Here is a 57,671-nt window from a genome sequence, read left to right on the forward strand (position 1 = left end):
CGGCCCCAGACCTGCGTACTGGGCGTACTCGGGTCTGGGGCCGGTGCGGCGAGAGGGCGTGCATGGCGTCGCCGGGCAGACGGGAATTGTCAGACAGGCTCTAGCGGGCCGACGCCAGGGCCCGGGTCACCCCGTGCTCCTTCCGGCCGAGGAACTGCGGATCCGGCCGGAACACCGCGTCCAGCGCGGCCTTGCCCGCCGCGAAGATCTCCCGGGTGTTGCCGTAGTACCAGGTGACGTCCTGCTTGGCGGCCACGCCGATGCCGTACGAGCGCACGCCCGCCGCCCGGCACAGGGCCAGGGCACGCCGGATGTGGAAGTCCTGGCTGATCAGGACGGCCTCGTGGACACCGAAGATCTTCCGGGCGCGGACGCAGGAGTCCCAGGTGTCGAAGCCGGCGTAGTCGCTGACGATCCGCCGGCCGGGCACCCCGTGCGCGGTGAGGTAGGCGCGCATCGCGTCGGGCTCGTCGTAGTCCTTGCGGCTGTTGTCGCCGGTCACCAGGACGACCTCGATCCGGCCGGCCCGGTAGAGCTTCGCGGCCGCGTCCAGCCGGTGGGCGAGATACGGGGACGGCTCGCCGTCCCACAGTCCCGCTCCGAAGACGATCGCCACCTCGGTGCGCGGGGCGTCCGCCGTCGTCCGCAGCCGGTCGCCCGTCGACAGCCGGAGCCAGGTCGCCGGGAGCAGCGCCAGCACGCACAGGACCATCAGCGCCCGCACGGCCCGCCGCCGCCCCCGGCGGGTCCGCGGCAGCGCCGGCAACCGCGGCAGACGGGGCCGGCGCAGGACCGGACGCTCGGGGCGCGGCAGACGCGGCATGATCGGTGTCCCCCCAGATGTCGTGACGCGCGACGGCCCACGGCCCCCGCGTGCGGCCGGGTTCGTGCCGGATCCCACGCCGGGGTCCGGCGTTCCCGTCCGACAGGTGAAGACGCATCGTAAGGTCGTCCGGTTCGCCCGGACGCGCGGACCCCCGCCGCCGGAGGGGCGGGAGCCGCAGGTCGCGCCCCTCACACCGGGCCGCGGCCGTCCGGTGGACCACTGGAAAACGTCCGACATACCCGTGCAACGGCCCGGCAACCTGCTGCCGCCAGGATCGACCCATGACGGCCTCGAACCCCGCTCGTGACGCGTTCTCCCAAGGCCCCGACGGTCCGCCGCCGCGCGGCACCGGCCCCGAGGGCCACCCGGACGGCCACCTTGACAGCGCCGCCCAGCTCATGAACCGGATCGCCGGGCAGCTCGGCAGCCGGCTCGGTCTCGTGGCGCCGGACGGCACCCGCCGCCCGCCGCCGCCCGCCCTCGTCCTGGTCGCCCACGGCAGCCGCGACCCGCGCGCGCTCGCCACCGTGCACAGCCTGATCGAACGCGTCCGCGAGCTGCGCCCGTACCTGTCCGTGCGCCTCGGCCACATCGAGCTGAACGAGCCGCTCCTCGACGACACCCTCGCCTCCCTGGCCGGCCGCCAGGACGCCGTCCTGGTCCCGCTGCTCCTCGGCCGCGGCTACCACGTCCGGCGCGACATCCCCGAGGCCGTCGCCGCCGTCCCCGGACTGCGCGCCCGCGTCGCCGCCCCGCTCGGCCCGCACCCGCTGCTCGTCGAGACCCTCTACGCCCGTCTCGTCGAGGCCGGATGGCGCACCCGCACGAGCGACTCCGTCCGCCGCGCGAGCGCCGTCGTCCTCGCCTCCGCCGGGTCCCGCGCCCCGGACTCGGCCGCCGACACCCGCCGTACCGCCCAGCTGCTCGCCGAACGCCTCGGCGTCCCGGTCGTCCCGGCGTACGCCTCCGCCGCCGCGCCCACCGTGTCGGCCGCCGTGCGCTCCCTCGCCGCCCGGGGCCGCCACCGGATCGCCGTCGCCTCGTACTTCACCGCTCCGGGACGCTTCGCCACGCAGGCCGGCGAGGAGGCCCCCTGGATCCGCTCCGAACCGCTCGGCGACCACCCGGCGATGGCCCGTCTCGTCCTGCACCGTTACGACCAGGCCGTCGCGGCCCCCGGGTCCGCCGCGGAGCGCACCCTCATCTCCGCCTGAACCCCGCGCGGCCACCGGGCTCGGTCTCCGCCCGGACCCGGTCCGCCTCCCCGGGGCCGGCGCCGCCCCACCGACGCCCGCGCCCCGATTGTCACCGCCTGCGTCTACTGTCGGTCCATGGAAGGCATGGCACCGAGGACCGAAGAGACCGCACCGCAGGCACACGAGAACCACACACCTCACACCCCCCACGACGCGTACGACGTGTCCGCCGTCGAGCGCTGGGCCGCCGAGCCCGACAAACGGCCGGGCCGTACCGCCTTCCAGCGCGACCGCGCCCGCGTGCTGCACTCCGCGGCCCTGCGCCGCCTCGCCGGCAAGACCCAGGTCGTCACCCCCGGCACCCTTCCCCAGGTGCTCGGCGCCGCCGGATCGGGCGGCGCGCCCATCCAGGTGTGGGACGCCAGCCCGCGGACCCGGCTGACCCACTCCCTGGAGTGCGCCCAGGTCGGCCGCGAGCTCGGCGCCGCCCTCGGCTGCGACCCGGACCTGGTCGAGGCGGCCTGCCTCTCGCACGACCTCGGACACCCGCCCTTCGGGCACAACGGCGAACAGGCGCTCAACGAATTCGCCGAGGACTGCGGCGGGTTCGAGGGCAACGCCCAGTCGCTGCGGCTGCTCACCCGCATCGAGCCCAAGCGCTTCGTGCGCAGCGACATGGTCACCTCGTCCTCCGCCACCGGGGGCGACGACCTCGTCAGCGTCGGGCTCAACCTCACCCGCGCCGCCCTCGACGCCGCCACCAAGTACCCGTGGCCGAGAGGTGCCCGTCCGGACGATCCGAAGTCGCCGAAATTCGGGGTCTACGAGGACGACCGCCCGGTGTTCGACTGGATCCGCAAGGGCGCCCCCGGCACCCGCACGTGCTTCGAGGCCCAGGTGATGGACTGGGCCGACGACGTGGCCTACTCGGTGCACGACATCGAGGACGGCCTGCACGCGGGCCACCTCGACCCCGCCGCCCTGCTCGCGGGCCCCGAACGCCGGGAGATCTTCGCCGTCGCCGTCGGGAGGTACACGCCGGACGACACCGATCCGGCCGAGCTGGCCGAGGCCCTCGACCGGCTCCTCGGCCAGGAGTGGTGGCCGCACGGATACGACGGTTCGGCCGTCGCGCAGGCCCGGCTCAAGGACGCCACCAGCCAGCTCATCGGCCGTTTCTGCCTGGCCGCTGAGGGCGCCACCCGCGCCCGGTACGGCAGCGGACGCCTCACCCGGTACGCGGCGGAACTGGTCGTCCCGCGGGCCGCCCGGCTGGAGTGCGCCGTCCTCAAGGCGGTCGCCGACCGGTACGTGATGCAGCGCGCCGAGCAGGAGCTGCTCCGGGCCGACCAACGGATCGTCGTCGCCGAACTGGCCGAGGCGCTCACCGCCCGCGCCCCCGAGGTGTTGGACCCCCAGTTCCGGGCACTGTTCGAGCACGCGGCCGACGACCGCGCCCGCAAGCGCGTGATCGTGGACCAGATCGCATCTCTCACGGATGCCTCGGCGCGTTCCCTGCACCTCAGACTCACCACGCGTTCCCATGGAGACGGACAGATGTGACCCTGCGTGGCCTGATCGGGCCACCACCCCTTCCCGCATCACGCTCCGTGCGGGAGGCTCGCACATGGCGACATCCTTACGAGGAGGCATCAAGTGGTCGACGCGGATCAGACATTCGTCATCGTCGGAGGGGGCCTGGCAGGCGCCAAGGCGGCCGAGACGCTCCGAGCGGAGGGCTTCACCGGCCGGGTGATACTGATCTGCGACGAGCGCGACCACCCGTACGAACGACCGCCGCTGTCCAAGGGCTACCTCCTCGGCAAGGAGGAGCGCGACAGCGTCTTCGTGCACGAACCCGCCTGGTACGCGCAGAACGACATCGAGCTGCACCTCGGCCAGACCGTCGTCGCGATCGACCGGGCGGCCAAGTCCGTCCGCTTCGGCGACGACGGCACCCTCGTCCACTACGACAAGCTGCTCCTGGTCACCGGCGCCGAGCCGCGCCGCCTGGACGTCCCGGGCACCGGGCTGCTGGGCGTCCACCATCTGCGCCGCCTCGCCCACGCCGAGCGCCTCAAGGGCGTCCTGTCCGCGCTGGGCCGGGACAACGGCCACCTCGTGATCGCCGGCGCCGGCTGGATCGGCCTGGAGGTCGCCGCCGCGGCCCGCGGGTACGGCGCCGAGGTCACCGTCGTCGAACCCGCGGCGACCCCCCTGCACAACGTCCTCGGCCCCGAGCTCGGCGAGCTCTTCGCCGAACTGCACGGCGAGCACGGGGTCCGCTTCCACTTCGGCGCCCAGCTCACCGAGATCGTCGGCCAGGACGGCGTGGTGCTGGCCGCCCGCACCGACGACGGCGAGGAGCACCCCGCGCACGCCGTCCTCGCGGCCATCGGTGCCGCCCCGCGCACCGGACTCGCCGAGGCCGCGGGCCTGGAGATGGCCGACCGCGCGCACGGCGGCGGCATCGCGGTCGACGAACAGCTGCGCACCTCCGACCCCGACATCTACGCCGCCGGTGACGTCGCCTCCTTCCCGCACGGCCTGTTCGACACCCGGCTGCGCGTCGAGCACTGGGCCAACGCCCTCAACGGCGGACCGGCCGCCGCCCGCTCGATGCTGGGCCGCGGGGCGGCCTACGACCGGGTGCCCTACTTCTTCTCCGACCAGTACGACCTGGGCATGGAGTACTCGGGCTGGGCGCCCCCGGGGTCGTACGACCAGGTGGTGATCCGCGGCGACGCGGGCAAGCGCGAGTTCATCGCGTTCTGGGTGAAGGAGGGCAGGGTGCTGGCCGGGATGAACGTGAACGTGTGGGACGTCACGGACCCGATCCAGCGGATGATCCGTTCCCGGGCCGCGGTGGACACCGACGCCCTCGCCGACCCGCACGTCCCGCTGGAGAGCCTGGCCCCCTGACGGGCCCGCCCACGCCGTCCCGCGCCCGCCGCCCGTCCGGTGGCGGGCGCGGGACGGCGTCCGCGTCCTCGCCTTGCCCGATGACGGCCTCCGCCCTGTCCGCCGTGCCGGGGGACGCGTTCCGCACCGTCCGCCGTGCCGGGGACCGCTTTTGCCCTGTCCACCGTGCCGGTGGGCGGCTTCCGCCTCGTCCGCCGCGCCGTGGATTCCAGGGGGTGAGCGACGTTCCCGTGGGACGCCCGTCCCGCCCGCCCCGGGAGTGTCGGTGCGGCCCCGTAGAATCACCTCGTGGCAGGCAGGATCAATGACGAGGACGTGAAGGCGGTTCGGGACGCGGTCCCGATCGACGCCGTGGTGTCCGAGTACCTCCAGCTGCGCAACGCGGGCGGCGGCAACCTCAAGGGCCTGTGCCCCTTCCACGACGAGAAGTCACCGTCGTTCCAGGTCAGCCCCAGCAAGGGCCTCTTCCACTGCTTCGGCTGCCAGGAGGGCGGCGACACCATCACGTTCGTGATGAAGGTCGACCACCTCACCTTCTCCGAGTCCGTCGAGCGCCTGGCCGCCCAGGCCGGCATCACCCTGCGCTACGAGGAGGGCGGGTACAACCCCGCCCACCAGCGCGGCGAGCGCATCCGCCTGGTCGAGGCGCACAAGGCGGCCGCGCTCTTCTACACCGAACAGCTCGGCTCCAGCCCCGAGGCCGACACCGGCCGGGCCTTCCTCGCCGAGCGCGGCTTCGACCAGGCCGCCGCCGCCCACTTCGGCGTCGGCTACAGCCCCCAGGGCTGGGACCACCTCACCCGGTATCTGCGCGGCAAGGGCTTCACCGACAAGGAACTGCTCCTGTCCGGTCTCGCCCAGGAGGGCCGCCGGGGCCCCATCGACCGCTTCCGCGGCCGCCTCATGTGGCCCATCCGCGACATCGGCGGGGACGTCGTCGGCTTCGGCGCCCGCAAGCTGTACGAGGCCGACAACGGACCGAAGTACCTGAACACGCCCGACACCGCGATCTACAGGAAGTCCCAGGTCCTTTACGGCATCGACCTCGCCAAGAAGGACATCGCCAAGAGCAGCCGGGCCGTCGTCGTCGAGGGCTACACCGACGTCATGGCCTGCCACCTGGCCGGGATCACCACGGCCATCGCCACCTGCGGCACGGCGTTCGGCGGCGACCACATCAAGATCCTCCGCCGGCTCCTCATGGACAACGGCTCGGCCCGGGTGATCTTCACCTTCGACGGCGACGCGGCCGGTCAGAAGGCCGCCCTGCGCGCCTTCGAGGACGACCAGAAGTTCGCCGCCGAGACGTACATCGCCATCGCGCCCGACGGCATGGACCCCTGCGAACTGCGCCTGGCCAAGGGCGACGAGGCCGTCGCCGACCTGGTCGAACCCCGCACCCCGCTCTTCGAGTTCGCGCTGCGCCAGATCGTCCTGCGCTACGACCTGGAGACCCCGGCCGGACGCGCCGCCGCCCTGGACGAGGCCGCCCCGGTCGTCGCCCGCATCAAGAACAGCGGCGCCCAGCACGAGGTGGCGGTCCAGCTCGCCGGCATGCTCGGCATCCTCGACACCCAGTTCGTTGTCAAGAGGGTGGCCCAGCTGGCCCGTTGGGCCCGCGACCGGGGCGGAGCGGGTCCCGCGCCCACGGGCGGCCGCCCCCAGCAGGCCTACGCCGCCGCGCCTCAGGCGTCCACCGGCGCGGGACCGGCGCTGACCCTGCGCAACCCCGTCTTCGCCACCGAACGCGAACTGCTCAAACTCGCCCTCCAGCGGCCCGAGTTGGTCGCCCCCGCGTTCGACGCGTACGGCATGGACGAGTTCACCGCCCCGCCCTACGCCGCCGTGCGCCAGGCCGTCATGGACGCGGGCGGCGCCGAGTACGGCGTCGAGGACCCCCAGGAGTATCTGGTCCGGGTCCGTGACGCGGCCCCGGACGACACCGTGCGCGCGATGGTCACCGAGCTCGCCGTCGAGGCGATCCTGCGCAAGACCGTCGACGAGACGTACGCGGGCGACCAGCTCGTCATGGTCCGCCGCCGTGCCGTCGACCGGCGCATCCGGGACGTCCAGGGCTCCCTCGCGCGGCTGAGCGCGGGCGGCGACCCGGCCCAGCTCGCCGCCGTGCAGAACGAACTGTGGGTGCTCCAGCAGTACGGCCAGGCCCTGCGCGAGCGGGGCGCCGAAGCCCTCTGAGGCCCTGCGGCGCTTCCCTCCGACGGCCCTCCGAGCCATGCCGGGGAGGCTCCGGGACGCGGACCGGCGGGGCCCACGGGGCGCGAAGGGCTCCCGGCGCCGCCGGCGCACATGCCAATCCCTTCTCCCCGATCGAAGGTTTCGTCTCGGCTGAGCTGCGCACTCGTCCGGGACAGTAACCACGCGGTCACGCACCGGACGCAAAAAGTCACCGCACGCCCCTCGTGGCGGCGATGTGTCGTACTCCACACTGGGGTCCGGTGCCTGAGTCCTCGGAGCGCGGCCGACCCGCACGCGACGGGTTCCCCATCCCCGCGGTTCCGCCAAACGACTGCGGGATGGACAGCGGCGAGACCGTCGACCCCATCCCCGACGTACCGCTGCCGCACGCCCCAGCAGCGACATTCCTGGAGGTCGCCCCCGTGCAGACCCAGACCCTCGCCCAGACAGACAACACCACCCGGACGGACGCGGAACCCGGCGGCGTCGGGGCGGTCCCCGCGCAGCGCCAGGCCGCGCACCACCCCGAGGGCGAGCCGGAGGGCCCTCCCGAGGCCCCCGGAGAGGGGCCCGGGACGGGGGCCGAGGCGGAGGTGGAGACCGAGCCGGAGCCGGAGGTGGAGACCGAGGCCCCCGAACCCGTGGAGCCGGTCCGCCGCGCCGCCGACACCGGCGGCCCCTCCTCCGATCTGTTCCGCCAGTACCTGCGGGAGATCGGGCGGATCCCGCTGCTCACCGCGGCCGAGGAGGTCGAGCTCGCCCGCCGCGTGGAGGCCGGCCTGTTCGCCGAGGAGAAGCTGCGGCTCACGCCCGACCTGGACAGCCAGCTCGCCCTCGACCTGGACCGGATCGTCGTCATGGGCCGCATGGCCAAGCGCCGGCTCATCGAGGCGAACCTGCGGCTCGTGGTCTCCGTGGCCAAGCGGTACGTGGGGCGCGGCCTGACCATGCTCGACCTGGTCCAGGAGGGCAACCTCGGCCTGATCAGGGCCGTCGAGAAGTTCGACTACGCCCGCGGCTACAAGTTCTCCACGTACGCCACCTGGTGGATCCGGCAGGCCATGTCACGGGCGCTCGCCGACCAGGCGCGCACCATCCGGGTGCCCGTGCACGTGGTCGAGCTGATCAACCGGGTGGTCCGGGTCCAGCGGCGGATGCTCCAGGAACGCGGGTACGAGCCCACGCCCGACGAGGTCGCGGCGCAGCTCGACCTACCCGGCGAGCGGGTGAGCGAGGTGCTGCGGCTGGCCCAGGAGCCGGTGTCCCTGCACGCCCCGGTGGGCGAGGAGGACGACGTGGCCCTCGGGGACCTCATCGAGGACGGCGACGCGGCCTCCCCGGTGGAGTCCGCCGCGTTCCTGCTGCTCCGGCAGCATCTGGAGGCGGTGCTGTCCACGCTGGGGGAGCGGGAGCGGAAGGTCGTCCAGCTGCGGTACGGGCTCGCGGACGGGCGGCCGCGGACGCTGGAGGAGATCGGGCGGATCTTCGGGGTCACGCGGGAGCGGATCCGGCAGATCGAGTCCAAGACGTTGAACAAGCTGCGGGACCATGCGTTCGCGGATCAGCTGCGGGGCTATCTGGACTGACCCCGGGGGCGTGCCGGAGAGGCCGCGGACCCCCGCCGGAGGGGTGAATCTCCGGCGGGGGTCCGGGAGGCAGGTGCCTGCGAGGCGGGACGCGCCTCAGTCGACCTCGGCCACCGCCTGGGCGAACTGGGCCTGGTACAGGCGGGCGTAGGCCCCGCCGGACTCCAGCAGTTCCGTGTGGGCGCCCTGCTCCACGATGGCGCCGTTCTCCATGACGAGGATGGTGTCCGCGTCCCGGATCGTCGACAGACGATGGGCGATCACGAACGACGTGCGCCCGTGCGCCAGCTTCGCCATCGCCTTCTGGATCAGCACCTCGGTCCGGGTGTCCACGGAGCTGGTCGCCTCGTCGAGGACCAGGATCACCGGGTCCGACAGGAACGCCCGGGCGATCGTGATGAGCTGCTTCTCGCCCGCGCTGACCCCCGTCCCCTCGTCGTCGATGACCGTGTCGTAGCCGTCGGGCAGGGTGCGGATGAAGCGGTCGGCGTGCGCCGCGCGGGCCGCCTCCTCGATCTCCCCGCGGGTGACGTCCCGGGAGGCGCCGTACGCGATGTTCTCGGCGATGCTGCCCCCGAACAGCCAGGTGTCCTGGAGGACCATGCCGATTCCGGCCCTCAGCTCGTCCCGGGACATGGACTTCACGTCGACCCCGTCCAGGGTGATCCGGCCGCCCGTGACGTCGTAGAACCGCATGAGCAGGTTCACCAGGGTGGTCTTGCCGGCGCCGGTCGGGCCGACGATGGCGACCGTGTGACCCGGCTCCACCTTCAGCGACAGATCCTCGATGAGCGGCTTCTCCGGGTCGTAGCGGAAGGAGACGTGCTCCAGCGCCACCCGCCCGCGCAGCTCCTCGGGACGGGCCGACTCGGCCGGGTCCGCCTCCTGCTCGTCCGCGTCCAGGACCTCGAACACCCGCTCCGCCGACGCGACGCCCGACTGCACCAGGTTCGCCATCGAGGCGACCTGCGTCAGCGGCATCGAGAACTGGCGGGAGTACTGGATGAACGCCTGCACGTCACCGATGGACAGCGAGCCCGAGGCGACCCGCAGACCGCCGACGACCGCCACCAGCACGTAGTTCAGGTTCGACACGAACATCATCAGCGGCTGCATGATCCCGCTGTTGAACTGCGCGCGGAAACCGGCCTCGTACAGCTTCTCGTTCTGCTCGGCGAACTGCGCCGCCGATTCGTCCGCCCGCCCGAACACCTTCACCAGGGTGTGCCCGGTGTACATCTCCTCGATGTGGGCGTTGAGCTTGCCGGTGGTGCGCCACTGCTGCACGAAGTGCGGCTGCGAGCGCTTGCCGATCCGGGTGGCCACCACGAACGACAGCGGCACCGTGACCAGCGCGACCAGCGCGAGCAGCGGCGACACCCAGAACATCATCGCGAGCACGCCCACGATGGTCAGCAGCGAGTTGACCAGCTGGCCCATCGACTGCTGGAGGGTCTGCTGGATGTTGTCCATGTCGTTCGTCGCGCGGCTGAGCACCTCACCGCGCTGGCGCTTGTCGAAGTACGACAGCGGCAGCCGCGACAACTTCGCCTGCAGGTCCTCGCGCATACGGAAGACGGTCTTGTTGACGGCCTTGTTCACCAGCCGCGTCGCGACCGCCATCAGCAGGCCGGCCAGCAGGAACGTACCGAGCGCGAACAGCAGGACCCGTCCGACGGCGTCGAAGTCGATGCCCTGGCCCGGGGTGAAGTCCGTGCCCGAGAGCATGTCGGCGACCGCGCCGTGGCCGTGCGCGCGCAGCGAGTCCAGGGCCTGGGTCTTGGTGGCCCCGGCCGGCATCTGGCGTCCGACGATCCCCGCGAACACCAGGTCGGTGGCCCGGCCGAGGATCTTCGGTCCGACCACGGACAGCCCGACGCTCAGCACGACGGCGACCAGCATTACGTACAGCGTGGCGCGCTCGGGCTTGAACTGGGCGAGGAGCCGTCGGCTCGACACCTTGAAATCCATCGAGCGCTGGTCGGGGCCGCCCCCGGCCATCATGCGTCCCATGGGCCCGGCCATCAGGCGGCCTCCGCTTCCGTCAGCTGGGAGAGCACGATCTCCCGGTAGGTCTCGTTGTCCGCCATCAGTTCGTGGTGCCGTCCGGTGCCGACGACCCGGCCCTCGTCGAGGACCACGATCCGGTCGGCCTCCCGGATGGTCGACACCCGCTGGGCGACGATCACCACGGTCGCCTCCGCGGTCTCCTCGGTCAGCGCCGCGCGCAGGGCCGCGTCGGTGGCGTAGTCGAGGGCCGAGAAGGAGTCGTCGAACAGATAGATCTCGGGGCGCTGGACGAGCGTGCGGGCGATCGCCAGACGCTGGCGCTGGCCGCCGGACACATTGGTGCCGCCCTGTGCGATCGGCGCGTCGAGCCCGTTCTCCAGCGCTTCCACGAAGCCCTTGGCCTGCGCCACCTCCAGCGCGTGCCACAGCTCCTCGTCGGTCGCGTCCGGATTGCCGTACCGGAGGTTGGTGGCGACCGTCCCGGCGAACAGGTAGGGCTTCTGCGGGACCAGTCCGACCGTCCTCGCCAGCAGCTTCGCGTCGATGGTCGCGACGTCCACGCCGTCCACGAGCACCTGCCCGTCGGTGGCGTCGAACAGGCGCGGGATCATGCCGAGCAGGGTCGACTTGCCGCTGCCGGTCGAACCGATGACCGCGGTCACCTCGCCGGGGCGGGCGAGCAGGTCGACGGACCTGAGGACCGGCTCCTCGGCGCCCGGGTAGCGGAACCCGGCCCCGCGGATCTCCAGGTGGCCGTGCCGGCGCAGCTCCAGGACCGGGGCGACGGGCGGGACCACGCTGCTCTCGGTGGCCAGGACCTCCTGGATGCGCTCGGCGCAGACCTCCGCGCGCGGCACCATCATGAACATGAAGGTGGCCATCATCACGGACATGACGATCTGCATCAGATAGGCCAGGAACGCGGTCAGGTCACCGATCTGCATGCCGCCGCTGTCGATGCGGTGAGCGCCGAACCAGACCACCGCGATGGACGACAGGTTCACCACCGTCATGACGATCGGGAACATCAGGGCCAGCATCCGGCCGGTGGCCAGCGAGGTCTCGGTCAGCTCGGTGTTGGCGCCCCGGAAGCGGTCCTTCTCGTAGCCGTCGCGCACGAACGCGCGGATCACCCGGTTGCCGGTGATCTGCTCGCGCAGCACCCGGTTCACCGTGTCGAGACGCACCTGCATGGTGCGGAACAGCGGGCGCAGCCGGCGCACGATGAGCGTGACGCAGACGCCGAGGGTCGGCACCACGGCGATCAGTACCGCGGACAGCGGCACGTCCAGGCCGAGGGCCAGGATGATGCCGCCCACACACATGATCGGCGCCGACACCAGCAGGGTGAACGTCATCAGCGTGAGCATCTGCACCTGCTGGACGTCGTTCGTCGTGCGGGTGATCAGCGACGGCGCGCCGAAGTGGCCGATCTCACGTGCCGAGAAGGACTGCACCCGGTCGAAGACGGCCGCCCGGATGTCCCGGCCCACCGCGGACGCCGTACGGGCTCCGTAGTAGACGGCCCCGATGTTGCAGACGACCTGGGCCAGCGAGATGCCGATCATCAGGGCACCGAAGGACAGGATGTAACCCGTGTCACCCTTCACGACACCGTTGTCGATGATGTGCGCGTTCAGGGTGGGCAGGTAGAGCGTGGCGCAGGTCTGCAGGAACTGGAGCAGCACCAGCAGGGCGATGGGTTTCTTGTACGGACTGAGGTGGGTCCGCAGGAGTCGTATGAGCACGCTGGGTCTCTCGGAATCGTGGACGGCGGGGGTGACCGACGGGCTGTGCATGATGCACGCACCACCCCCTATCGTCGGACACTCCCCCCGCGTTACCTCAAGCGATTAATCCAAGAGCGGTCCAAAAGAGGACGCCACCTCCGCCTGTGGTCGTACGCCTGTACGAGGGCTACGCCCGGAACGCCCCGGGATGCGTCTGTTCGCGTACGGAGACGTACTGCTGCCGTACGGCCTGACCCACGGCGAGCTCCTCGCCGGGCTCCAGCACCTGGGCGACCGGCCCCTGCCACATCGGCGGGGTCCGCGGGTCGAGCGTGCCCTGCGAGACGCCGAGGGCCCAGGCGGCCTGACGGGCCGCGCCCAGCGCCGCGTAGTCCGCGGGCTGCGGCACGACGACCTGCGCGCCGAACAGCGCCGGCGCCACGGCCTGGACGGCGGGGAGCTCGGCGGCCTGGCCGAGCAGGAAGACCCGGCGCACCTCGACGCCCCGGCCGCGCAGCACGTCCAGCGCGTCCGCGAGTCCGCACAGCATGCCCTCGAAGGCCGCCCGTGCCAGGTGCTCGGGCTTCATCGACTCCCGGCGCAGACCGGCCAGCGTCCCCGCCGTGTGCGGCAGGTTCGGGGTCCGCTCGCCCTCCAGGTAGGGCAGCAGGACGAGCCCGTGCGCGCCCGGCGTCGACTTCATCGCCAGCTCGGACAGCCCCTCCAGGTCGGGCACGCCGAGCATCTCGGCCGCCCCGCGCAGGGCCCGTACGGCGTTGAGGGTGGTGACGACCGGGAGGTGCATGCCGGTCGCGTCCGCCAGGGAGGTGATCATGCCGGTGGAGTCCGCCAGCGCCTCGGGGTGGACGGCCATCACGGAACCGGACGCGCCGAGCGACACCACGGCGTCGCCGAGCCCGATGCCGAGCCCGAACGCGGCCGCCATGGTCTCGCCGGTCCCGGCGGAGATCAGCAGCCCCTCGGGCGTGGTCCCGGCGGCCTCGGCGGGGCCGAGGACGTCCGGGAGCCCGGCCTGGTGGCCGAGCGCCAGCTCGACGAGGTCCTGCCGGTAGGCGCCGGTCGCCGCCGACCAGTAGCCCGTCGCCGAGGCGCCGCCCCGGTCGGTGGTCCTGCGCACGGGCCGGCCCAGGAGCTGCCACACCAGCCAGTCGTGGGCCTGGAGCAGCATGCTGGTGCGCCGCGCCGCCTCGGGCTCGGTCTTGCTCAGCCAGCGCAGCTTGGTCACCGGCTGGGCGGCGCCCGGGACGCTGCCCACGGCCTGCGCCCACGCCTCGCGGCCGCCGAGCGCGTCGATCAGGTCGGCCGCCGCGACCTGGGCCCGCTTGTCGCCGCCGACCATCGCGGGCCGCACGGTGTTGCCCTGGGGGTCCAGCGGGACGAGCCCGTTCTGCTGGGCGGAGACGCCGATGGCCTGGACGCCCTCGAGCAGCCCGCCCCCGGCGGCCTCGCCCAGGGACAGCAGCCAGGCCTGCGGATCCACGTCGGAACGACGTCCGCCGGCCTCGGCGCCGTCGATCGGATGCGGGGCATAGCCCTGCCTCAGCACGGCACCCGTGTCCGTGTCGCAGACGACGATGCGAGTGAAATCGGGCGCACTGTCCAGCCCGGCGACTATCCCCATGGCGGAAATTCTGCCGTACGGCGCGAGCCGGTGACGCCGGGCCGGCGCACACGACTCCGGCGCCCGCTCGCGGGGCCGGCGGACGGAGCTGTGGCGCTCGTGCGCGGGACCGGCGGATACGGCTGTGACGCCCGTGCACAGGGCCCGGCGGATACGGCCGTTGCGCCCGCGTGCGGGGCGGGCCCACAGGGATGTGGTGTCCCTGTGCGCAGGGCTGTGGTGCCTGCGCGCCGGGCCGGCGGAGCTGCGGCGCCTGCGGGCGGGCCGGCGGAGCTGCGGCGCCCGCGTGCCAGAACTGCGGCGCCCGCGTGAGAGCTCCGGCGCCCGCGTGCCGAGCCGGTGCGGAGGGCCGAGGCGCCTGCGGCGGACGCCTGTGCGGGACACGGCCGCTCGGTGAACGCCGGCGCGGGACAGCGCCGGGTGGTGAACCCCTGCGCGGGACACCGCCGGGCGGTGAACGCCGGTGCGGGTCCCCGTTGGGCGACGGCGGAGCGTGCCGGGTCCGGACGTCCGGACCCGGCACGCATCGGGTGCCTAGGTGTTGCTGGTGCCCCAGTCGTCCTCGCCGGTGGAGGCCGCGCTCCGCTCCCGCAGCGAGCGGACCCGGTCCGAGACCGAGTCGGGGACGCGGTCGCCCACCTTCTCGCCGACCGTGTGCAGCGCCTTGCCCGCGATCTCCTTGCCCTGCTGGGCCGCGGTCTCGGCGGTGTTGCGCACGGCGGGGTTCTGCGCGACCTGGCGCATGGACTTCTTCAGCTGTTCGTAGCGCTCGCGTCCGGCCCGCGTGCCGAGCACGTAACCCAGGGCCAGTCCGGCGACGAACGTGAGCCGGTAGCGCATGACGGCCACCCTTCCCTTGCGTCGGCATCGGTGCGGAGGGAACCGATTGGCGGAGCACCCCCCTGCTTGCGCTAATGTATGTGTCGCAGCAAGCGCACGCCCCCTGGCGAATACCCAGGTGGGTGCGTTCGATGCAAAGATCAATCCCCTGTAGCTCAATTGGCAGAGCAGCCGGCTGTTAACCGGCAGGTTACTGGTTCGAGTCCAGTCGGGGGAGCTCGATCTCCTGTAGCTCAATTGGCAGAGCAGCCGGCTGTTAACCGGCAGGTTACTGGTTCGAGTCCAGTCGGGAGAGCAACGAAAGAGGGCCCTTCGGGGTCCTTTTTCATGTCCGCAGGAACCGCCCAGGGCATGGCGAAGGCGTCATGGTCGCGCGAAGCCGACCAGCCGGAGCAGGAGATCGTATGAGCGGCTATGCTGCGGCAGACGGCGCGCACAAATGTGCGCGGCGCGCCGTAACGGGGCGGTAGCTCAGCCGGTTAGAGCAGCGGACTCATAATCCGTCGGCCGTGGGTTCGAGTCCCACCCGCCCCACCACCGAGGCCTCGGACCCGGCCGTCGCCGGTCTCCGGGACGGTCCTCCCGGGGCGTACGGCGTGATCCTGGAGGCCGTGCAAGGCCCGGAAGCCCGCCGGGGCCCCCGAGGGCCGCGGAGTGATCCAGAAGACCGGAGAGCGGCCCCCTGTGCCCGCCTCGGGAACCGCGCCGAGATCCTCGGGCCGGCCGAAGCCGTGACGCCGTCCGGCGGTCCGTGTGCCGGAGCAACCGGAATCCGCCGCCGTGGGCGGCCCCGGAACGGCACGTCAACCTCACCATCCGCGCCCCACACCCTCGACCGTACGAGCCCACGCCCCCGTCCGCGAGCGAACGCCCGCGACGCCGGGCCGGAGCCCGGGGAGGACACCGTGACGGCGGCCCCGCCTGTCGACACTCTTTCAAATACCGCTATTTCAGCGGTCGTTGACGATCGCATTCCGCACTCAAAGGGCGCGCACAGGTTTCAGCGGTGTAGCTTCTACCCGTCAGTAGAGGCTTGAGCAAGGGTGGATACGTGCCTGCCCCTTCGCAGACCGAGAAGTTCGCCGCCTTCCTTCGGATGCTGAAGGACCGCAGCGGCCGGGGTTATGACCGTCTCGGCAAGGAGGCGGGCGTCAGCGGTTCCAGTCTGCACCGGTACTGCTCCGGCCTGGGCGTTCCCACCGACTACCGGGTCGTGCACTCGTTCGCCAAGGTCTGCGGGGCCAGTTCGGAGGAGCTCCGGGAACTGCACCGGCTGTGGGCCCTGGCCGACACCGACCGCAACGTGCCGCCCGTGACCACCGCGCCGGTCGAGACCACCGTGACCGCGCCGCCGGGGGAGACCGCCGGGAAGGACCCGGCAACGCCGGACGCAGCCGCAACGCCTCCCGCACCGGCTGCCGTACCCGCCACCGGGACGCCTCCGGCCCCGGAACCGGACGGACCCCTCGGCCCCCTCGTCCCCGTACCGGCGGCCCCCGGGCCGGGCGACACCGTCCCGACGGACATCACCCCCGTCGATGCCGGGAAGCCACGACGGCCCCGTGTGCCCGAGAAGCCGTCCTCCCGCTTCGCCGTACTGGCCGCCGCGGTCGTGGTCGTGACCGGCCTGGTGGCCGGGTTCGTGTGGATGCCGGGGGATCCTTCCCCGCCGGCCGAGCAGGGACTGCTGTACTCCTCCGCGTGCAGGACCGTCAGCATGGGGCAGCACGACGAGTGCGTGCGCGAGGTCCAGGAACTGCTGAAGCGGTCCGGGGGACAGCTCGCCGTGGACGGGGACTTCGGCCCCGAGACCCTGCGCAGGCTGACCGCGTTCCAGGTGCTGGCGGGGATGCCGGCCAGCAACGTGGTCGACGAGGCCACCAAGAAGGCGCTCTACGCGCACAAGGTGCGCATGACGACCTGGTCGCCCGACAAGGTGACGAAGCGGATCCGCGAGGTGTTCACCGAGGACCCGCGCACCGCCGTGGCCATCGCCGGCTGCGCCTCGTTCCTCGACCCGCTGTATGTGCTGCCCAACACCAACGGCAGCCGCAACTGGGGCGTGTTCCAGATCTCCGACGTCCGCCTGCGGGAACTCGGCGGCACACCGCGGCGGGCGTTCGACCCGGAGTGGAACATCCAGGCGGCCCACCGGCTGTGGCGCGTCCGGCACGACTTCCACGACTGGCCCTCCTGCGAGGCGGCCCGCAAGGACGCGGAGGACGGCAAGGACACCAAGGGCGCGAAGGACTCCGGGAACTCCGCGAGCCCCGCGGCGCCCAAGGGCTGAGGAACGGAAGGTCCCGGATACCGCCGCCGCGGTACCCGGGACCCGGCCGGCCGGGATCACCCGGACCGGTGTCAGACCGTGCCGCTCTCCCACCACCAGTCGCGGCCGAGGTCGGCCCGGCTGTCGACGTGCTGGTGGTCGACGGTGTACCGCTCCAGACCGGAGAACCCGCAGGTCTCCGCCTTCTGGTAGACGGTCTTGGTGGCCACGCCGGGGACGTCGAGGTCGGCGGCGGTGCCGTACAGGTGCATGCTGTCGCTGGCCCCGCCGATGTCGGCGTTGTGCTGGATGCTGCGGAAGCCGGAGTTCACCGTGATCGGCTTGTCGCCCAGCTTCTTGCGGAGCGCCTCCAGCTTGTACATGCAGCGCCGGGCGTTCTCCTTCGTGGCCGAGGCGCTCAGCTTGCCGCCGTTGAACGTGCCGCTCGACTGGTCCACGAACTCACTCCAGTTGAAGTGGGCCGTGGAGCCGTCCGACTGCTCCAGCGCGTTGAGCTTCGCCTGGGTGTTGGGGCCGGCGACCCCGTCGTCGTCGAGACCGTACGCGGCCTGGAACCGCTTGACGGCCGCGAACGTGCCGGGGCCGAAGTCGCCGTCGAGGCCGACCCGGGTGTGGCTCGCGCTGTCGGCCGCCCAGCCGGAGACCCGGATCTGCAGCTCGAGCACGTCGGCGCCGCTGTCGCCCTGCTTCATGGTGCGCGACCACGAGTAGGCCTGCGCGGTGCCGGAGAGCAGCAGCGGGCCGAACGCCAGGCCGGCGCCGACGGCCAGGGTGCCGCGCAGCATGCTGCGGCGGTCGAGCGGGCGGCCGGCGGCGGAGCGCCCGTCGGCGGAACGGAAGAGGAAGGTCATCGTCGTCCTTTCGGAACGGTGGTGCGAGAGGAGGCGGAGCGAGGTCAGTAGGCGAGCTGGAAGTTCATGTTCTGGGCGAAGGTGTCGTACGGGCCGACGCGCAGGACGAAGCGGGTGCCGTCCTTGACGTCGGTGGCGACGGTCGCCCACGGGGTGCCGTGCAGGGAGTACGTGTTGTCGTGGTTGCACTTGTCGGTGTGGTCGATGAACACCACACACGCGTACAGGAAGCTCTGGTCGTCCGTGGTGAGCCGCATGTTGATGTCACCGCACCGCGAGGACGTGGTGAAGGGGCCGTAGTCCCTGGGGCCCGCCTGGTAGCGGTAGTTCAGGGTCTTCGCTCCGCCGTAGCAGCTGGTCGCCGCGGCCGAGGACTGTGCGGCGGCGGGCGCGGCACCCGCTCCCAGCAGCGCGGCCACGGTGACGAGAGCCGAGGCGAGCGCCTTGGTCCTGCTCATGATGGTCTCCGTTCGGTGAAGTGGGGGAGAGGGTCAGAAGGCGATCTGGAAGGTGGCCGAACTGCCTTCCAGGTCGACGCCGTTGGGCACGGTGAACCGGGTTCCGTTCAGGACGTCGGTGGCGATGGTCGTCCAGTTGCGGCCGATCTTGGTCCAGTAGTTGCAGCCACTGGCCCGCGCGAACTGCACGCAGGCCCAGCCGAAGTCGGCGTCGCCGCCGGTCATCCGCATGTTGATGTCCGTGCAGCGGCTCGTGGTCACGTACGGGCCGAAGTCGCGGACCTCCCCGTAGTGGACCGTGACCGCTCCGCCGTAACAGCTCGTGGCGGCGGAGGCGGTGGCGGCCGAGGCGGGCGCCGGGACGATGAAGCCCAGGACGGCGAGCAGGGCGACGAGGGCCGCTCGGGAGAGACGGTCCGTCATCGTGTTCCTCCTCGGTACGGCGATGGCCACGGCCGGGATCACCGGTTGGCCAGCTTGTCGAGGTCGGCCTGGGTGCCGTTGAACACGTCGCCGGTCGCGGGCGCCCGCAGGCCGGGGAAGACCGCGGCATCGGTGTACTGCCACATCGCCCAGGTCGACGAGCCGTTCGGCAGCGGGGGCTGGGTGATCGACTGGCGGTAGTCCGCGAGCTGCAGCGGATACCGGGCGAAGGCGGTGGTCGATCCCATGCAGTCGTCCAGGAAGGACTTCTGGGTGTAGATCATCGGGACGCGGCCGAAGGCGTTCTCGACCCGGTCCAGCCAGGCCTTGGCGTCGGCCACCGTGCCGTAGGTGGGACAGCGTCCGCTGCCGTCGTCCATGCGCTCCAGGTCGAAGATCGGAGGCAGGTCGCCCGCGCGCTTTCCGGTGTAGCCGGTGGCCCGCACGGCGGCGATGAACCGGTCGGCCTGCGCGGCACCCGTGTCGGCGGCCGAGCCCGTGTAGAAGTGGTACGGCGCGACGGCCAGCCCCGCCGTCCGGGCCGCCTCCAGGTCGGTGGCGAGGTACTCGTCGGTGACGTTCATGCCCCGGGTGGCCTTGACCGTCGCGAACTCGACGCCCGAGGCACGGACGGCCTTCCAGTCGATCGGCGCGCCGCCCGGGTGCTGGTACTTGGCCGTGTCCAGCCCGTCGATCGGGTGCCCGGCCGGGCGGGGCGGGGTGCAGTACGTGTTACGGCTGGACCAGTCGACCAGCTTCGCCCACGTGTTGGGGCCCACCGTGCCGTCGGCACTGAGGTTGGCGCAGTGCTGGAGCTCGATGACCCGGTCCTCGGTGCCGCCCCCGAAGTCGCCGTCGATCGTCAGCGGCGGATAGTGGTACGGCTCCATGGCGAGGTTCAGCCGGCACTGCACCTCCTTGACCTCATCGCTCTTCGCCCCCTTCTTCAGGGTCGGGCGTGAGTCGGTGTGGCCGCACACGGTCGCCTGCGCCGTGCCCGCCGCGCCCTGCGTCCCGCAGGTGTGCGGCTGGGCGGCCCAGGTGTTCAGTGCCGCCCAGGTGTTCGGGCCGAGCACGCCGTCCGCGCTCAGCCCGGCGCACCGCTGGAACTCCTTGACGCGCGTCTCCGTCGCCGCGCCGAACGTGCCGTCCGCCGCGATCGGCGCGTACCGGCTCGGCTTCGTCGCGAGGTCGAGTTGGCACTGCGCCTCGACCGTCGCGTCCCCCGTCGATCCCTGCTGCAGCGTGGGCTGTGCGCTCGTGTGCCCGCAGACCGCGACCGCGGCGGCGGTGGAAGGCGCCGCCTGCACCGCCGCGGACCCGGACAGGGGCAGGACCGCTGCCACGGCGAGGGTCAGACCCCGCAGTAGCGACCTTCTTCCCATCTGGTGTTCCCCCTCTGGTCGGTGGCCGGGAACTCCCGGCCGCCGGCCATGCTGGCAGCGCCGGCGCAGAGGGGGACCGTCCTGCTCCCGACAGGGACGACGGGACAGTCCCAGGCCCCTGACCTGCCGGAACGCGGCACCGCTGGGACGGTCGTGGGACACAGAGGGGGGCGGCTCGGACAGGGGTGACCCGGAAGGGGGCCCGGACGGGGGTGGCCCGAGGAGGGGGCGGCCCGGGGAAAGGGGCTGCCCGGGGACGGGTGGCCCGGGGACGGGGGTGGCCCGGACGGGGCGGCGCGGCCCGGCGCGGTGGGCGGACCGCGCCGTCCCCGTGTCGGATCGTCAGGTGCCCGTGGCCCGCTTCCCGTCGAGGAACTCCACCAGTTCCCCGGGCACGAGGTGCCCGGCCTCCGGCTCCTCCCACTGGACGGGGTGGATGCCGTGTTCCTTGAGGCCCCGCACGTACTCCTCGGGCAGTCTGTCGCCCTCCACCAGACGGAGATCCAGGAGTGCCTTGCGTACCGAGGGATCCAGGGCTTCCCACCACTGCGTGACGCGCTCGCCGTGTCTGCTGTTCATGCGTTCCAGGTGACCACGGACGGGACCGGGGGGCGCGGACCGCCGCGGGGCGCGTTGCCCGCGCGCCCCGGCCGGTGACGGAACATCCTGTTCGGAGGGTAGGAGGGGTTCATCCGTGGGCACCATGCGTCTATGCGCGTCGACGAGGACGCCGGTCTCAACCGTCATGAGGAGGGGTCATGAACCGTCAGGTCCGGATTCGCGTCAACCGCCGGCCCGCCGCTCCGCGCGAGATGCCGATCGACCGCAGGACGCCGTCGGGGCGCCTGCTGCCCTACTGACGTACCCCCGCCGCAGCAGTGCGGCCCGCCGGGCAGGACGCCGGGCGGGCCGTGTCGTGTCCTGAGGGGGTGCGGTCCGGCCGTCAGTCCCGGGTCGCGCGGCGCCGTACGACGAGGAACGCGCCCGCTCCGGCGGCGAGGACCGCGGCCGCCGCTCCCACGAGGGGGAGGGCGGAGCCGGTGCTCGCGAGCCCCCCGCCGTCCGTCGAACCGGTGCCGCCCGTGGAGCCGGTGCCGCCCGTCGAGAGGCCGGCGCCGTCGACGTCGAGGAGGATCGCCGCCGTGTCGTTCTTCCTGTCCGGGTCGTAGGGATGCGCGGTCGCGTCGAGCGCCACCGAACCCCTGGCCCCGGGAACGGCCTTGTCGATCCGCAGGGTGAACGCGTAGGTGAAGACGCTGTTCTCCTCGACCCAGAAGTTGCCGAAGCCGCAGCGGTAGCTGCCGGCTGCCACCTTGGTGCAGTTGGGGGCCGGCTTGGTCACCGTCGTACCGGCGGGCATCCTGATCAGGACCCGGCTCACCGGAATCATCTTGCGCGAGTACACCCACGCCGGACCCGCGTTGGTGAACTTCGCGTTCATCGCGACCGTGTCCCCGACGCGGCCCGCCACCCGGGCGCCCGTCAGCCGGAAGTCGGCGGAGCTGTCCGCGGTGACCGGCACGGTGGCCCCGTCCCAGTCCAGGTGCTCCGGATCGGCCTCGCCGACCGGGGTGTCCGAGGGCAGCTCGGTCAGCCTGACGGCGGGGCCGGTACCCCGCACGGTCTCCTTGGTGCCGTCCTCGCCGCCGGAGTCGGTCATGGACACCGACACGCGGAGAGTGTCGTACAGCGCGTGGCCGAGGACGTTCACCTTCAGCGGCTTCTCGGGCGCGTAGACGGAACCGGCCCTCACCTTCTGGTCGAACTCGCACACCGCGTCCGAGTGACCGGGAGCCTCGTCGAAGGCGGTGACCTCGTAGCGGACGCAGTTGGACGGCAGTTCCCGGTGGGCCAGTCCGCGGGTGACGGAGTAGGACAGGTAGACCTTGTCGAGGTCCGCGGTGCCCTGGTTCGCGAACGTGCCGGGCACCTCGAAGCTTCCGCCGGGCTTCAGCGCGTCGACCGAGGGCAGCGGACCGAGCGCCAGAGCGGGGGCGCCGTCGGCGGAGGCGGGCGCGACGGCCAGCGCCAGGAGGCCGACGACACCGGTCGCGGCGGCGGTCACCCTCGATGCGGTCCTGCGCGGGCGGCGGTCGGAAGCGGTCCGGAGCATGGGGGAATCCCTCGGAGTGAAGCGGCGGGCACGTACGGGCGAACGGCCGGGGAACGTCATCCCCGGCATGAGACCTCTCCTGCCCTCCGACGGTTGTACGAACCCGCCCGCCGCCCGCCCAACCGACCGCCGCCCGACCGACCGCCGCCTGCCGCCCGACGGCCGACTGCCCGCCGCCCGCCCGCCCGCCCGCCTGCCGCCCGACGCCCGCCCGCCGCCTGCCGCCCGACGCCCGCCGCCTGCCGCCCGACGGCCGACCGCCCGCCGCCCGCCGCCCGCCCGTCGGCCGACCGTGCGTCGGCCCCGGCGCCCGTCGGCCCCGGCGCCCGTCGGGCCCGAACCCGGGTGCCGTCGCCGTCGTCCGCTACAGGGCCGACTCCCAGGTGACGTCCGTACCGTCCGGGGGGCCGTCGTCGTGGACGGTCAGCCGGACCCCGGGCCGGCCGTCGGGCAGGGCCACCGTCGCGTCGACGACGACCTCGATCCGTGACACCCCCGGGCGCCGCGAGGCGGCGGCCAGCGCGCGCCGCAGCACGGCGATCAGCCGGCCGGCCACCTGGTCCGTGATCGTGTTGTCCACCGGCCCGGCGAACCGGGTGGACGGCCGGACGCCGAGGACCGCCGCCGCACCGGCCGTCTCGCGCAGCACCCGGCCGCGGAACGTGGTGGGCGCGTCGGCCGGCGGCTGCTGGAGCGCGAAGATCGCGGTGCGCACCTCCTGGACCGTGGCCTCCAGTTCGTCGACCGCCCGGCCGAGGGCCGCGGACACCTCCTCGGCCCCGGCGTCCCCGGTCCCGCCGTCTTCGTTCCCGGCGTCCCCGGTCCCGGCGTCCCCGCTCCTGCCGTTCCCGCTCCCGCCGTTCGCGTGCGCGGCGTTCCTGCGCTGGGTGGACTCCAGCATCATGCCGGTCGCGAAGAGACGCTGTACGACGAGATCGTGCAGGTCGCGGGCGATCCGGTCGCGGTCCTCGTACACCGCGAGGAGTTCACGGCTGTGCCGGGCGTCGGCGAGGACCAGGGCGAGCGCGGCCTGCGAGGCGAACTGGCCGGCCAGCAGGCGTTCGACCTCCGTGTACGGGCGGTCGCCGCGTCCGCGGGGCAGGACCAGCGTGCCGATGAGCCGCCCCTCGGTCTGGAGGGGCAGCATCATGCTCGGCCCGAAACGGGACCGCGCGGGAACCGTGATCCTCGGGTCGGTCGCCGCGTCCTCGACGAACACCGGCTCTCCGCCGAGGAGTTGTCCGAGCAGGGGGCTGCCGGGCGAGACGGTGGTGCCCACGATCCCGGCGGGATCCCCGGGGGTGGAGGCGACGACGACCCGCATGCCGCCCTCGTCCGTGGGTTCGAGGATGATCCCCGCCGCGGCTCCCGCGAGGATCCGGGCGCGTTCGGCCACCGTCGTCAGCGCGTCGGCACCGGTCCCGCCGCTGAGGAGGGTGGTGGTGACGGCGGAGGCGCCCTCGATCCAGCGCTCCCGCTGCCGGGCCGTCTCGTACAGCCGGGCGTTGCCGATCGCGATCCCGGCCTGCTCGGCGAGCAGCCGCACCAGCTGCTCGTCCTCCAGGGTCACGGGCCCGCAGGCCTTGTCCGCGAGGCAGAGGTTGCCGAACACCTCGTCGTCGACCCGGATGGGAACGTCCAGACAGATGTCGGCCTCGGGTCCGGGCGGCGTTCCGGTCTCCGGCCCGTTCGCCGTGGCCGTCCCCCGCCCGGCCGGGGAGGCCCCCGTGACGGGCGGGCCCGCCGTGCGGATCCGTACCAGCCCGTCCCGCGCCGGGTCCCGCATCGCCAGCGTCGCGTAGCGGGCCCCGGTCAGCTCGGCGGCGGCGTCCACGATCCGCTGGAGGGTCGCCCGGAGTTCGAGTTCCGTGCCGACGCTGAGGACCGCCTCGAGGAGAGGCGTGAGACCGGGCACGGGGTCGGTCATCGCGCCGGTCCGCGGGCCCGTCAGCGGGCCAGCGGGTTCAGGATGATCGGCGCGATCTTGCCCTCCAGCATGTAGCCGAGTCCCTGCACGGCGCAGACGTCCGGGCGCTCGGCGATGTGGACGGGCACCCCGGTCGCCTGACGGAGCATCTGGTCGAGCCCGGGAAGCAGCGCGCTGCCGCCGACCATCATGATCCCGCGGTCGGCGACGTCGGCCACCAGATCGGGCGGGCAGGACCGCAGCACCTTGCCGACCCCGTCCAGCACGGCGGTCAGCGGGGTCTCGATCGCCATGCGCACGGCGGCGGTGTCGACCTTCACGGACCGCGCGAGGCCGGTCGCCACGTCCCGCCCGTGGATCTCGGTCAGGGCCGGTCCGTGCGGGGTCAGCCCGTTCCCGGACAGCGCGAGTTGCAGCGGCCGTACGGCCTGGCTCGGCAGCATCAGTTCGTGCTGGTGGCGCAGGTGCTGCACGATCGCGTGGTCGACGGCCTCACCGCCGACCGGGATGCGCTCGGCGGTGACGATCGAGCCCAGCGACAGCACGGCGAGCTGGGTCGCGGCGGCCCCGCACACCATGATCATGGTGGCTTCGGGCCGCTCGACGGGCAGTCCGCAGCCCACCGCCGCCGCGATGAGCGTGTCCACCAGCTCGACCCGCCGTGCCCCCAGCCCCACCAGCGTCTCGATGGTGGCGCGCTGCGCCAGCGGGTCCGCGTCGTGCGGGGTGCAGGCCGCCGCCCGCAGCCGGGGCTTGCGGCGCAGCGTGCGCCGGACCTTGTCGCCCAGCAGGTTGCGCAGCATCCGCTGCGCCATGTCGATGTCGACGACGGTGCCGCCGGAGACCGGGCGCACCACGCGGATGTAGTCGGGCGTACGGCCCGTCATCCGCTCGGCGAAGTCCCCGACGGCGATCAGCGCGCCCGTCTTCGTGTTGATCGCCGCGACACTCGGCTGGTCGACGACCAGGCCCGCGCCCCGCACCCACACTCGGGTCCTCGCCGCGCCCAGGTCGACGGCGAAGTGGCAGCGGCGCAGCTGCTCCAGACTGGCGGTCATGGCAGGTCCTCCCGAGTGCGCAGACCGTGGGGCTCCGCCGGGCGGCGGTCCTCTCCGACCATCCTGAGCGCGCGAAGCGCCGGGCGCCCCTTTTGGACGGCCGGGTGAGGCACCGCCGGACGGGTGGTGCGGCCGTGTCCGGTCCGGCCGCGTCGCCGGACGGCCGCCGTCGCGGCGACTCCGGCTCCTGGGGCGCTCGCCCGTCTCCCGGGGCAACGACGCGGCCGCGCGGGCCACTTGAGGGTGTCCCGGTTTCTGTGGCTCCTACCGGCATGTCCTGGCGGGAAGCCGCCAGGGCGCCTTCCCGCCAGGCCCGGTCGGCGCTTTGGCCCCGCCGGCCCCCCGACACTCTTCGCCAGTACCGGACACCACCCCCTGCCCGGCACGCGCACGGCCGACGAAGAGAGGCCTGAATGACCAGAGGACCACTGACACGACCGGCGGCGCTGCTGTCGGCCGGGCTCGTGTTCGCGCTGCTGCCCGCGGGCCGGGCCGGCGCGCTCCCCGCGGGCAGCAGCGCGAACACCGTGGCCGCCCCGGCCGCGGCGAAGGACGCCGTCGCCTCCCGCACCGTCACCCTCGTGACCGGTGACAAGGTGACCGTCACCGACGTCGGCGGCGGGAAGAAGACCGTTTCCGTCGTACGCCCCCGAGGGGCCACCGGCGCCGTGCGCACCCAGGTCGCCAACGGGACCGTCACCGTCGTACCCGACGAGGCACTGCCGTATCTCGAGGCCGGCACCCTCGACCGGCGGCTGTTCGACGTGAGCGAGCTGATACGGCAGGGGCTCACCGACCAGCAGACCGGTGAGCTTCCGCTGATCGTGACGTACGACCCGAAGGCCCGCGCGACGGTCCCCGGCGGGGCCGAGCGGACGCGGTCGCTGCCGAGCATCCGGGGCGCGGCCCTCGACGCCGACAAGGGACGGACCTTCTGGAAGGCGATGACCCGGGGGATGACCGGGACGACGGGGATCGGCAAGGTCTGGCTCGACGGGCGCGTCAAGGCCGACATGGCCGAGAGCAACGAGCAGATCGGCACCCCGAGGGCATGGGAGGACGGGCTCACCGGCAAGGGCGTGACCGTCGCCGTGCTCGACACCGGCGTCGACACGAGCCACCCCGACCTGGCCGGCCGGGTCGCGCAGACCAGGAGCTTCGTCGACGGGGAGGACGTCGCCGACCGCAACGGGCACGGCACCCACGTCACCTCCACCGTGGGCGGCACCGGCGCCGCCTCCGACGGCAAGGAGAAGGGTGTCGCGCCCGAGGCCGTGCTCGCCGTCGGCAAGGTGCTCAGTGACCAGGGTTCGGGCAGCGAGTCAGGGATCATCGCCGGCATGGAGTGGGCCGCGCGCGACGTGCACGCCAAGGTGATCTCGATGAGCCTCGGTTCGACCGAGCCCAGCGACGGCACCGACCCCATGGCCGTGGCCCTGGACACGCTCTCGAAGGAGACCGGCGCCCTCTTCGTCGTCGCCGCCGGCAACACCGGCGCCCCCTCCTCCATCGGCTCGCCCGGCGCCGCCGACTCCGCCCTGACCGTCGGCGCGGTCGACTCCTCCGACGAGGCCGCCTACTTCACCAGCGCCGGTCCCCGCTACGGCGACAACGCGCTCAAGCCCGACCTCGCGGCGCCGGGCGTCGACATCCTCGCCGCCCGCTCCCAGCTCGTCGACGGCAGCGGCTACTACACCTCCATGAGCGGTACGTCGATGGCGACGCCGCACGTCGCGGGTGTGGCCGCGCTGCTCGCCCAGGAGCACCCCGACTGGACGGGTGCCCGGCTCAAGGACGCGCTGATGTCGACGTCCCGGCAACTCGACGCCTCCGTCTACACGCTGGGCGCCGGCCGGGTGAGCGTCCCGGACGCGGTCGACGCGAAGGTCACCGCCACCGGCAGCGTCGACCTCGGCTTCGTCGGCTGGCCCTACGACGACGACAAGCCGGTCACCAAGACGATCACCTACTCCAACTCCTCCGACACAGCGGTCGAGTTGACGCTTGCCGTGGAGGGGGCCGGCGAGGGTGTCGCCACCCTCGCCGACACCACGCTCACGGTGCCCGCGCACGACACCGCGTCCACCACGCTCACCGGCGACGGCACGAACGCGCCGGTGGGCCAGACCTCGGGGCGGATCGTGGCGTCGGTGGACGGCACCCCCGTCGCGCACACCGCGTTCGGGCTGGTCAAGGAGGAGGAGCGGTACACGCTCACCGTCCATGTGAAGGACCGGGACGGCGGCCCGAGCGCGGCCTACCTCGTCGTGCAGCAGCTCGCGAAGGACGTCGACCCGTACCCGACGTCCGTCGACGACTCCGGCACGCTGAAGCTGCGGCTGCGCCCCGGAACGTACAGCCTCACCTCGTTCCTCGACGTGCGCGGCAGCCACGGCGCCGACTCCCTCGGCCTCGGCTTCCTCGCCGCACCCGGGATCACACTCGACCAGGACCGCGAAGTCACCCTGGACGCACGAGGGTTGCGGGAGATCACCGCCAAGGTCGACCGGCGCACCGAGACCCGGCAACTGATCATGGAGTACGACCGCGCCGGCGGCGGCTCCGACCTGTTCGACGCGGTCCAGCTGCCCGTCAAGTACGACAGCGTCTTCGCCGCCCCGACCCGGAAGGTCACCGAGGGCACCTTCGCCTACCGGACCGTGTGGCGGCTCGGAAAGCCGCTCCTGGAGGTCGCGGGTGTCGAGGAGACGGTCGTCCAGCCCGGAACCACGCTGACCGAGGGCCGCACCCGGCTGCCCCTGGTCGACGTCGGAAGCGGACCGTTCACCGGGGTGAGCGGCAAGGCCGTGCTCGCGAAGCTCACCGACGGAGTCCCGCCGACCGAGCTCGCCCAGGCCGCCCAGGACGCCGGCGCCAAGGCACTGTTCGTCACCGACGACTCGCCGGGCCGCCTCAACGCCTGGTTCGGCACCGACGCCTACGAGGACCGGCCGCTCCAGGTCGCCACCGTCGACGCGGCGGACGCGGCACGGCTGCGCGCGAAGAAGACCGTCGACATGACCGGCACCCGCAACTCGCCGTACGTGTACGACCTTTCACACGGCTACAAGGGAGCCGTCCCGAACCGGACCCTCGCCTACGATCCCGGTCACGGTGAACTGGCCGTGCTGAAAACGAAGTTCCACGCGGTCGAGTCCGTCTCGGGCAGCGAGTTCCGCTACTCCATCGCCGACCCCTTCCCCATCGGCCTCGGCTTCCAGGAGCGGATCGACTACCCGGCCGAGCGCACCGACTACGTCTCCACCGGCACCGGACAGACCTGGATGGGGTCCGTGAATGTCGGGACGGGCGCGCTGGAGGAGCGCAGCGGCCTGGTCGCCTACCGGGGCGGCACCCGCGACACCCTCGACTGGTTCAAGCCCGTCTGGCACCCCTGGCTCGGCACCGGACTCGGCTGGGGCCAGCAACGGGCGGGCAACCAGATCCAGTTCAACACCCCCGGCTGGGGCGACTCGGGGCCCGACCACACCGGCTTCGGGGACGTGTGGAGCGAGGACAGCGGGATGACCCAGTTCACGGAGGTCCACCAGGACGGTGTCCTGCTCGCCCGGCGGCAGGGCTCCGCCGGATACGTCTGGGACGCCCCCGCCGACGAGCACACCTACAAGGTCGTCACGGACACGGCCCTCGACCCCGGGCGCTGGCGGCTCGCCACGAAGGGCCACACCGAGTGGACCGTCCGCTCGGCGGCCACCCCCGACGACCACTGGACCTTCCTGCCGCTCGTCAACCTCGGGTACGACGTCGACACCGACCTCGCGGGGAACGTGCGCGGCGGCCGGGTGGCGGTGGGCATCCACGCCGAGTACGTGAAGGGCGCGACGGACACCGGCACCCTCGGCGGCGGACGGCTCGAGGTGTCCTACGACGACGGCGCCACCTGGAAGACGGTCCCGCTGACCCGCGTCGGCACGGCCCGCTGGAAGGGCACCCTGGACGTCCCGCGCGGCGCCGCGTTCGTCTCGCTGCGGGCCTCCGCCCACGACGACCGGGGAGGCTCGGTCCGTCAGGAGACCGTCCGGGCGGTGGGCGTGCGGTGACCGGTCGCCGGACGGCGGGCCGCCCGGGGCGGGAGCCCGCCGTCCGGTCCCTGCCTCCGGCCCGCCGCCCGCGCGGCGGCGGCCCGGGGAAGGGGGGCCACCGCGTGGCCCCCGTGACGGCGGGCGGTCGCCTCCTCCGGGGAGCGGGGAGGCGGCCGCCCGTCCGGTCGTTCAGCCTCCGGGGCGGTGCGGCGAGATGCCCCGGATCACTTCCAGGTCCAGCAGGTCCTGCGGCCGGAGCCGGAGCTGGTCCGCGGTGGACCGCACCTCCTCGGCGGGCCGTTTGAGGATCGCGGCCGCCGACTCCGGCGCGATGACCGAGAAGTAGCTGTCCGGCGTGGCCCAGGTGTTGCCGGGAGCGGCCAGGGCCAGCGCCCCGCCCGAGCCGCCCTCGCCGATCACCAGCGTGGTGACGGGCGTCCGGGCACCGGCGACCGCCGCGAACAGGTCCGCGATCGCGGGCCCGGCCCCCTCCCGCTCGGCGTCCGCGTCGTTCGCCGCGCCCGGGGTGTCCACCAGCGTCAGGACCGGGATGCCGAGCCGTCCCGCCATCCTTATCAGCCGGGCGGCCGTGCGGTATCCGGCGGGACGGGTCGCCGTCCCGCGCTGGGCCGCGTAGGCGACGGTCCCGCCGTCGTGCGTCCGGCCGAAGCCGCACAGCACGCCGTCGTCCCTGCCGCCGCAGCGGTCCCCGCCGATCGCGGCCCGCCGGGTGAAGCAGGCGTCCAGATAGTCCTCGGCGCGCGGGCGCTCCCCGGCCCTGGCCCGCCGCACCGCGTCCCAGCCGGTCGCGGGCAGGTCCCCCGCCCCGCCCAGCGCGGCCGGGACCGGCGCGGGTCCGGCGGCCGGATGCGTGAGCAGGTCCAGCCACAGGGCGAGCGTCTCCCGCAGTTCGTCTCTCTGCACGAGGGCGTCGACCGAGCCCGCCGCCAGCTGCGCCTCGGCGGTGTAAGCGGCCGGGTCCGCGTCCGGCGGGCGGACCCGCGAGCCCGCGAAGCCGACCTGGGCGCCCGGCAGGGCCAGGGTCACATCGGCGCCCGCGCCGAGGGTGGCCCAGCCGCCTCCGGTCGTCGGGTCCCGCAGGACCGCGATCTGCGCGAGCCCGGCCTCCCGGGTGAGCGCCGACTGCCGGGCCACCCGCTGGAGCTGGGTCAGCGCGAGCATGCCCTCCTGCATCCGGCTGCCGCCCGTGGAGACGAGGGAGACGACGGGCAGCCGGTGCGTGCGGGCGTGGTCGTAGGCCGCCTCCAGCCGGTCGCCCGTGCGCCGGCCGAGGGAGCCGCCGAGGAAGCCGAACTCGAAGGCGACGAGGACGGCGGTGACCGGGCCGAGCGGGGGCCGGCCGTCGGTCGTCGTGCCGAAACTCGCCGTCCCGAAGGTCGCGGTCCCGCAGACGACGGACTCCTCCTCGCCGGTACGGGCCGCGGCGCGCGCCCGCGCGTCGTCGTACCCGGCCCAGGCAAGCGGACCGTCGGGCGGGAAGTCCCCCGCGGGAGCGGGGAGTTCGGCGAAGCTGTCGGTGATCAGGGCGATGGCCTCGCGGGCCGAGATGCGCTCAGTCACGCGGCAGCTCCCGCTTGAGGATCTTGCCCATGTCGTTGCGGGGCAGCGCCGCCACGAAGCGCACGGTGCGGGGCCGCTTGTGCGGGGCGAGACTGCCGGCCACATGGTCGGCCAGCTCCTCGGCGGACGGCGGCGCCCCGGGATCGGCCGGGACGATCCAGGCCGCGACGCGCTCGCCGAGGTCGGCGTCGGCCTCCCCGGCGACGGCGGCCTCCCGCACCCCGGGGTGTTCGAGCAGCGCGTTCTCGATCTCACCCGCGCCGATCTTGTATCCGCCGCTCTTGATCAGGTCGGTGGCCCTGCGGCCGACGATACGGACCGAGCCGTCGGGGTCGAGGACCGCCATGTCCCCGGTGCGGAACCAGCCGTCGGCGGTGAACGCGGCGGCCGTGGCGTCGGGCCGGTTCAGGTACTCGGTGAACAGGTTCGGCCCGCGCACCTGGATCTCGCCGACGCTCTCGCCGTCGTGCGCCCCGGCCGGGGTGCCGTCGGCCTCGTACCAGGCGATCGCGGTCCCGTCGTCCTCGACGAGGCGCAGTCCGACGCCGGGCAGCGGCACCCCGACCGTGCCGGGCCGGGGCGGACCGTCCGCCCGTACGCTCGTGTTCATCAGCGTCTCCGTCATGCCGTACCGCTCGACGACCCCGCGTCCGGTCGCCGCCGTGATCCGCTCGTGGTCGTGCAGCGGCAGCGCGGCGGAGCCCGACACCAGCAGCCGCGCCCGGCCCAGCGCCTTGGCGAGCCCCGGGTCCTCGCCGAGCGCCTCCGCGAGCCGGTGGTACATCGTCGGCACCCCGAACAGCATCGTCGCCCCGGCGTCCAGCTCGCGCGCCACGCCCTCGGCGCCGAACCGGCCCAGATGGCGTACGGAGCCCCCGCGCCGCAGCGGGCCCAGGATGCCGATGATCAGCCCGTGCACATGGAACAGCGGCAGGGCGTGCACCAGCACGTCGTCACCGGTCCATCGCCAGGCGTCGGCCAGCGCGTCCAGGGTCGCGGCGATCGCCCGGCGCGGCACGACCGCGCCCTTGGGCGGACCGGTGGTGCCGGAGGTGTAGACGACCAGGGCGGGCGCGCCGGGATCGAGGACCGGGCCGGGCTCCGCGTCCGGCCCCGCCGACACCGCTTCCGCCCGCACGTCGACGTCGATCCGGTCCAGCGCGCCGAGCGCGGCGGGAAGCGCGTCGCCGGGGGCCGCGAGCACCAGGGTGGGGGCGCTGTCGCCCACGATGTGGCCGAGTTCCGTCTCCCCGGACCTCGGGTTCAGCGGTACGGCCGGGACCCCGGCGAGCAGCGCGGCGACGACGGCCACGGCCGTCTCCAGGGTCGGCGTCGCCCAGACGGCGACCCTCCCGGCGCCGTCGAGCCGACCGGCCAGCGCTCCCGCCGAGACGGCCAGTTCCGCGTACGTCAGGGACCGGTCGCCGAAGCGGAGCGCGGAGCGGTCCGCGACCGAACCGCTCACCAGGGCCGGGAAGAGGGAGAACATCGAGGACTCCTTGCCGAGGGGACTTCACCGGGAGGGACACGTTCTTCCTACACGATCGGCCTCGGGGACCGGCGGGTCGGCCGCGCGATCGGGCCGAGGAGGTGGAGGGGGAGCGCAGGCGGCGTAAGGATCGTCCGGAAACCGGGAACGATCGTTCGGGAACCGTGGCGTGGACGGACCCGGACACGTAGTGTCGGGCTCGCGTCACAACTTGATGAGTCAACTGCCGGGAGACCTTTGGTGAGTGAGTCCCCGCCGCACCTTCCCGAGGTCCTGCCTGACGGCGAGGAGGCGGAGCGATGACGATGAGGCCGTCCGGTTCCGTCGGAAGGCTCATGGCGGCGCTGCGTCCGCGGGGCACCCGCTCCGAGATGCGGGCGCTGGCGGCGGAGCTCGGCCGGGTCCTGCGCAGAAGGATCGATACGCCTGTCGACGTGCGGGAGTTGGCCGGGGCGCTGTGCGAGGAGATGAGCCGGCTCCGCGGCGGACGTCCGGTGCAGCTCCGTTTCGAACGCTTCCCGGACGAGCTCGAAGTCACCGGTCTGTGGATGGAGTTCGGCGACTTCGACCTCGTCGTCGTCGAGGAGCGCGCCGAGACCGTTCAGCAACTCGTCATCCTCGGACATGAGTTGTGGCACATGCGCGAAGGCCACCGCGACCACCACGTGGACGGTGCGACGGCCGTCGCGCGTGCGGCCCTGTCGGAACGTTCCGGCTGGAGCGGTCCCGGGCCCGGGGTGCCGCCGCGGCAGGAGGTCGCCCGCGCCGTCGCCGCCCGTGACGGGTCGCGGCAGGCGGACGAGGCACGGGCCGAGGCCTTCGGACTCCAGCTGGCCAGTGTCTTCCGCTCCTGGGTGACCGGCCCCGGCGACGCCGCCGCCGTCGACCCGGTCGGCCGCGCCATCGAGACCTCGCTCGGCTACCGCAGACCCCAGGACCGGCCCCCGCACCGGTGACCCCCGGCCCGCCGGTGACCGGCTAGGCGAACCGGAGCCCGGCCCGACCGGCCGTCTCGATCACGTCCGCGACCACGCAGCTGACGTTGTCCGGCCCGCCGGCGTCGTTCGCGGCGGCGACCAGGGAGCGGACGGCCGCGTCGGGGTCGGGGGCGGCGGCGAGGAGCCGCTCGATCCCCTCGTCGGGCACGACGGTGGACAGACCGTCCGAGCAGAGCAGATAGCGGTCGCCCGGCCGCACGTCGTGCAGCCGCAGATCCGCCACCGGGGCGGCGGTACCCAGCGCCTTGAGCAGCAGGGAGCGCTGCGGATGCGTCGCCGCCTCCTCGGGGGTCAGACGCCCCTCGTCGATCATCGACTGGACCACCGTGTGGTCGTGGGTGATCCGGAACAGCCCGCCCTCGCGGAGCACATAGGCCCGCGAGTCCCCGATGTGGACGAGCGCGAGCTGCGAGCCCGTCCACACCAGGGCGGTGAGCGTGCTGCCGGTCGCGTCCACCCCCGCCGTGCCGGGGTCCTGTGCCAGGTCCAGCACGGCCCGTGCCGCGCCGTCCACGGCGTCCTCCAGCAGGTTCAGGACGCCCCCGGCCGGCAGCGGCTCGTCGTCCAGGAAGGCGAGCGCCCCCACCGCCGCCGTGCTCGCGGGCGCCCCGCCCGGCCCGCAGCCGTCGGCGACGGCGAGGACACGGGCCCCCGCGTGGACGCTGTCCTGGTTCGCCGCACGGACCAGACCGGTGTCGGACAGGGCGGAATAACGGAGTTCCAGCATGCGGGTGTCCTTCTCTCGGGACGGTGACAGATGGTCCACGAGGAACGCGGCCAGATCACGGCGGGCGGCCGTCTCGGCCTCGACCCCGGCCCAGTACGCGCCGATCTCCCGCGCGGCCGGGCCCGGTTCCAGGGCGCACACCTGCCGGATCCGGGCGAGCGGCATGCCGAGCCGCCGCAGCCACGCCACCAGCCGGGCCTGCTCGAGCTGGCCGGCCGCGTAGTAGCGGTATCCGGTGTCGGGGTCCACCCGGGCGGGACGCAGCAGGTCCAGCTCGTCGTAGAGCCGCAGCGCCTTGGGCGACAGCCGGGAGGCCTTCGCGAAGGCCCCGATCGTCAGCATGTCCACACGTCCACCCTGTAGTTCTCCCGACCAGGCTGCACCCGCTCCTGGTTCCCGTTCCTCGTCGTGTCCTCGATGCTGGGCCCTGCCCCTCGGTGAAGGTCAAGAGCGGCCCCCGCCGGGCAGCGCCTCCCGGTTGTTAGCCTGCGGCGGGCTGTCCGGCGACGGCGCACCAGCGGGGTGCGTCCGGGGCCGGACCCCCGGTGCCGCGCGCCGGCGCCGTACGAGGAGGGAGTCCGTCGTGGCCCGTATCGCGCTCGTCACCTACGACCCGGGCGAGGAGCCCGGCGCGGACCGGGACCTGCCGGTGCTGAGGAAGGCCCTGGAGACCGCCGGGGCCTTCGCCGAGATCGTGCACTGGGACGATCCCGGGGCCGACTGGGCAGGCTACGACCTCGCGCTGATCCGGTCGACCTGGGACTACAGCCTGCGCGTGGCGGAGTTCGTGGCGTGGGCCGAGCGCTGCGCGGAGCTCACCCGGCTGATGAATCCGGCGCCGGTCGTGCGCTGGAACACGGACAAGCGCTACCTCGGCGACCTGGCGGACGCGGGGGTGCCGGTCGTACCGACCCGGTATCTCGCGCCGGGGGACCCGGTCGAACTGCCCGGCGAGCACGAGTTCGTGGTGAAGCCCACCGCGGGCGCCGGGGCGCGGTACGCCGCGCGGTACACGCAGGGGGAGCGGGAGACGGCACTGCGGCAGCTCGCGCGGATGCACGCCGAGGGACTGACCGCGATGGTCCAGCCGTATGTGACGGCCGTCGACACCCGGGGCGAGCGGGCGCTCCAGTTCTTCGGCGGCCGGCTGCTGCACGCCAGCCGCAAGGGGGCCGTCCTGGAGCCCGGAACGCCCTACGACGGGGACAAGACGCCCCACCCGCGGCTGGAGGTCTGGGAGCCGTCCGCGGCCGAACTGGCCGTGGCGGAGAAGGCGCTGGCCGCCGTCCCGGGCGGCGCGGAGCAGGTGCTCTACGCCCGGGTCGACCTGGTCGACGGCGACGACGGGCCCCGGGTGATGGAGCTGGAGCTGGTCGAGCCGAACCTGTTCCTGTGGCTCCACCCGGCATCGCTCCCGGCCGTCGTGAACCGGATCATCGAGGCGGCCGACGACTGAGGTAGCCGCACGTGGTGCCGAGGTCGGCTACCGGCCGGGGCCCGGGCGTGTTCGTCACCGGCCGGGGCCCTCGGCCTGGTCGGTCACGGGTCCCTTCACGCCGACCCGTTGCAGCAGCCCCCAGGTGAACTCCGCCGCGCACGCGTGGGGGACGCCCGCCGCGTCCGGTGCCGTGAACGCCAGGCCCCAACGGGTCGGGGCCGTGCCCTCCAGGGGCCGGGCGGGGGCGAAGGCGCGGGCGGTCTCGTCGACCGTGCAGGACCAGGGGACCAGGTCCTCCAGCGTCTCCAGCACGGGCGCGGCGGCCCCCGGGGCCCGTACGAGCCACTCGTTCCAGACGACGCCGTTCGGGGCGAGCAGGACCTCGAAGCGCAGACCGGGCCACAGCGGCACCGGCCATCGCAGCGCCTCGCAGGTCAGATCGCCGATCCGGCGCTCGCTCGCCGACTCGGGGGCGCCGAGGACCGAGCGGTAGCGCGAGGCGGCGGAGCGTGCGCGCGGGGAGTGCAGCATCGCCTGCCAGCGCCGGTTCGCCTCGCGCATGTCCGCGACCGACACCCCCAGTCCGTGCCGGGCGTCCTCGACCAGGCCCGGGTTGTGGTCGGCCATGCGGCGCAGCAGCACCAGCTGGAAGTCGAGCGGGGTGAACGGGGCGGCGGGGCGTTTGGCCGGCATGGGGTCCATGGTCGCGCACGGGGCCCTCGCCGGGCGGGCGGAAGGGAGGACGGGCGGACGGACCGACCGGCGGGTGGGTGGACCGGCGGGCGTCGGCCGTCGGCGCTTCCGGAGCCGCGGGCGGACCGGCGGGCGTCGGCCGGCGGTGCCTCCGGAGCCGCGGGCGGCGGTGCCTCCGGAGCCGTGAGGGCCGTCTCGGCGGTCCGGCATGAGGCGTTCGTCCCCTCCTGGGCGCGGCCCGGCGTACGGCGACGCGGAGGTCGGTCGGCACGGGCCCCGCAAACCATTGCCCGCCCCAGGGCGAATGACTAGCCTGTGTTCGTCATCCCGATCGTCTGTTGAAATTTCGAACAAAAGGGAGGGGGCCGGCTGTGGGACGCCTCGTACCTGCCGTGACCCGGGCTCTGGACATACTGGAGCTCTTTCTCGACGGGGACGGGACTCTCTCCGCCCCCGACATCGTGCGCAGGCTCCAGCTCCCGCGCACGACCGTGCACGAACTGGTGACCACGCTCGCCGCCCGGTCGTACATCGTGCAGGTGCCCGGCCAGCCGGGACGCTACCGGCTCGGCGTGCGCCCGTACCAGCTCGGCAGCCGCTACGCCGAGCAGCTCGACCTCGCCGCCGAGGGCCAGCAGGTCGCCCGTTCCGTCGCCGAGACCTGCGACGAGACCGTGCACGTGGCGATCCTCGAGGGCACCGACGTCATCTACATCGCGAAGGTCGACTCCACGCACGCCGTGCGCATGGTGTCGGCGGCCGGCCGGCGCCTGCCCGCGCACTGCACCTCCGTGGGCAAGATGCTGCTCGCCTCCCTCTCCGAGCCGGAGCTGACCTCGCGCGTCCCGGACGACGCCGAGCTCTCGGCGATGACCCCCAACAGCATCACCGACCCGGCCGCCCTGCGCGAGGCCCTCGCCGAGATCCGCCGTCGCGGGATCGCCGTCGAGAGCCGTGAGTCCAACCCGGACGTCAGCTGTGTCGCGGCCCCCGTCCGCGACCGTGCCGGACAGGTCGTCGCCGCGCTGTCGATCTCCGTGCCGATGATCCGCTGGAGCGACGAGCGCCGCGGCGAGCTGGAGCAGCTCGCGGTGAAGGGCGCCGCGGAGCTGTCCGAGCGGCTCGGCCACCGGAACGCGCGGTGAGCGCCGTCGAGGTCGCGGCCCCCGCGCACGCGGCGCTCGGCGAGGGCCCCACCTGGGACGCCCGGGCCGGGCGGCTCCTGTGGGTCGACATCCTCGGCTCCCGGATCCACACCTACGACCCCGTCTCCGGCCGCCGCACGGTGACGGCCACCGAGCAGCACGTGGGCGCGGTCAAGCCACGCGTCGGCGGCGGACTGGTCGTCAACCTCCGTGACGGCGTGGGCCTCTACGGACCGGCCGGGTCCGAGGGGTCTCCCGAGGGAGAGGCGGCCGCGTCCGCGCCCGCCGCCGGTCCGTTCCGCTGGCTGCACCGGGAGCCCGTACCGGGCCGGCGCGCCAACGACGCGGCCGTCGCGCCCGACGGCTCGCTGTGGTGCGGCACCATGCGCTACGACGAGACACCGGGCGGGGGCACGCTGTCGCGGATCGCCCCCGACGGCACGGTCCGGGTGCTCCTCGACGACGTGAGCGTCAGCAACGGCACGGGCTGGAGCCCCGACGGACGCCGGGTCTACTACATCGACTCGCCGACCCGACGCGTCGACGTGTTCGACGTCGGTGACGACGGCCTGCCCGTCGCCAGGCGCCCGTTCGCCACCGTGGAGAACGGTTTCCCCGACGGTCTGACGGTGGACGCCGAGGGCGGCGTCTGGGTGGCGCTCTGGGACGGCGGAGCGGTCCACCGCTACACGCCGGACGGCGCCCTGGACCGGGTGCTCGAACTGCCCGTCCGCCGCCCCACCGCCTGCGCGTTCGGCGGCGCCGGCCTCACCGACCTGTACATCACCACCGCCCGTACGGGCCTGTCGGCACCGCACCCGATGTCCGGCTCCCTGCTCGTCGTCCCGGACGCGGGCAAGGGCCTGGCGCAGCCGGAGTTCGCCGGATAGCGGGGGCGCGTGGCAGGTCCGGCCCGGTCGACGTCCCACCCGGCACTGCGAAAGGACACCATGCGCACAGCACGCTTCGTCCTCGACCCCGCCTTCACCGTCGGGGAGGTCGACCCCCGTCTCTTCGGTTCCTTCGTCGAGCACCTCGGCCGCTGCGTCTACACCGGCGTCTTCGAGCCGGGCCACCCCTCCGCCGACGCGGAGGGGCTGCGCACCGACGTGCTGGACCTCGTCCGTGAACTCGGTGTCACGGCCGTGCGCTACCCCGGCGGCAACTTCGTCTCCGGATACGCCTGGGAGGACTCGGTGGGCCCCGCCGAGGAACGGCCCCGCAGGCTGGACCCCGCCTGGCGCTCCACCGAGACCAACCGCTTCGGGCTCGCCGAGTTCATCGGCTTCGTACGCAGGATCGGCCCGGGGGCCGAGCCCATGATGGCCGTCAACCTCGGCACGCGCGGGGTCGCCGAGGCCCTGGCCCTCCAGGAGTACGCCAACCACCCTTTCGGCACCGCCCGTTCCGACCTGCGGATCGCGCACGGCGACAAGGACCCCTTCGGCATCCGGCTGTGGTGCCTCGGCAACGAGATGGACGGCCCCTGGCAGACCGGCCACAAGACCGCCGAGGAGTACGGCCGGCTCGCCGCCGAGACCGCCCGCGCGATGCGGCAGATCGAGCCCGGCCTCGAACTCGTGGCCTGCGGCTCCTCCGGGCAGGGCATGGCGACCTTCGCCGCGTGGGAGGCGACGGTCCTGGAGCACACCTACGACCTGGTCGACCACATCTCGCTGCACGCCTACTACGAGGAGACCGACGGCGACCGGGACTCGTTCCTCGCCTCCGCCGTCGACATGGAGTCGTTCATCGAGAACGTGGTCGCGACCTGTGACCACGTGGGCGCCCGGCTGAAGTCCCCGAAGAGGATCAGCCTCTCCTTCGACGAGTGGAACGTCTGGTACCAGCGCCGGCCCAACCCCCACCCGGTCGAGGACTGGCAGGAGGCCCCCCGGCTGCTGGAGGACGTCTACACCGTCACGGACGCGGTCGTCCTCGGCTCGCTCCTCATCGCGCTGCTGCGGCACGCGGACCGGGTGGCCGTCGCCTGCCTCGCCCAGCTCGTCAACGTCATCGCGCCCATCATGACCGAACCGGGCGGCCCGGCCTGGCGGCAGACGACGTTCCACCCCTTCGCCCAGACCTCCCGGTACGGACGCGGGTACGTCCTCGACGTCCGGGTGGACTCGCCGGCGTACACGACGGGCAGGTACGGCGAGGCGGACCTGCTGCACGCCACCGCGGTGCGCGCCGAGGACGGCTCGGTGACCGTCTTCGCCGTCAACCGCAGCCGGACCGAGGCCCTGCCGCTGGAGGTCGCCCTCGGGCGGACGGGCCTGACGCGGGTCGTCGGGCACAGCGCGCTCGCCGACGCCGACCCGGACGCGGTCAACAGCCGGGACGATCCGGAGCGGGTCACCCCGCACCCGGTCGAGGGGACCACGCTCCGGGACGGCACGCTCGGCGCCGTCCTGGAGCCGCTGTCCTGGAACATGATCCGGCTGGCGTAGGCCCGGACCGTCCCGCTCCCCGGGTGAAGGGGACACGACCTAGGGGCCGGGGGAGGGCACCGGGGTCACCGGTACTCCTCCGGCCGCGCTGCCCAGCAGCGTCAGTTCCACCCGCCCGGGTCCCGACGGCGTGGTCCCGTCGGACAGCACCGCGAGGGCCAGCGTGTTGTGCCCGCGGGTGCGCAGCACCCCGTTGGGCAGGACGAACGTGTGCTGCGGGCCGACGTCGTTGATGTACTGGCCCATGTTCCAGCCGTTCAGGAAGATCTGGACGCGATAGGCGCGCGACGGATCGTCCGTCAGGGTGAGCCCGATCGACGCGTCCGTCCCGCCGTCCACCGCGAGCCGGAAGCCGGTGCGGTACCAGGTGACGCCCTGGCGCCGCTCGGTGCGCGGGAACGCGGCAGGCTTCCAGCCCCCGTCCGCGAAGCCCGGCAGATGCCAGCCGTGCCGTTCCCCGTGCAGACCACCGGTGTTGAGCGGCCCGCGCACCGGGTCGGGGGCCGCCGAGCCCTGGATGCGCCAGCGGACGGCCGGAGCGGCCCCGGTGAAGGTGGCGGCCGTCAGACCCCGGGCCGCCTTGTGCGTGTCGTCGGCCCGGCCGTCCTCGTCCCGCTGCATGGGCCGGACCAGCACGGACAGCACGTGGGAGCGCCGCTCCCGCGGCCGGACGGGGAAGGTGGCCGTGGCCGCCCAGGTCCCCTTGCGCACGGTCTTCTTGTCCGGCACCGGCATCCGGTGGGTGCCCAGCGGCTCGCCGTCCAGCCAGGCCATCAGCAGCCCCTGGGTGCCGGCGACGTACGACAGGGACACCGAGTCGGCGCCGCCCGCGTCCGCGAAGTGCCCCCGGTACCAGACGTCCCCGTAGTGGAAGCCGTAGTCGTCGGCGAACAGCACGGGCTGTCCGGCGGGCACCGGGGTGACGCTGTACGAGGACGTCAGGTCGGTGACCCGCCAGGCGGTGTCGTCGTGGTCGGCGGCCGCCTCGGGATTCCCCTCGGCCCGCCGCCAGCCGGTCAGGGCGGGCAGCCGCACCGGGGCCGCGCCGGGCAGCCGCCGCCCGGCCAGCAGGCTCCCGGAGGCGGTGGCACGGGATGTCAGCGAGACACCGTTCCAGACGAGTCGGTCGAGCCCCCGCGGTCCCCACACCTCCAGGTCCGCCGCCCGGACCGTGTCCCCGGTGAGGCGCGCGGTGGTGCCGTGCAGGGCGGCCGTGCGCAGCAGCGCCGGGCCGCGCACCAGGACCGGCCCCGAGGGGGTGTCGTGGCGCCACAGCAGCCGGGAGCTCTCGTCGTCGGCGAACAGCAGCAGCAGCGGGGCCGCGACCCCGCCGTCCTCCACCCGGACCCGGGTGACGCCGCCGAGCACGGCGTCGATCCGCAGCACACCGTCCTCGTAGCCGTGCGCCGCTTCCCCGTCCAGCACGGTGACCCTCGGCTCGCTCGCGGCCTCCAGACAGGTGCGGGTCGCTTCGCCCGCCCGGCCCGTGAGGACGGCGATGTCCTGCCGTCCCGCGGTCAGCCACAGCATCGGCTGGGCGGTGGACCAGCGCAGCCTCCGCCGCCCCAGCGCGATCCCGGCGGCGAGCAGCCGGGCGTCGAGGCCGGGCACCGTCACCTCGGCGCTCTCCGTGCCGAACGACACGGCGGCGACGGCCTCGGCGGGCGTGTCGTTGCGCAGCACCTGGAAGCGCGCCTTCGTGTCCGGGTTGACCAGGTGGTAGGCCCTGATCCCGGGTCCCGCCGCCGTGCCGTCCCCCGGCCGGGGTTCGACGGGGTCGAGCTTCGCCAGGTCCGGCACTGACTCCAGCAGCCGGCCGATCTGCCGCATCGGGACGAGCTTGTCGGTCGGCTGCCGCGCCTCGTCGATGGCGGCCCCGTAGTCGTACGAGGTGTAGACGATCGGCGCGGGCAGCCAGCCCCAGGAGGTGCCGCCGAACGTCATGTAGACGTTGTGGACGGTGATGCCGTTGGCGAGGTTGGTGAGGTAGAAGCGCCGTTCGTAGGCCGCGTCCCGGGTGCGGCGGGACTCCGCGTAGCCGAGGCCGTCGAACTCGGCCCCGCCCCAGGGGTCGAACCAGCCGCCGCCGAACTCGGGGATGAAACCGGGGGTGTCGGGGCTCGCGGTCGAGCCGCCCTTGAGGCCGCCGGGTCCGAAGTGCCCCCAGTCCGGCGGGGTCTTGAAGGGCGAGGGATAGCCGTCGAAGCCGTACAGGTAACGCCCGCGCTCGCCGCCCGTGTCGAAGGTGCCGGGGGCCCAGTGGCCGTTCCTTCCTTTGTCGTTGTGGAAGAGGGGGACGTCGATGCCGTCGGAGCGCACCTTGGCGTACAGGTGCGCCATGTAGTCCCGGCCCGCGGGCTCGGTCACATGGTTGTCGTACTCGTTCTCCAGCTGGTACAGGACGATCGTGCCGCCGCCGTCGGTGTAGAGGTGCCGGGCGGCGATCCGGTCGACGGCGGTCAGCCACCGGTCGACGTGCTTCAGATAGGTGGGGTCGGCGGTGCGGGCCACCCCCGGGGTCGCCGTCAGCCAGCCGGGGAAGCCGCCCGCGTCGACCTCGGCGTTGATGTAGGGACCGGGGCGCAGGATGACGTACAGCCCGGTCTCGGCGGCGGTCCGCAGGAACAGGTCGAGGTCGCGGATCCCGGTGAAGTCGTGCCGGCCGGGGGCGGGGGAGTGGTAGTTCCAGGCGACGTAGATGCTGACCGCGTTGTAGCCGTGGGCGCGCATCTTCTGCAGGACGTCCCGCCACAGGGAGGGGCTCGGCAGCCGGAACGGGTGGAACTCGCCCGACCAGACCACCAGACGCCTGCCGTCGATCAGCATCGAGTAGCGGTCGAAGCCGACGGTGTGCCGGCGGCCGTCGGCGGAGGGCGGGGCGGGCGCGGGTCCGGTGGGTGCGAGGGCCGTCCTTCCGGCCGCGCAGGCCTCGTCGCTCCCGCTGCCGCCGAGCGAGAGGCCGAGGGCGGCGGTACCGGCGAGTGCGCTGAAGGAACGTCTGCTCAACACCATGCGGGTTCTCCCGGGGGACGGCGACGGGGGCCTCCCCCGTCCGGTCCGAGCCCGGGATCCGGGGGAAGGTTGCGGCCATTGTCCACAGGAGCAGGTCGTTCGACGGCCGTACGACGGTCCCGGCGCGGGGGATTACGCGGTATGGGCGCGGCCGGGGGCGGCCCGCGGGTCGCGGACCGCCCCCGGGTCTTGGTGGGGGGAGGGACGGGTCAGCTCGTCCGGACGCCGAGCGTGAGCGTGCCGGTGTAGCCGGAGGCGGCGGTGCTGCCCAGGGCCGTGAGGGTCAGCAGGCCCGAGGAGGCGCCTCCGCCGTCGTAGATGGAGTCCTGGGACAGGGTGGTGCGGGTGACCTTGTTCGTGGAGTACGGGGACACCTTGGCCATCGCCGTGGTGATCGTCTCGTTGAAGAACAGCTGGCCGGTGTGGATCTCCTGGCCGCCGGTGAAGGAGCCGTCGGAGGTGAGGGTGACGCCGGTGTGCACCTTGACGTGGATGTGCACGCAGCGGCCCCGGTACCAGCCGGGATAGATGCTGGTGAGGTTCGCGACGCCGGAGGCGTTGGTCAGCACGCCGCCGCGCAGGAACGTGCCGTCGTCCGGCTCGCTGTGGCCGTTGTTGCCGACGTATCCCGAGTACTCGCCGAGCGCGTCGCAGTGCCAGATCTCCACGAGGGCGTTGCTCAGCGGTGAGCAGGCGGAGTCGACGACGGTGAGGGCGAGCTTGAGGGGGGCGCCCGCCTTGCCCTCGGTGACGTCGGCGCGGACGAGCTGGCCGTCGAGGTAGTAGGGGCCTTCGGTCATCTCCTTGGTGAGGGTGCAGACGGCCGCCGCGGCGGGGGCCGCGCCGGCCAGGTCGGCGGCGGGTGCGGGGGAGGGGGACGGGGCGACGGGGGCCGCGGCGGCCACGGCCAGGGCCGCGGCCGAGGCGCCGGTGGCGATGAGGACGGTCCGGCGCCCGACGGGGGCTTCCGACGTGTCGTTCGTGGGGGTGTCTGTCATGAACACGGCACCGTAGGGAGGGATGCTGTCGGTAGGCTGTCAGTTCCGCAAAGTGACGGCCCGTCAAGCTCGTTGTTGGACACCTTGCCCGGCGTCCGGCCGCGCGTTGCACGGCGTTCGGCCGCACGGGACGAGGCCGCGGGGGGACGGGAAACGGCGGAGACGCCGGCGGCTCGGTCCGCCCGGCGCTCCGCCGTGGGGTCCGGCGCGGGGCGCGCCGGGAAGAAGGGGTTCTCGGGCGCCGGGCGCGGATACCGCTGCCGCGGCCCGCGCCGTGGAACGTGGGCGGCCCCCGGCGGCCGGTCCGTGGGGAGACCGGCCGCGCGGGGTTTCCGCCCGGCCCGTGGGGAGGCCCGACCGGACGGGAATCCGCCCGGTGGTGTGTGAGGCCCGGTGCCCGTCCGGCATTCGCGTCTGGCCGGCGGGCGGCGACGCGAAGGGTCCGGCAGGTCTAGCCGGCCTGGTTGTACAGCATGGCGCCGACCGCGCCCCAGCCGCCGCCGTTGCTCGACGTCTGGGGTGGCGGAGGTTCCGGCTGAGTCCTGCCGCGGACCTGGGCCGCCGTCAGGCCGCCCTGCGCGCCCATGGAGGCGGCGCCGGCCATGCCGGGCATGCCGGTCTGGGCGGCCGGCTGGAGACCGGGCGAGGCGGCCGGGGCCTGCATGGCCGCGGGCGGCGCCTGGGCCGGCATCGCACCGGGGCCCTGGGCCGCGGCCGGCCAGCCGACAGGCCCGGAGGCGGGGTAGGCCTGGGCCGCCGCGGGCTGCTGCGGGGCGGTGTAGACCGGGGCCGGGGCGGGCTGCTGGGCCGGGTAGGGCGAGGCGGCGGCGGGACGCGGCTGCGGCGGAACGGAGGGCAGGCTGGGCTGCGGTGCGGCGGCGGCCACCGGCTGGGGCGCCGGGGCGGGCTGTCCGGGCCAGGCGTTCGCCTGCGCGGCCAGCCCCTGCATGCCCGCGCCGTTGGTCGAGCCGACGAGGCGGTCCACCATGGCCGTTCCGGAGCCGTAGCCGCCGGCCCCGTTGCTCAGCTCGGGTACGGGCGTTCCCTTCTTGGACCCGTAGAGCACCTGTTCCAGGCCGGACACCAGGCGGCGCACATCCGTCTGCGGACGCACCACGAGTCTCAGGAAGCGGCTGGACGAACCGACCTTGTTGCCGCACTCGCGGACCAGGATGCGGTGCTCGGTGAGCAGCCGGTCCCGGACCACGGTGCCCTCGGCGCCGACGGGGAGACGTACGAACAGGAAGTTGCCCTGCGAGGGGTAGATCGTCAGACCGGGCAGCGCGGAGAGCTGGCGGGCCATGTCGAGCCGGTCGCGGCGGACCATGTGCAGGCTCTCCATGTACTCCTTGCCGTGGTTCTTGAGCATGAACACCACGGTCTCCGCGAAGGAGTTGAGGTTCCACTTCGGCAGCATCGAGCGGACCTTGCCGGCCAGCGAGGGGTTGGCGACCATGTAGCCGAAGCGGATGCCGTGCAGGCCGAAGTTCTTGCCGAGGCTGCGCAGCACGATGACGTTGGGTCTCATGACCGCGTCCTCGACCACGCTGGGCTCCGACTCGGCGTCGGCGAACTCCAGGAAGGACTCGTCGATGACGATCAGGTCCAGGTCGGCCATCGCGTCCATGAACTGGATGACCGACTGGCGCGGCAGGAAGCCGCCGTCGGGGTTGTTCGGGTTGCAGATGACCGCGACCTTGGTGCCGCGCGAGCGGATGAACTTGGCGTAGGCGGCGAGGTCGAGGGCGAAGCCGTTGGACTCCTGGAGCGGGAACATGTCGACCCGCTTGCCGGTCTCCATCGGCTGGTCGGTCCAGCGGCCGAACGTGGGGACGGGGATGGCGAGGGACTCACGGACCAGCAGATGGTCGATCCAGGTGATGAGCTCGGTCGAGCCGTTGCCCATCGCGACGCACTGCGGCGGGAGCTGGAGCAGCGAGCACAGCTCGCTGGTGATCGTGTCGGCGCTGCTCGGGTAGTAGGTGATGATCTCCCGCAGCCGGCCCGCGAGTTCGTCGAACATCGCGGGGGTCGGGAAGTACGGGTTGCAGGGTATGCAGAAGTCGACCGGTCCGGCTCCGTCGCCCTCCCGCGTCAGTGCGGCCATCGACGGGCTGTGCGCCGCGGTGCCGCGAAAGAGCGAGGTGACATTGCCGGCCATGGAACCTCCGTATAGGGCGAGCCCGCTGGGGAGGACGGGCCCCCGTTCTTTGGGTGGCCCGCGCGGGGGAGCACGGGCCGCCCTCTCATACGGATACGGAGGTGGCGCTGTTCAATCGTTGTGAGGTCGTGCGGACTTTGTGAACCGGCTGTGAGGTTTCGTCACGCACCGAACGAGTGGACCGTGCTGGTCCGGTAGGTCTGCCCCGGCCGCAGCACCGTCGAGGGGAACGACGGATGGTTCGGGGAGTCCGGGAAGTGCTGGGTCTCCAGGCACAGGGCGTCGCCCTGCCGGTAGATGTGGCCGCCGGTGCCGACCAGGGTGCCGTCCAGGAAGTTGCCCGAGTAGAACTGCAGGCCCGGCTCGTTGGACGCGATCCTCAGGCTGCGCCCGGAGGACGGGTCGCGCAGGGTGGCGACATGCTCGGGCCGTGTCGTGATGCCCTTGTCGAGGACCCAGTTGTGGTCGATGCCCTTGCCGTACAGGAGCTGCTGGTGGGCGACCCGGATGTCCCGGCCGACGGTCTTGGACCGGCGGAAGTCGAAGGGGGTGCCGGCGACCTCAGCCAGTTCCCCGGTGGGGATCAGGCCCGAGTCGACGGGGGTGTAGCGGGAGGCGGCGATCTGGAGTTCGTGGTCGTAGATCGAACCGCTGCCCTCACCGGCGAGGTTCCAGTACACATGGCTGGTGAGGTTGACGACGGTGGCCTTGTCGGTGGTGGCCTCGTAGTCGATGCGCCAGTCGCCGTGCCGGGTCAGCGTGTAGGTGACCTTGGCCCGGAGGGTGCCGGGGTAGCCCATCTCGCCGTCGATGCTGGTGTAGTGCAGGACGAGCCCGACGTCGGAACCGGAGGCGAAGCCCTCCACGTCCCAGACGCGCTTGTCGAAGCCCTTGGCGCCGCCGTGCAGGCTGTTGACGCCGTCGTTGACGGAGAGCTGGTGGCTCGTGCCGTCGAGGGTGAACTGCCCCTTGGCTATGCGGTTGCCGTACCGGCCGATGAGGGCACCGAAGTACGGCGTCTTCGCGACGTAGTCCTCGATGTTGTCGAAGCCCAGGGAGACGTTCTCGTACCTGCCGTGCCGGTCGGGGATCTCCAGGGACTGGACGATTCCGCCGTACGACAGGACCTTGAGCCGTGTGCCGCCGTTCTCCAGCGACCACCGGTGGACCTTGGTCCCGTCGGCGAGCTTGCCGAAGAGCTCCCTCACGGGCTTCTTTCCGCCCGATGCGTGCGCCGTGCCGATGGTGGCCGCGGTTAATCCCGCTGCCGCCGCTGCGATGACCGTACGTCTGCTCGTTTCCATTTCGCGGCTCCTGCCCAATGGAGGGGGCCCCGCCTTCCGGCGGGGCCCCGGCTGACTTACGAACCGACCTTGCGCTTGTTCCACACGTCGAACCCGACCGCGGCCAGCAGGGCCAGGCCCTTGATGACCTGTTGCCAGTCGGTGCCGACACTGAGGAGGTTCATGCCGTTGTTCAGCACACCGAGGACCAGACCGCCGATGATCGCGCCGAGGACGGTACCGACACCGCCGCTCATGGACGCTCCACCGATGAACGACGAGGCGATCGCTTCCAGCTCGAAGCTCAGGCCGGCCTTCGGAGAGGCCGCGTTCAGGCGGGCGGCTACCACCAGACCCGCCAGGGCCGCGAGCATGCCCATGTTCAGGAAGACATAGAAGGTGACCTTCTTGTCCTTGACGCCCGACAGCTTCGCCGCCGGGAGGTTGCCGCCGATCGCGTAGATGTGACGGCCGAAGACGGCGTTGCGCATGACGTAGCCGTAGCCGACGACCAGCGCGCCGAGGATCAGCAGCACGATCGGCGCGCCCTTGTAGCTGGCGAGCAGCATCGTGACGGTGAGCACCGCGGCGACCAGTGCCACCAGCTTGAGCACGAACAGCTTGGCCGGCAGCACGTCCAGGGTGAACTCCTGCTGGCGCTTGCGGTCGCGGATCTCCTGGAGGACCACGAAGACGATCACCGCGAGGCCGAGCAGCAGGGTGATGTTGTGGTAGTTCGTGGTCGGGCCGACCTCGGGGAGGAAGCCGTTGCCCACCTTCTGCAGGCCGTCCGGGAACGGGCCGAGGGTCTGCCCCTCGAGCAGGATCTCGGTCAGACCGCGGAAGAGCAGCATGCCGGCGAGGGTGACGATGAAGCTCGGTATGCCGAGATAGGCGATCAGGAATCCCTGGACCGAGCCCGCCACGGCGCCCACCACCAGGCACAGCAGGAGGGCGACGGGCCAGGCCACGTCGTGTTCGACCATCAGCACGGCCGCGAACGCGCCCACGAACGCCGTCAGCGATCCGACCGACAGGTCGATGTGGCCGGCGATGATCACCAGCATCATGCCGATCGCGAGGATCAGGATGTAGCTGTTCTGCAGGACCAGGTTGGAGACGTTGCGCGGCAGCAGCAGCTGCCCGTCGGTCCACACCGCGAAGAGGACGACGATCAGGCCGAGCGCGAGCAGCATGCCGTACTGGCGCATGTTCTGGCGCAGGCCGTCGAGCATCACCCGCAGCAGGTTCTCCCCGCTGCCGCCGCTCCCGTCCTTGCCCGGTGGCGCCTCGGCCGGGACGTTGGTCACATCGGTGCTCATCGCGTTACCTCTTTGTCCTTCGTCATCTGACGCATCAGCACTTCCTGGGTGGCCTCGGCCCGCGAGAACTCACCGGTCAGCCGTCCCGCGGCCATGGTGTAGATGCGGTCGCACATGCCGAGCAGTTCGGGCAGCTCGGAGGAGATGAAGACGATCGCCTTGCCCTCGGCGGCCAGCTTGTCGATGACCGTGTAGATCTCGAACTTGGCGCCCACGTCGATGCCGCGCGTCGGCTCGTCCAGGATCAGCACGTCGGGACCCGCGAAGATCCACTTGCTGAGGACGACCTTCTGCTGGTTGCCGCCGGACAGCTTGCCCACCGGCTCGAAGACCGTCGGCGCCTTGATGTTCATCGACGTGCGGTAGCCCTCGGCGACCTGCCGCTCCTCGTGCTCGTCGACGATCCCGCGCCGGGCGACCTTGCCGAGCGCGGACAACGAGATGTTGCGGTTGATCGTGTCGATGAGGTTGAGGCCGTAGTGCTTGCGGTCCTCGGTGACGTACGCGATGCCGTGGCCCACGGCCTCCGCGACGGACTTCGTCCGGATCTCCCTGCCGTCCTTGAGGACCGTGCCGGCGGCGTGCCGGCCGTAGGCCCGCCCGAACACGCTCATCGCGAGTTCGGTGCGGCCGGCGCCCATCAGGCCGGCGATGCCGACGATCTCCCCGCGCCGCGCGTGGATCGACACGTCGTCGACGACCTTGCGCTGCTGGTCGATCGGGTGGTGCACGGTCCAGTCGCGGATCTCCAGCGCCGGAGCCGCCCCCTCCTCGGCGTGGTGCGGGGTGCGCTCGGGGAAGCGGTGTTCCAGGTCGCGGCCGACCATGCCGCTGATGATCCGGTCCTCGGTCGTCTCCGCCGCCTTCACATCGAGGGTCTCGATGGTCTGGCCGTCCCGCAGGATCGTCACCGAGTCGGCGACCCGGCGGATCTCGTTGAGCTTGTGGGAGATGATGATCGAGGTGATGCCCTGCTTCTTCAGCTCCAGGATCAGGTCCAGGAGCTTCTCGCTGTCCTCGTCGTTCAGCGCCGCCGTCGGCTCGTCGAGGATCAGCAGCTTCACCTTCTTGGAGAGCGCCTTGGCGATCTCCACGAGCTGCTGCTTGCCCACGCCGATGTCGGCGACGCGGGTCTCGGGGTGGTCGTTCAGGCCCACCCGGCGCAGCAGTTCGGTGGCGTGACGCAGCGTCAGGTTCCAGTTGATGAACCCGCGCTTGGCGTGCTCGTTGCCGAGGAAGATGTTCTCCGCGAGGGAGAGGTACGGCGACAGCGCCAGTTCCTGATGGATGATGACGATGCCGTGGTGCTCGCTCGCCCGGATGTCCTTGAAGCGGCAGACCTCTCCCTCGAAGAGGATCTCCCCCTCGTAACTGCCGTGGGGGTGGACGCCGGAGAGCACCTTCATCAGGGTGGACTTGCCGGCGCCGTTCTCGCCGCAGATGGCGTGGACCTCGCCCTGCTGGACGGTCAGAGTGACGTCCGACAGCGCCTTGACGCCGGGAAAGGTCTTGACGATCGAGCGCATTTCCAGGACGGGTCCCGCCATGGTCGTGCCTTCCAATCCGTGGGGGTCGACGCTTACTTGAGCTGGTCCGCCGTGTAGTAGCCACCGTCGACCAGGACCGACTGGTAGTTGGACTTGTCGACGCTCACCGGCTGGAGCAGGTAGGCGGGGACGACCTTCGCGCCGTTGTCGTACGTCTTGGTGTCGTTGGTCTGCGGCTTCTTGCCCTTGAGGGCGTCGTCGACCATGGTCGAGGCGACCTTGGCGAGCTCACGGGTGTCCTTGTAGACGGTCTGCGTCTGCTCGCCCGCGATGATCGACTTCACCGACGCCAGCTCGGCGTCCTGGCCGGTGAGGATCGGCAGCGGCTTGCTCTTGGAGCCGTAGTCGTCCGACTTCAGGGCGGACAGGATGCCGATGGAGATGCCGTCGTACGGGGAGAGGACCGCGTCGACCCGCTTGCTGGAGTACGACTTGGTCAGGATGTCGTCCATGCGCTTCTGGGCGGTGGCGCCGTCCCAGCGCAGGGTGGTGACCTGGTTGAGCGCGGTCTGGCCGGACTGGACGACGAGCTGCTTCTTGTCGATGTAGGGCTGGAGCACCTTCATCGCGCCGCCGAAGAAGTACTTCGTGTTGTTGTCGTCGTTCGAGCCGGCGAAGAGCTCGAGGTTGAACGGGCCCTTCTTCGAGCCGTCCGCGAGACCGAGCTTCTGCAGGATGTAGTTGCCCTGGAGCTCGCCGACCTTGGAGTTGTCGAAGGACGCGTAGTAGTCGACGTTCTTCGTGCCGAGGATCAGACGGTCGTAGGCGATGACCGGGATGTGGGCGTCGGCGGCCTGCTGGAGCACGTTGTTCAGGGACTTGTTGTCGATGGCCGCCACGATCAGCGCCTTGACGTTCTGCGTGATCAGGTTCTCGATCTGCGAGACCTGCTGGTCCGGGTCGTCCTCGCCGTAGACCAGCTTGGTCTTGTAGCCCTTGGCCTGAAGGTTCTTGACGACGTTGTTGCCGTCGGCGATCCAGCGCTCGGAGGACTTGGTCGGCATCGCGATACCGATGGTCCCGCCCTTGCTGCTGCCCTTGTCCTCCTTGCTGCCGCCTTCACCGCTCTGACCGCAGGCGGTGAGGGCGAGGGCGAGGGACGCGGCTCCGGCTATGGCGGTGAGGGCGGCTCTGCGGTTACGCATGATCATCATCCTTGATGTCTGGGACCGGGTTCGGTCTCGCGGAACTCGAAGCTCCGGGAGCTCTGAGAGAAGAAGGCCGAGAAGGTGTGTTGGATTGTGCGCGACTGTGTCTGCTTGTGTGAAGGGGGTTTGTGCGAACGTTATGAGGGAGTGTCGAACCGGGAGAGCGCGCCCGGCAGACGGGAGCCGAGCGGGGCCATGTCGTCCCCGGCTCCGTGCCGTGTCAGCAGGTCAAGGGCGAGCCGGCCGCGCCGCACCCGCTCCCGGGCGGTGCTCAGGGTCAGCTCCCGCAGATGGTGTCCGTAGGGGTAGAGGCCGGGGGCCTTGGACAGCCCGAACTTCAGATACAGCGGTGCGCCGCGGCGGATCAGCTCGGCGACCTCGTACATCCGGACATAACCGCCGAGATCGTCGGGGGCCTCGATGTACATGTCCATGGGGGCGGCGGAGACCCGCCGGATCTCGGTGAGGTGATCGAGCGTCAGATCGCTCGGCACGTTCAGCGAGTCGGCGCCGAGCATCTCGTACACGGCGTACGAGGCCGGGTTGACCGGACCGATCAGCGCCGAGACCTTGAACGTCGTGTCCGCCGGGATGATCCCGGCGGCCCGCGCCCGGTGCAGCGTCCACAGCACGCCCTCGTCGGCGACGAGGAGGCACTGGACGCCCAGCTCCGTCGCCCGGACCGCGTCCTCGACACAGCCGGCCACCGCGTCGTGGCCGCGGGCACGCAGCCCCGCGCCGCGCGAGTCGGTGCGGGTCGAGGCGCCGATGTCCCAGCTGCCGCGCGGGCCGGTGAACAGGCAGAGTTCGATGTCCCGTTCCCGGGTGGCCTCGACCATCTCGGTGATCTCGGCGTCGGTCAGCATCCAGACACCGCTGCCCTGGCTGATCCGGTGGATCGGCACATCGAGCCGCGAGGCCTCCTTGAGGACCGCGGCGAGCGCCTCGGGACCCTCCACGGAGGGAACCTCGGTGCGCCAGCGACCGCCTCCGGGGAAGGTGTGCGGCGAGGCGTCGTCGGGGGAGAGGGCGGGCGCGGCCAGGCCGAGCGCGGCCAGGGCCGGCTCACCGGGTCGACGGGGCGCCGTGGGAGAGGCGTCGGTCACAAGCTGTCCTTCATTGTTCGATATTTCGGGCATGGTTCGCGACGGTGGGCGCGAGGGCCTGGTGCACGCCGGTACGGGGCCGTCAGGAAACCCCGTACCGGCGTGCGGCTGGAGGGGTCAGGGCTTCAGCAGGACCTTGCCGACCTTCGGATCGCCGGAACCCACCAGCTCGATGGCCTCGGGGAACGCGGAGAGCGGCAGTTCGTGCGTCACCAGCGGCGACGGGTCCAGCAGACCCGCTCCGAAGACCCGCACGGTGTGCGCCCAGGCGTCCGGCGGTGCTCCGAACACGGTGTGCACCTCCAGCTGCCGTACGACGAGATCGGTCGGGTCCAGGCCCTCGGCGCCCGGCGCCGGGATCCCGGTGAGGACCAGGCGTCCGCCGCGCCGCAGCAGGGAGGCGGCGGTGCGCGCGGCGGACGCGGACCCGGCGGTCTCGACGACGACGTCGAAGTCGCCCGGGAGCTCCTGGTCCCTCGTGCGGAAGTCGGTGGCGCCGAAGTCCTTCGACAGGGCCTCGCGGTCCGGACGGGTGCCCACCACGAGCAGTTCGGCCGGCGACCCCGCCTTCAGGAACTGCACGGCGAACATCCCGAGCGTCCCGGTGCCCACCACGGCCACCCGCTCGCCTGGCCGGGCGTTCGCCTTGAGCGCGGCGGCCGCGATGCAGGCGGCCGGCTCCAGCAGGGCCGCGGCCGTCAGATCGGCGTCCTCGGGCAGGACGTGGAGCAGCCGGGCCGGCAGCGTCAGCGTGGCGGCCATCGCCCCGGGGACGGTGAAACCCGTCTCCTCGTACCCGGCCGTGCACAACGTTGTCTCGCCCGCGTGGCAACGGTCGCAGACCTGGCAGTTGCGGAAGCCCTCGCCGACCACCTTGCGGCCGACGAGCGCCGCGGGGACGCCGGCGCCGACCTCCTCGACGGTCCCGGACCACTCGTGGCCCGGCGTCAGCGGGTAGCGGACGTACCCCTCGGGCCGGTTGCCCTGGTAGACCTCGCGGTCGCTGCCGCAGATGCCCACCGCGTGCACCCGTACGAGCGCCTCGCCCGCCGCCGGGCGGACCGGCTCGTGCGGGACCAGCCGGTGCTCGCCCGGACCCTCGACGACGACCGCGGTGCTCACTGCGTCCCCTTGGGCTTGCGCTGCTCCCAGCCGTCGGCCCACAGGTCGAAGCGGGCCTGCTGCTGCGGGAACTCCGCCGCCGCGTCGACGTCCAGCTCGACGCCGAGGCCCGGCTCGTGGGACAGCTCGAAGTAGCCGTCCACGACCTGCGGGGCGCCCTTGACGACCTTCTTGATCTCCGCGTCGGCGAAGTCGTTGAAGTGCTCGAGGATCTTGAAGTTCGGCGCGGTGAAGCCGACCTGGAGGGAGGCCGCGGTCAGGACCGGGCCGCCGACGTTGTGCGGCGCCACCAGCATGTAGTGGGTCTCGGCGGTCGCGGCCAGCTTGCGGGTCTCCCAGATGCCGCCGATGTGGCCGACGTCGGGCTGGATGATGTCGACCGACTGGCTCTCGAAGAGCTCGCGGAACTCGATGCGGTCGTGGATCCGCTCGCCGGTGGCGACCGGCATGTCCACCTTGGCGGCGACCTTCTCCAGTGCCTTGAGGTTCTCCGGCGGTACCGGCTCCTCCAGCCACGCGGGCTTGAAGGGCGCGAGCTCCCGGGCGAGGCGGACGGCGGTGGACGGCGAGAAGCGGCCGTGCATCTCCAGCATCAGCTCGGTCTCGGGCCCGATCGCGTCGCGGACCGCCTCGATGAGCGACACCGAGTACAGCGTGGCCTCGTGGTCGAGCTCGAAGTGCCCGGTGCCGAAGGGGTCGATCTTCAGGGCCCTGTAGCCCCGCGCGACGACCTCCTGGGCGGCCTTGTGATAGGCCTCCGGGGTCCGCTCGGTGGTGTACCACCCGTTGGCGTAGGCCTTGACCCTGTCGGTGACCTTGCCGCCGAGGAGCTGCCAGACCGGCACCCCGAGCGCCTTGCCCTTGATGTCCCAGCAGGCCATCTCGATCACCGCGATGCCGGACATCACGATCTCGCCGGCGCGCCCGTAGTCGCCGTACTTCATCCGGCGGACCAGGTCCTCGACCGCGAACGGGTCGGAGCCGAGAATATGGTTGGCCTGCGCCTCGTGCAGATAGCCGATCAGCGCGTCGGTGTGGCCCAGCATGCGGGTTTCGCCGACCCCGGTGATCCCCTCGTCGGTGTGCACCTGGACGTAGGTCAGGTTCCGCCAGGGTGTCCCGACCACGTGTGTGGTGATTCCCGTGATGCGCACGGCAGATGCCCCCTGTGCTTTCAGCTCTGTTCGAAATTTCGTCACACGTTCGAAATGCTGGCGTGACAGTAAGGACGCGCCCCGGGGGGTGTCAATGGGTCGCGCACATAACGGTTTCGGCGCGATGCGCGCAGGATGGCGGGGAATGTTCGAGGGTGACGGGTTCCGACGGGCCGGAATCCTGGATTCCGCACAACATCTTCACAACTGCGCCTAGGAACGTTACCGGCGGTGACCCTAGTCTTCCCGCGTCATGGACTACTGCCACGTGTGCCGCAGGCACCTCAACGGCGCGCTCGCCTGTCCCGGGTGCGGCACCCCGGTCGACGAACTCGGCGCGGACGCCGAGGGGACCGTTGCGCGCCCGTGGGCGGGTGACGACACCGACGCGCGCCACGGCGCGGACGGTGACGTCGAGTGGCGCTCCCGCCGGGCCGCGCGCCGGGGTGGCGGACGGGCCCCGGACGCCGGGCCCGAAGGGCGGGACGAGTCCGGGGGCCGGGAGGCTCCGGGCGGTGTCAGCCGCCGCGACCGCAAGGCCGCCGCGCACCGCCGCAAGCGCCGCCGCACCCTGTACATAGCCGTCGGCTTCGTCCTGGCCGCCGGCGGACTGAGCCTCGCCGAACTCGGCGTCGACGCGCCCGGCCTCGGTCCGGGTCCCGCGGCCGCCCAGTCGCCCGACGGCTCGGCCTCTCCCGCGGCCTCCCTGCTCAAGAAGGGCTCCGCCACCGCGTCCCCCTCGGCCCGCCGCACGTCCTCCCCCTCGGCGCCGGCCTCCGGATCGGCCTCCGCGTCCCGCTCTGCGGCGCCCACGGCGACGGGCAAGAGTGCCGGGAGCGGCGACTCCGCGACCGCCGGCACCCTCCCCGCCCGCACCGCCTCAGCCCCCGCGACCGCCTCCCAGGCGCCCCGGACCTCGGCCCCCGCCACGACGGCCCCGACGGCGTCGGTACCCGCGCCGGCCCCGTCGCCCTCGAAGAGCTGCGACAAGTTCCTGTGGTGGTGCACGTAGGCGCGTCGCCCCCTGCGGGGTGACCGTCATTTCCGGGGCGTCCCGGGCGATTCCACCCTCCCGGAGGCGGGGAAGTGCGCCCCGTGGAAGTCCCCGAGCCCTCAGTCGCCGTCCGGCTCCTCGCCCAGCATGCGGCGCAGCAGATCGCGCAGGGCCAGCCGCTCCCGGTCCGAGAGCTCCGCCAGGGGTTCGCGGGCGAAGTCGAGCGAGTCGCGCAGCCCTCCGGCGATCCTGCGGCCCTCGGGTGTCGCCGCCGCCAGTTTCACCCGGCGATCCGCGGGGTCGGGGCGGCGCTCCACGAGCCCCCGCGTCTCCAGCCGGTCCACGATCCCCGTGACGTTGGACGGCTCGCACTTCAGCTTCTGCGCCAGCCGGCGCATCGGCAGCGGCTCCAGCGAGAGCAGGCTCAGCAGCCGTGCCTGGGCCCCCGTGAGGGCGTGCGCGGCGGCCGCTTCCTCGTACTCGTCGTGATACCGGGCCACGACCGTGCCGATCAGCTCGACGACCTCGATGCTCAGGGGGTCCATCCGGGGGCTCTTGTGGGTGGCCATGCCCCTGATCCTAGCGTGTTACTTGACATCATTAAATATTCAGGAGCATGGTTGTTTGAGGTTCTGAAGTAATTGGAGCCGCTCGCCGGTCACCGTTGAAAGGCACACCCTCATGTCCGAGACCCCCCAGCTTCCCTCCACCGGCCGTGAATGGCACCTGGTCAGCCGCCCGGTCGGCTGGCCCCAGCCCTCCGACTTCGCCCTGGTCGAGGCCGAGGTCCGGCAGCCGGGTCCGGGCGAGGTGCTCGTACGGAACGCCTACGTATCGGTCGATCCGTACATGCGGGGCCGTATGAGCGCGGCCAAGTCCTACGTCGCCCCCTTCGAGCTCGGCGAGACCATGCAGGGCGGCGCGGTCGGCGAGGTCCTCGTCTCGAACGCCGAGGGCATCGAGCCCGGCGACTTCGTGCTGCACTTCCTCGGCTGGCGCGAGTACGCCGTCGTGGACGCCAAGCAGGCCGTCAAGGTCGACCCGGAGGCCGCGCCGCTGTCGACGTACCTCGGGGTCCTCGGCATGACCGGCCTCACCGCGTACGCCGGGCTCCTGCGCACGGCCTCCTTCAAGGAGGGCGACTCGGTCTTCGTCTCCGGCGCGGCCGGCGCGGTGGGCAGCCAGGTGGGCCAGATCGCCCGGCTCAAGGGTGCCTCGCGCGTCATCGGCTCCGCCGGGTCCGACGAGAAGGTCAAGCTGCTCGTCGAGGAGTACGGCTTCGACGCGGCCTTCAACTACAAGAACGGCCCGGTCGCCCAGCAGCTGCGCGAGGCCGCCCCGGACGGCGTCGACGTCTACTTCGACAACGTGGGCGGCGACCACCTGGAGGCGGCCATCGGCCAGCTGAACCGGGACGGCCGCATCGCGATCTGCGGAATGATCTCCGTCTACAACAACACCGAGGCCGCCCCCGGCCCGAGGAACCTGGCCCGGCTGATCCAGACCCGCGGCCGCATCCAGGGCCTCCTGGTCGGCGACCACTACGACCTCCAGCCGGAGTTCGTGCGCGAGGTCGGCGGCTGGATCCGCTCCGGCGAGCTGAAGTACACCGAGACGGTCGTCGAGGGCATCGAGAACAACCTGGAGGCCTTCTTCGGCGTCCTGCGCGGCGACAACATCGGAAAGATGATCGTCAAGCTCTGACCGGGTCCGGGAGGCCGGCGCCGGTCCGGCGCGCCTCCCGCCGCACACCCGCGGAGACCGCCGCCCGCCGGCACACCACGGAGGCGCCTCCCCCGATGTC

Annotated in this window: 42 protein-coding genes and 3 tRNA genes; 17 read left to right on the forward strand and 28 right to left on the reverse strand. The window is 72.5% G+C overall.

Features of this window, described 5'->3' with window-relative positions:
- Window positions 1-100: 100 nt before the first annotated feature.
- The gene (locus IO36_RS25935; protein ID WP_167347419.1) at window positions 101-823 is read right to left on the reverse strand and encodes a SanA/YdcF family protein; all 723 of its coding nucleotides are present in this window, start codon (window positions 821-823) and stop codon (window positions 101-103) included.
- 401 nt (window positions 824-1,224) lie between these two features.
- Here IO36_RS25935 and IO36_RS25940 point away from each other — a divergent pair, with 401 nt between their 5' ends.
- The 5 genes from IO36_RS25940 (at window position 1,225) to IO36_RS25960 (ending at window position 8,726) form a co-directional block, all read left to right on the forward strand.
- Window positions 1,225-2,040, forward strand: a complete 816-nt coding sequence (locus IO36_RS25940) for a sirohydrochlorin chelatase (protein WP_037623515.1) — start codon at window positions 1,225-1,227, stop codon at window positions 2,038-2,040.
- A gap of 117 nt (window positions 2,041-2,157) precedes the next feature.
- Window positions 2,158-3,585 (forward strand): deoxyguanosinetriphosphate triphosphohydrolase, encoded by a 1,428-nt coding sequence (locus IO36_RS25945; RefSeq protein ID WP_037623387.1) that lies wholly within the window; start codon window positions 2,158-2,160, stop codon window positions 3,583-3,585.
- A 93-nt stretch (window positions 3,586-3,678) separates the two neighbouring features.
- Window positions 3,679-4,944: an NAD(P)/FAD-dependent oxidoreductase gene (locus IO36_RS25950; protein ID WP_037623388.1), complete on the forward strand. Its 1,266-nt coding sequence runs from the start codon at window positions 3,679-3,681 to the stop codon at window positions 4,942-4,944.
- 288 nt (window positions 4,945-5,232) lie between these two features.
- A complete protein-coding gene (dnaG, locus tag IO36_RS25955; protein WP_037623389.1) occupies window positions 5,233-7,140 on the forward strand; it encodes a DNA primase in 1,908 nt (635 codons plus the stop codon).
- Between the two features lie 260 nt (window positions 7,141-7,400).
- Window positions 7,401-8,726, forward strand: coding sequence for an RNA polymerase sigma factor (locus IO36_RS25960; RefSeq protein ID WP_037623390.1), 1,326 nt, complete (start codon window positions 7,401-7,403; stop codon window positions 8,724-8,726).
- 96 nt (window positions 8,727-8,822) lie between these two features.
- Here IO36_RS25960 and IO36_RS25965 read toward each other — a convergent pair whose 3' ends face one another.
- From IO36_RS25965 to IO36_RS25980, 4 genes are all read right to left on the reverse strand, one after another.
- On the reverse strand, window positions 8,823-10,751 hold the full coding sequence (locus IO36_RS25965) for an ABC transporter ATP-binding protein (protein WP_037623391.1): 1,929 nt from the start codon (window positions 10,749-10,751) through the stop codon (window positions 8,823-8,825).
- The gene (locus IO36_RS25970) at window positions 10,751-12,484 is read right to left on the reverse strand and encodes an ABC transporter ATP-binding protein (protein ID WP_037623516.1); all 1,734 of its coding nucleotides are present in this window, start codon (window positions 12,482-12,484) and stop codon (window positions 10,751-10,753) included. The genes IO36_RS25965 and IO36_RS25970 overlap by 1 nt, the downstream gene beginning before the upstream one ends.
- A gap of 169 nt (window positions 12,485-12,653) precedes the next feature.
- Window positions 12,654-14,108, reverse strand: coding sequence for an FGGY family carbohydrate kinase (locus tag IO36_RS25975; protein WP_037623392.1), 1,455 nt, complete (start codon window positions 14,106-14,108; stop codon window positions 12,654-12,656).
- Between the two features lie 534 nt (window positions 14,109-14,642).
- Window positions 14,643-14,948 carry a hypothetical protein gene (locus IO36_RS25980; protein ID WP_037623517.1) on the reverse strand — a complete coding sequence of 102 codons (306 nt, stop codon included), beginning with the start codon at window positions 14,946-14,948 and terminating at the stop codon, window positions 14,643-14,645.
- Window positions 14,949-15,092: 144 nt separating this feature from the next.
- On the opposite strand from IO36_RS25980, the gene IO36_RS25985 reads away from it, so the two are divergent.
- From IO36_RS25985 to IO36_RS26000, 4 genes are all read left to right on the forward strand, one after another.
- Window positions 15,093-15,165, forward strand: a tRNA-Asn gene (locus IO36_RS25985).
- A 5-nt stretch (window positions 15,166-15,170) separates the two neighbouring features.
- A tRNA-Asn gene (locus IO36_RS25990) sits at window positions 15,171-15,243 on the forward strand.
- Between the two features lie 165 nt (window positions 15,244-15,408).
- Window positions 15,409-15,485: transfer RNA gene (locus tag IO36_RS25995), tRNA-Ile, on the forward strand.
- Between the two features lie 514 nt (window positions 15,486-15,999).
- On the forward strand, window positions 16,000-17,238 hold the full coding sequence (locus IO36_RS26000; RefSeq protein ID WP_063764901.1) for a helix-turn-helix domain-containing protein: 1,239 nt from the start codon (window positions 16,000-16,002) through the stop codon (window positions 17,236-17,238).
- A gap of 71 nt (window positions 17,239-17,309) precedes the next feature.
- On the opposite strand, the gene IO36_RS26005 is transcribed toward IO36_RS26000, so the two are convergent.
- The 8 genes from IO36_RS26005 to IO36_RS26040 all read right to left on the reverse strand — a co-directional run bounded on the left by IO36_RS26005 (window position 17,310) and on the right by IO36_RS26040 (window position 25,453).
- Window positions 17,310-18,089 carry a D-Ala-D-Ala carboxypeptidase family metallohydrolase gene (locus tag IO36_RS26005; protein ID WP_051900957.1) on the reverse strand — a complete coding sequence of 260 codons (780 nt, stop codon included), beginning with the start codon at window positions 18,087-18,089 and terminating at the stop codon, window positions 17,310-17,312.
- A gap of 44 nt (window positions 18,090-18,133) precedes the next feature.
- Window positions 18,134-18,547, reverse strand: coding sequence for a hypothetical protein (locus IO36_RS26010; protein WP_037623393.1), 414 nt, complete (start codon window positions 18,545-18,547; stop codon window positions 18,134-18,136).
- A gap of 33 nt (window positions 18,548-18,580) precedes the next feature.
- Complete coding sequence (locus IO36_RS26015; RefSeq protein ID WP_037623394.1) at window positions 18,581-18,970, reverse strand: hypothetical protein; 390 nt, start codon at window positions 18,968-18,970, stop codon at window positions 18,581-18,583.
- A gap of 38 nt (window positions 18,971-19,008) precedes the next feature.
- Window positions 19,009-20,355, reverse strand: coding sequence for a GH25 family lysozyme (locus tag IO36_RS26020; RefSeq protein WP_078943446.1), 1,347 nt, complete (start codon window positions 20,353-20,355; stop codon window positions 19,009-19,011).
- Between the two features lie 342 nt (window positions 20,356-20,697).
- On the reverse strand, window positions 20,698-20,934 hold the full coding sequence (locus IO36_RS26025) for a hypothetical protein (protein ID WP_037623395.1): 237 nt from the start codon (window positions 20,932-20,934) through the stop codon (window positions 20,698-20,700).
- A 364-nt stretch (window positions 20,935-21,298) separates the two neighbouring features.
- Entirely contained in the window at window positions 21,299-22,468 is a 1,170-nt protein-coding gene (locus IO36_RS26030; RefSeq protein WP_037623396.1) for a hypothetical protein, read from the reverse strand.
- A gap of 364 nt (window positions 22,469-22,832) precedes the next feature.
- Window positions 22,833-24,395: a GAF domain-containing protein gene (locus IO36_RS26035; protein ID WP_037623397.1), complete on the reverse strand. Its 1,563-nt coding sequence runs from the start codon at window positions 24,393-24,395 to the stop codon at window positions 22,833-22,835.
- A gap of 20 nt (window positions 24,396-24,415) precedes the next feature.
- Window positions 24,416-25,453, reverse strand: a complete 1,038-nt coding sequence (locus IO36_RS26040) for a rod shape-determining protein (protein ID WP_037623398.1) — start codon at window positions 25,451-25,453, stop codon at window positions 24,416-24,418.
- A gap of 413 nt (window positions 25,454-25,866) precedes the next feature.
- On the opposite strand from IO36_RS26040, the gene IO36_RS26045 reads away from it, so the two are divergent.
- Window positions 25,867-29,514, forward strand: coding sequence for a S8 family serine peptidase (locus IO36_RS26045; RefSeq protein WP_037623399.1), 3,648 nt, complete (start codon window positions 25,867-25,869; stop codon window positions 29,512-29,514).
- A 171-nt stretch (window positions 29,515-29,685) separates the two neighbouring features.
- On the opposite strand, the gene IO36_RS26050 is transcribed toward IO36_RS26045, so the two are convergent.
- Both IO36_RS26050 and IO36_RS26055 read right to left on the reverse strand, forming a co-directional pair.
- Window positions 29,686-31,077: a carboxyl transferase domain-containing protein gene (locus IO36_RS26050; RefSeq protein WP_037623400.1), complete on the reverse strand. Its 1,392-nt coding sequence runs from the start codon at window positions 31,075-31,077 to the stop codon at window positions 29,686-29,688.
- A complete protein-coding gene (locus IO36_RS26055) occupies window positions 31,070-32,566 on the reverse strand; it encodes an acyl-CoA synthetase (RefSeq protein ID WP_037623401.1) in 1,497 nt (498 codons plus the stop codon). The genes IO36_RS26050 and IO36_RS26055 overlap by 8 nt, the downstream gene beginning before the upstream one ends.
- A gap of 299 nt (window positions 32,567-32,865) precedes the next feature.
- Between IO36_RS26055 and IO36_RS26060 the strand changes: the two genes are divergently transcribed.
- The gene (locus tag IO36_RS26060; protein ID WP_425535550.1) at window positions 32,866-33,522 is read left to right on the forward strand and encodes a toxin-antitoxin system, toxin component; all 657 of its coding nucleotides are present in this window, start codon (window positions 32,866-32,868) and stop codon (window positions 33,520-33,522) included.
- Between the two features lie 22 nt (window positions 33,523-33,544).
- Here the strand turns inward: IO36_RS26060 and IO36_RS26065 are convergent, their stop codons facing one another.
- Window positions 33,545-34,639, reverse strand: a complete 1,095-nt coding sequence (locus tag IO36_RS26065) for a MerR family transcriptional regulator (RefSeq protein ID WP_037623402.1) — start codon at window positions 34,637-34,639, stop codon at window positions 33,545-33,547.
- Window positions 34,640-34,874: 235 nt separating this feature from the next.
- On the opposite strand from IO36_RS26065, the gene IO36_RS26070 reads away from it, so the two are divergent.
- Window positions 34,875-35,747 (forward strand): ATP-grasp domain-containing protein, encoded by an 873-nt coding sequence (locus IO36_RS26070; RefSeq protein ID WP_037623403.1) that lies wholly within the window; start codon window positions 34,875-34,877, stop codon window positions 35,745-35,747.
- 54 nt (window positions 35,748-35,801) lie between these two features.
- Here the strand turns inward: IO36_RS26070 and IO36_RS26075 are convergent, their stop codons facing one another.
- On the reverse strand, window positions 35,802-36,431 hold the full coding sequence (locus IO36_RS26075; RefSeq protein WP_051900958.1) for a hypothetical protein: 630 nt from the start codon (window positions 36,429-36,431) through the stop codon (window positions 35,802-35,804).
- Between the two features lie 362 nt (window positions 36,432-36,793).
- On the opposite strand from IO36_RS26075, the gene IO36_RS26080 reads away from it, so the two are divergent.
- The 3 genes from IO36_RS26080 to IO36_RS26090 are packed head-to-tail and all read left to right on the forward strand — an operon-like array spanning window position 36,794 to window position 40,020.
- Window positions 36,794-37,567 carry an IclR family transcriptional regulator gene (locus IO36_RS26080; protein ID WP_037623404.1) on the forward strand — a complete coding sequence of 258 codons (774 nt, stop codon included), beginning with the start codon at window positions 36,794-36,796 and terminating at the stop codon, window positions 37,565-37,567.
- Window positions 37,564-38,457 carry an SMP-30/gluconolactonase/LRE family protein gene (locus IO36_RS26085; protein WP_037623405.1) on the forward strand — a complete coding sequence of 298 codons (894 nt, stop codon included), beginning with the start codon at window positions 37,564-37,566 and terminating at the stop codon, window positions 38,455-38,457. Before IO36_RS26080 ends, IO36_RS26085 begins: the two co-directional genes overlap by 4 nt.
- A 60-nt stretch (window positions 38,458-38,517) precedes the next feature.
- Entirely contained in the window at window positions 38,518-40,020 is a 1,503-nt protein-coding gene (locus tag IO36_RS26090; protein ID WP_037623406.1) for an arabinosylfuranosidase ArfA, read from the forward strand.
- Between the two features lie 39 nt (window positions 40,021-40,059).
- On the opposite strand, the gene IO36_RS26095 is transcribed toward IO36_RS26090, so the two are convergent.
- The 10 genes from IO36_RS26095 to IO36_RS26140 form a co-directional block, all read right to left on the reverse strand.
- Window positions 40,060-43,032 carry a beta-galactosidase gene (locus tag IO36_RS26095; RefSeq protein WP_037623407.1) on the reverse strand — a complete coding sequence of 991 codons (2,973 nt, stop codon included), beginning with the start codon at window positions 43,030-43,032 and terminating at the stop codon, window positions 40,060-40,062.
- A gap of 209 nt (window positions 43,033-43,241) precedes the next feature.
- Window positions 43,242-44,030, reverse strand: a complete 789-nt coding sequence (locus tag IO36_RS26100; protein ID WP_037623408.1) for an intradiol ring-cleavage dioxygenase — start codon at window positions 44,028-44,030, stop codon at window positions 43,242-43,244.
- A 451-nt stretch (window positions 44,031-44,481) separates the two neighbouring features.
- Window positions 44,482-46,191, reverse strand: a complete 1,710-nt coding sequence (locus IO36_RS26105) for a pyridoxal phosphate-dependent aminotransferase (RefSeq protein ID WP_037623409.1) — start codon at window positions 46,189-46,191, stop codon at window positions 44,482-44,484.
- Window positions 46,192-46,352: 161 nt separating this feature from the next.
- Window positions 46,353-47,495 carry an aldose epimerase family protein gene (locus IO36_RS26110; protein WP_037623410.1) on the reverse strand — a complete coding sequence of 381 codons (1,143 nt, stop codon included), beginning with the start codon at window positions 47,493-47,495 and terminating at the stop codon, window positions 46,353-46,355.
- 56 nt (window positions 47,496-47,551) lie between these two features.
- Window positions 47,552-48,796 carry a multiple monosaccharide ABC transporter permease gene (gene mmsB, locus IO36_RS26115; RefSeq protein WP_037623411.1) on the reverse strand — a complete coding sequence of 415 codons (1,245 nt, stop codon included), beginning with the start codon at window positions 48,794-48,796 and terminating at the stop codon, window positions 47,552-47,554.
- Window positions 48,793-50,343 carry a multiple monosaccharide ABC transporter ATP-binding protein gene (mmsA, locus tag IO36_RS26120; protein WP_037623412.1) on the reverse strand — a complete coding sequence of 517 codons (1,551 nt, stop codon included), beginning with the start codon at window positions 50,341-50,343 and terminating at the stop codon, window positions 48,793-48,795. The genes mmsB and mmsA overlap by 4 nt, the downstream gene beginning before the upstream one ends.
- Window positions 50,344-50,375: 32 nt before the next feature.
- Complete coding sequence (gene chvE / locus IO36_RS26125) at window positions 50,376-51,488, reverse strand: multiple monosaccharide ABC transporter substrate-binding protein (RefSeq protein ID WP_425535551.1); 1,113 nt, start codon at window positions 51,486-51,488, stop codon at window positions 50,376-50,378.
- 140 nt (window positions 51,489-51,628) lie between these two features.
- Entirely contained in the window at window positions 51,629-52,597 is a 969-nt protein-coding gene (locus tag IO36_RS26130; protein ID WP_037623414.1) for a hypothetical protein, read from the reverse strand.
- Window positions 52,598-52,714: 117 nt separating this feature from the next.
- On the reverse strand, window positions 52,715-53,719 hold the full coding sequence (locus IO36_RS26135; protein ID WP_037623415.1) for a zinc-dependent alcohol dehydrogenase: 1,005 nt from the start codon (window positions 53,717-53,719) through the stop codon (window positions 52,715-52,717).
- Window positions 53,716-54,873, reverse strand: coding sequence for a mandelate racemase/muconate lactonizing enzyme family protein (locus IO36_RS26140; RefSeq protein WP_037623416.1), 1,158 nt, complete (start codon window positions 54,871-54,873; stop codon window positions 53,716-53,718). The genes IO36_RS26135 and IO36_RS26140 overlap by 4 nt, the downstream gene beginning before the upstream one ends.
- Window positions 54,874-55,126: 253 nt before the next feature.
- On the opposite strand from IO36_RS26140, the gene IO36_RS26145 reads away from it, so the two are divergent.
- Window positions 55,127-55,885: an SCO2400 family protein gene (locus IO36_RS26145; RefSeq protein WP_037623417.1), complete on the forward strand. Its 759-nt coding sequence runs from the start codon at window positions 55,127-55,129 to the stop codon at window positions 55,883-55,885.
- Window positions 55,886-55,986: 101 nt separating this feature from the next.
- Here the strand turns inward: IO36_RS26145 and IO36_RS26150 are convergent, their stop codons facing one another.
- On the reverse strand, window positions 55,987-56,436 hold the full coding sequence (locus tag IO36_RS26150) for a MarR family winged helix-turn-helix transcriptional regulator (RefSeq protein WP_037623418.1): 450 nt from the start codon (window positions 56,434-56,436) through the stop codon (window positions 55,987-55,989).
- Between the two features lie 112 nt (window positions 56,437-56,548).
- Between IO36_RS26150 and IO36_RS26155 the strand changes: the two genes are divergently transcribed.
- Window positions 56,549-57,571, forward strand: coding sequence for an NADP-dependent oxidoreductase (locus tag IO36_RS26155; protein ID WP_037623419.1), 1,023 nt, complete (start codon window positions 56,549-56,551; stop codon window positions 57,569-57,571).
- The last annotated feature ends 100 nt before the right edge of the window (window positions 57,572-57,671 follow it).

Source organism: Streptomyces aureus, assembly GCF_000725495.1.
GTDB lineage: Bacteria > Actinomycetota > Actinomycetes > Streptomycetales > Streptomycetaceae > Streptomyces > Streptomyces aureus_B.

Coding starts and splice junctions, on each gene's coding strand:
- IO36_RS25935 (WP_167347419.1), bottom strand. CDS start 823: ATGCCGCGTCTGCCGCGCCCCGAGCGTCCGGTCCTGCGCCGGCCCCGT.
- IO36_RS25940 (WP_037623515.1), top strand. CDS start 1,225: ATGAACCGGATCGCCGGGCAGCTCGGCAGCCGGCTCGGTCTCGTGGCG.
- IO36_RS25945 (WP_037623387.1), top strand. CDS start 2,158: ATGGAAGGCATGGCACCGAGGACCGAAGAGACCGCACCGCAGGCACAC.
- IO36_RS25965 (WP_037623391.1), bottom strand. CDS start 10,751: ATGGCCGGGCCCATGGGACGCATGATGGCCGGGGGCGGCCCCGACCAG.
- IO36_RS25975 (WP_037623392.1), bottom strand. CDS start 14,108: ATGGGGATAGTCGCCGGGCTGGACAGTGCGCCCGATTTCACTCGCATC.
- IO36_RS25980 (WP_037623517.1), bottom strand. CDS start 14,948: ATGCGCTACCGGCTCACGTTCGTCGCCGGACTGGCCCTGGGTTACGTG.
- IO36_RS26005 (WP_051900957.1), bottom strand. CDS start 18,089: ATGACCTTCCTCTTCCGTTCCGCCGACGGGCGCTCCGCCGCCGGCCGC.
- IO36_RS26010 (WP_037623393.1), bottom strand. CDS start 18,547: ATGAGCAGGACCAAGGCGCTCGCCTCGGCTCTCGTCACCGTGGCCGCG.
- IO36_RS26015 (WP_037623394.1), bottom strand. CDS start 18,970: ATGACGGACCGTCTCTCCCGAGCGGCCCTCGTCGCCCTGCTCGCCGTC.
- IO36_RS26020 (WP_078943446.1), bottom strand. CDS start 20,355: ATGGGAAGAAGGTCGCTACTGCGGGGTCTGACCCTCGCCGTGGCAGCG.
- IO36_RS26025 (WP_037623395.1), bottom strand. CDS start 20,934: ATGAACAGCAGACACGGCGAGCGCGTCACGCAGTGGTGGGAAGCCCTG.
- IO36_RS26030 (WP_037623396.1), bottom strand. CDS start 22,468: ATGCTCCGGACCGCTTCCGACCGCCGCCCGCGCAGGACCGCATCGAGG.
- IO36_RS26035 (WP_037623397.1), bottom strand. CDS start 24,395: ATGACCGACCCCGTGCCCGGTCTCACGCCTCTCCTCGAGGCGGTCCTC.
- IO36_RS26040 (WP_037623398.1), bottom strand. CDS start 25,453: ATGACCGCCAGTCTGGAGCAGCTGCGCCGCTGCCACTTCGCCGTCGAC.
- IO36_RS26045 (WP_037623399.1), top strand. CDS start 25,867: ATGACCAGAGGACCACTGACACGACCGGCGGCGCTGCTGTCGGCCGGG.
- IO36_RS26055 (WP_037623401.1), bottom strand. CDS start 32,566: ATGTTCTCCCTCTTCCCGGCCCTGGTGAGCGGTTCGGTCGCGGACCGC.
- IO36_RS26060 (WP_425535550.1), top strand. CDS start 32,866: ATGACGATGAGGCCGTCCGGTTCCGTCGGAAGGCTCATGGCGGCGCTG.
- IO36_RS26075 (WP_051900958.1), bottom strand. CDS start 36,431: ATGGACCCCATGCCGGCCAAACGCCCCGCCGCCCCGTTCACCCCGCTC.
- IO36_RS26090 (WP_037623406.1), top strand. CDS start 38,518: ATGCGCACAGCACGCTTCGTCCTCGACCCCGCCTTCACCGTCGGGGAG.
- IO36_RS26095 (WP_037623407.1), bottom strand. CDS start 43,032: ATGGTGTTGAGCAGACGTTCCTTCAGCGCACTCGCCGGTACCGCCGCC.
- IO36_RS26100 (WP_037623408.1), bottom strand. CDS start 44,030: ATGACAGACACCCCCACGAACGACACGTCGGAAGCCCCCGTCGGGCGC.
- IO36_RS26105 (WP_037623409.1), bottom strand. CDS start 46,191: ATGGCCGGCAATGTCACCTCGCTCTTTCGCGGCACCGCGGCGCACAGC.
- IO36_RS26110 (WP_037623410.1), bottom strand. CDS start 47,495: ATGGAAACGAGCAGACGTACGGTCATCGCAGCGGCGGCAGCGGGATTA.
- mmsB (WP_037623411.1), bottom strand. CDS start 48,796: ATGAGCACCGATGTGACCAACGTCCCGGCCGAGGCGCCACCGGGCAAG.
- mmsA (WP_037623412.1), bottom strand. CDS start 50,343: ATGGCGGGACCCGTCCTGGAAATGCGCTCGATCGTCAAGACCTTTCCC.
- chvE (WP_425535551.1), bottom strand. CDS start 51,488: ATGCGTAACCGCAGAGCCGCCCTCACCGCCATAGCCGGAGCCGCGTCC.
- IO36_RS26145 (WP_037623417.1), top strand. CDS start 55,127: ATGGACTACTGCCACGTGTGCCGCAGGCACCTCAACGGCGCGCTCGCC.
- IO36_RS26150 (WP_037623418.1), bottom strand. CDS start 56,436: ATGGCCACCCACAAGAGCCCCCGGATGGACCCCCTGAGCATCGAGGTC.
- IO36_RS26155 (WP_037623419.1), top strand. CDS start 56,549: ATGTCCGAGACCCCCCAGCTTCCCTCCACCGGCCGTGAATGGCACCTG.